Consider the following 57,049-nt stretch of genomic DNA (forward strand, 5'->3'; position numbering starts at 1 on the left):
TCGCCCGACCCACGATAGAGCTACAAGGGGAGGGGCTCCAATGTTCAACTCATATCGTCTTTCGTTGGCATGGGGACGCGGCGGGAGGCGTCGCGCGGTTACGGGTGGATGAGCTCCCAGGGCTCGACGCCCAGGCTCTCGGCAAGGCTGTCCAGCTTCTCGAGCGTGATGTTGGACGAGCCCGATTCCACCAGGTCGAGATACGGGCGGCTGATGGACGCCATCAGGCAGAACTGGCTCTTGCTCAGGTTTTGCCGGGTGCGGATGGCAGCCACGTTTTGGCCGAGGATATGTCCTGTCTTCGTCTCCATACGCTGAGTGTGCGGCGGCGTGCTGCAGCGGATGTAAACTATAGTTTACGTTCAAAGTTACTGCATACGCCGGCGCGCGTGGGCGGCAGTGGGAGGCGTGGCCGGCAGCTGCGGTGGTGGGGTGCCGAGCGGTGCGCGGGCGGGGGAGATGCGAGGGTGGTTTGTATGGATTCGTGTAGCAATCAGGGGTTTTGCATGGTGCGGGGCGGCGTGTCGGAGCCCGATCCCGTGCTGTTCCTCGATCTGGACCGGGTGGCGTGGCTTGATTGGCGCGGCGGCGAGGACGGTGCGCGCCTGGAAATCGCTTCAGACGAAGCCGCCGTGCTGGCCGAGTGCCCGGGCGTGCGGGTGGCGCTGCTCACGGCGGTTGACGGTTGCGCGGCTGAGCGCGCGTGCGACGAGGCGGGCTTTCATCCTGTCATCGTGAGCTACGCGGCGCAGGATGGGGAAGGCGAGGTGGCGGCGCTGCAGGGTCTGGACGCGCCCGCCCGGGCGGCTGCGGCCTTCGCTCTGTGGTGCCAGGAGCAGGGTATCTCGCGTAATCGCGTGGTGTTTGCCGCGGCGCATCCAGCGGCGCTCGAGGCCATGGCCATGTCGGGCGTGGCATTGGCTATGGAGGAGGCGGGCGCCGATGCATGCCGCGCCGCCGAGGTGGCGCTGGGGCCGCGCTCCGCTGATGCGCTACGCCGTGCGCTGGCGTGCGCCCAGGCGCTGCGCTAAGGGCGCCGCAGCCAGGCGAGACGGGGCGGTTTCGCCCGGTTGCTAGGCGTTGGCGATGCGGTCGTGGTTGACGGGGCGGTAGAACAGCTCGCGCACCGTCTGCGCGTCGCGGGATTGGCCGAGCGCCCACATGGTCTTGGCCACGAGCGCCTCGGTGGTCATGTCGTCGCCCTTCAGGATGCCGGGATGCTCCGCATAGGCACGACCGACCTCGTACACGCCAAGGTCGAGGCCTTCTTCGGGCACCTGCGTGGTCATCACGATGGTGCGCCCGGAATCGACCCAATCGAAGATTGCGCGCTGGTAGGTGCGCGTGGCGTCCGCGCCGTACTCGGGGATGCCGCCCATGCCGAAGGTCTCCAGGATAACGGCATCGTAGCTGGGTGCGAGCAGCTCGAAGAACGCCGGCGTGAGGCCCGGGGTGAGCTTGAGCACGCAGACCCGGTCGTCGATGCGCTCGTAGGTGGTGGGCGCGATGGGCGGGATGGCCGGGCGGGCGGCGGCGATCTCTGCCGGGGTGGGCAGGATGGCGCTGCGGATGATGCGGTCGTTACGGATATAGGCGAGCGACGGGTAGTTCACGCTGATGAACGCATTGAAGCTCATGGTGCGCTGCTTGCGGGCGCGTGTGCCGGCGATGGCCTTGCCGCCGAAGACGATCGACACGTCGTGCGAGCGGTCGCCGATGGCGTAGAGCAGGCTCTGGTAGAGGTTGAGCTTGGCGTCGGTGAACGGGTTGCCCATGGGCTGCTGGGAGCCGGTGAGCACGATGGGCTTGCGGCTGTTCTGGATGAGGTAGGACAGCGCGGCCGCCGTGTAGGACATGGTGTCGGTGCCGTGCAGGATCACGAAGCCGTCGTGATCGTCGTAGGCGTCCATGATGACGTTGCGGATGGTGAGCCAGTCGCAGGGGCGCATGTTGGTGCTGTCGATGTTCATGGGCTGCACGATGTCGAGCTCGCACAGGCCGGCGATCTGCGGCACGCTCTGGGCCAGCTCCTCGCCGGTGAGGGCGGGGGAGAGGCCGTTGTCGTCTTCTGCCGAGGCGATGGTGCCGCCGGTGGCGATGAGCAGGATGTTCTTCATAGTGCGCATGTCCGTTCCTCGCTGGTTTCTGGGCGCTATTGTACGCCAACGCCGTGGGCGGGTTGTGGAGCGCGCCCGCGGTCGGCGGTTGGGGCGGGGCGTCTAGCTGGCAACTTGTAGCCTGTGTGCATATGCGCAGCTATGTACTGCTGTTCCATGCGAAACGTGTATGATATGACGGTTATTTTCGCCTGCATAGCGTGCGACCTGCGTATTGCACGTTGGCGAGGAGCTATGAAACCCGATCCGGTAGAGAGGAGACCCATGTCTCAGAACGGATTGCATGGCGAGGCGAAGGTCCTCGTTTTTGACTTTGGCGCGCAGTACGCGCAGCTTATCGCCCGTCGCGTGCGCGACCTGCACGTGTATTCCGAGATCGTGCCGTGCGACATTTCCGCCGACGAGGTGCGCGCCATGGCGCCTGCCGCGCTCATCTTGTCCGGCGGCCCCGCGTCGGTGTACGCCGAGGACGCGCCCACGGTGGACCCGGCTATCTACGACCTGGGCCTGCCCATCCTGGGCTTCTGCTACGGCCATCAGGTGACCGCCGTGACGCTCGGCGGCGAGGTGGGCCATTCCGAGATCGGCGAGTACGGCCCGGCCACCATCGAGCGCGACCGTGAGAGCGCGCTGTTCAACGCCACACCGATCGAGCAGACCGTGTGGATGAGCCACCGTGACGCCGTGTCCACCGTGCCCCAGGGCTTCACCGTGACGGCGAGCACCTCCGTGTGCCCGGTCGCCGCCATGGAGAACGCCGAGCGCCGCATCTACACCACGCAGTTCCATCCCGAGGTGAAGCACACCGAGTACGGTCAGCAGCTGCTGAAGAACTTCCTGTTCGACATCTGCGGGCTTGAGGCCACGTGGACCATGGACAACCTGGTGGAGACCATGACGGACGAGTTCCGTGCGGCCGTGGGCGAGGACCGCGTGATTCTGGCGCTTTCCGGTGGCGTGGATTCGTCCGTGGTGGCAGCGCTGGGCGCCCGTGCCGTGGGGCGTCAGATGACCTGCGTGTTCATCAACCACGGGCTTCTCCGTAAGGGCGAAACCGAGCAGGTGGAGGAGGTCTTCACCAAGCAGTTCGACGTCGACTTCGTGCACGTGCATGCCGAGGAGCGCTATGCCGCGCTGCTGGACGGCGTGACCGATCCCGAGGAGAAGCGCCGCATCATCGGCACGCAGTTCTGGAACGAGTTCTTCGCCGTGGCCAAGGAGCTCGAGCGCGATGGGCGCCCCGTCAAGTATCTGGCCCAGGGCACCATCTACCCCGATATCATCGAGAGCGGCGCGCGCAAGACGGGCGGCAAGACGGCCACCATCAAGAGCCACCACAACCTCATCCCGTTCCCCGAGGGCGTGCACTTCGACCTCATCGAGCCGCTGGACCACTTCTTCAAGGACGAGGTGCGCGAGCTGGGCTTGGCGCTGGGCCTGCCCGAGCACATCGTGTACCGCCAGCCGTTCCCGGGTCCCGGCCTGGCGATCCGCATCATCGGCGCGGTGAGCCCCGAGAAGCTCGAGATCCTTAAAGATGCCGACGCCATCGTGCGCGAGGAGCTGGACGCCTACAACGCGCGCCTCTTCGAGAAGACCGGCGAGCGCAATAGCGAGCATTCCTGCTGGCAGTACTTCTGCGTGCTGCCCGACATCATGTCCGTGGGCGTGATGGGCGACGAGCGCACCTACGCGCGCCCCGTGATCCTGCGCGCCGTGGAGAGCAGCGACGCCATGACCGCCGACTGGGCGCGCCTGCCCTACGAGGTGCTCGCACGCATCTCCGGCCGCATCGTGGCCGAGGTCCCCGGCGTCAACCGTGTGGCGTACGATATCACCTCAAAGCCCCCGGCGACCATCGAGTGGGAGTAGATTTCTGCCTGATTTTCTCCAATAATGGACCTAACACGGCCTTATTTTCGCCAATCTGCTTGAACTGGGTGCCGTATTGGAATTGAAGGTGAAAAAAGAGGAGGGTCCTGGGTACATCGCCCAGGACCCTCCTTGTTTAGATTCGCGGCACGACCATTGCACGTGGAGGCGGCCCGAATCGAATGTGTTTTGCCCGCGCAGCCCCTAGTCGAACAAGCTCGGCATGTCGTCTTCCTTCATGAGCGCGCCGGCGCAGGGCAGGCTCTGCGCGGTGAACTTCTCCGTCGAGACGCCCGCGCCCAGCACCTCCTCGGTCGTGCTCACGGATGTGACGATGCGGCCCTTCTTGGCCGTGAATGCCTGGACGCCCTGCGTGCTGGTGGTCGTCTTGGTCTTGAGCAGCGACGTGTTGAAGTTCATCAGGCGGAAGTCGTTGGAGACCAGCGCGATGTCACGGTCCTCCTTGAGCACCTGCGCGTACAGCAGCTTGGACCCGCCGTAGATGGCGTTCTTGAGGCGCTTGCGGTTGGTCTTGGTGACGTAGCCCGCCAGCGCGACGCGCACGGCGCGGCCGTTCTCGAAGATGAACAGCACGTCGGCCTTGTAGTCCTCGGGGTCGAGGACCCAGATCACGGTCTCGTCGGGCTCCATCTCCAGGTCGGTGGGCAGGTACGAGCCAAGCTGCGCGGATTTGGTGTCCTCGAACGCCGCGACCTTGCACTTGTACACCTGGCTCATGTTGGTGAACACCAGCAGATCATGCGTGTTGGCGGACGGGAACTCGATGAACGGCTCGTCGCCGTCCTTGTATTTGAGCGCGGCGCCCTTGCGCAGCACGCGGTCCGTCATCTTCTTGAGGTAGCCCTCGCGGGAGAGCATGATGGTGACCGGATACTCCTCGACCTCGGGCTCCAGGCTCACCTCGATGACGTCGGAAGGCTCGATGCGGCCCGTGCGGCGCGGCATGACGTACTTCTTGTTGACCGCCGCCAGCTCGTCGGAAATGACCTTCTTGATGTTGTCCTCGCTCGAGAGGATCTCCTCGAGTTCGGCGATCTCGCCCTCGAGCTTCGCGATGTCCTTGGTGCGGTTGAGGATGTACTCCTCGTTGATGTTGCGCAGCTTGAGCTCGGCTACGAACTCGGCCTGGGTCTCGTCGATATCGAAGCCGCGCATCAGGTTGGGGACGACCTCGGCCTCGAGCTTGGTGCCGCGGATGATGGCGATGGCCTTGTCAATGTCGAGCAGGATGGCCTCGAGGCCGTGCAGCAGGTGCAGGCGCTCGGACTTCTTGCCCAGATCGAAGTTCACGCGGCGGCGCGTGGACTGGATGCGCCACGCGACCCACTCATGCAGGATCTGGCGCACGCCCATCACGCGCGGATAGCCGTCCACCAGCACGTTGAAGTTGCAGGAGAACGAGTCCTGCAGCGTGGTGCTGCGATAGAGCTTGGCCATGAGCTTCTCGGCGTCCACGCCGCGCTTCAGGTCGATGGCGATGCGCAGGCCGGAGAGGTCGGTCTCGTCGCGGATGTCGGCGATCTCGCGCACCTTGCCCTCTTTGGAGAGCTTGATGATGCGGTCGATGATGACGTCGGTCTTGGTGGTGTAGGGGATCTCGTAGACCTCGATGATTCGCTCTTCGGGGATCCAGCGCCAGCGCGAGCGGATCTGGAAGCTGCCCAGGCCCGTCTCGATGATTCGCTCCATCTCCTCGCGGCGGTAGATGATCTCGCCGCCGGTGGAGAAGTCGGGCATGGGCATGTATTCCAGCAGGTCGCAGTTTGGATCCTGCAGGAAGTGCATGGTGGCGGTGCAGACCTCGTTGAGGTTGAAGCCGCAGATGTCGGAGGCCATAGCCACGCCGATGCCCTTGTTGGCCGACACCAGAATGTTGGGGAACGTGGTGGGCAGCAGGCGCGGCTCCTTCATGGCGCCGTCGTAGCTGTCCACGAAGTCGACCGGGTCCTTGTCGATGTCCTTGAAGATTTCGGCGCAGATGGGGGAGAGCTTGGCCTCGGTGTAACGCGAGGCGGCGTAGCTCAGGTCGCCCGAGTAGTACTTGCCGAAGTTGCCCTTCGACTCCACGAACGGCGCCAGCAGCGCTTCGTTGCCCGTGGCGAGGCGGACCATCGTCTCGTAGATGGCGGCGTCGCCGTGCGGGTTGAGCTTCATGGTCTGGCCTACGATGTTGGCGCTCTTCTGGCGGTCGCCCTTCAGCAGGCCCATCTTGTACATGGTGTAGAGCAGCTTGCGGTGCGAGGGCTTGAAGCCGTCGATCTCGGGGAACGCGCGCGAGACGTTGGTGCTCATGGCATACGGCATGTAGTTGGTCTCGAGCGTCTCCGTGATGGGCTGCGCCGTGACCTCCGAGTGCAGGCCGATGACGTTATCGGTGTTGACCTGCTTCTTCTTGCTCTGCGTGTTGGTTTTCTTCTTAGCCACGTTGTTCCTCTTGGTGCTTCTCTTGGGGCCGTCGTGCCGTGATGCGGGCGTGTCCGCCCGATGGTGGTTGGTTGACCTTACTGCAGGTCCAGCTGGTCGAGATACTCCTTGCCGTGCTCGGCGATATGGCGCTTGCGTCCCGCCTCGTCGTTGCCTAGTAGCAGGTTGAACATGGTCTCCATCTTGGCCATGTCCTCGGGCTCCACCTTGATGAGGCGGCGCGTCTCGGGGTTCATGGTGGTGAGCCACATCATGTCCGGGTCGTTCTCACCAAGACCCTTGGAGCGGTTGATGGAGCACTTCTGGTCGCCGATCTCGGCCAGGATGCCGTTCTTCTCCAGCTCGGTGTAGGCGAAGTAGGTCTTCTCCTTGCAGTTGATCTCGTAGAGCGGCGACTCGGCGATGTAGACGTAGCCCTCGTCAATGAGCGTGGGCACCAGGCGGTAGAGCATCGTTAAGATGAGCGTGCGGATGTGGTAGCCATCGACGTCGGCGTCCGTACAGATGATGACCTTGCTCCAGTTGAGGTTGTCCAGGTCGAAGGCGCCCAGGTTCTTGATGCGCTTGTCCTTGATCTCCACGCCGCAACCCAGCACGCGCATGAGGTCCATGATGATGTCGGACTTGAAGATGCGCGGGTAATCCTCCTTCAGGCAGTTGAGGATCTTGCCGCGGACGGGCATGACGCCCTGGAACTCGGCATCGCGCGAGGTGCGGATGGCGCCCGCCGCCGAGTCGCCCTCTACGATGTAGACTTCGCGGCGCGTCTTGTCCTTGGAGCGGCAGTCGATGAACTTCTGCACGCGGTTGGCCATGTCGGTCTTCTGCTGCAGGTTGGTCTTGATGCTCTGGCGGGTCTTCTCGGCGTTCTCGCGCGAGCGCTTGTTGATGAGCACCTGCTCCAGGATCTTGTTGGCGGCGTCCTTGTTCTCGATCAGGTAGGTCGCCAGGCGCTCCTTGAAGAATGCCGTCATGGCCTGCTGGATGAAGCGGTTGTTGATGGCCTTCTTAGTCTGGTTCTCGTACGACGTCTGGGTGGAGAAGCAGTTGGTCACCAGCACCAGGCAGTCCTGGACGTCTTGCCACTTAATGGAGCTCTCGTTTTTGTTGTACTTGCCCTGCTGCTTGATGTAGGCGTCGATCGCGCTGGTCAGCGCGCTGCGGGCGGCCTTCTCGGGCGAGCCGCCGTTTTCGAGCCACGACGAGTTGTGGTAGTACTCCTGCATCTGGAAGGTGCGGGAGAAGCACAGGCACGCCGTGATCTTGACGTTGTAGTCGGGCAGGTCCTCGCGGTCGCGGCCGCGGCGATCGGCCTCGATGAAGAAGGGCTCGGTGAGGTAGTCGGCGCCTACCTTCTCGAGCACGTAGTCCTCGATGCCCTTGGGGTAGCAGAAGTCCTCTTCGGCAAACTCGCCGTCGTCGCCCTCGATGCGTAGGCGGAAGGTGACGTTGGCGTTGACCACGGCCTGGCGGCGCATGGTCTCGCGGTACCACTCGTGCGGGATGCTGATCGAGGTGAAGACCTCCAGGTCCGGGCGCCATTTGATGGTGGTGCCGGTGCGGTGCTCATCGGTGGGCTCGATTTCGAGCGCCTTCTTCTTGGCGCCCACGACCTTGCCCTTCTTGAAGTGGAGGGAGTACTTGTTGCCGTCGCGCCAGACCGTGACGTCCATGTACTCGGACGCGTACTGGGTCGCGCAGGAACCCAGGCCGTTGGTGCCGAGCGAGAAGTCGTAGTCGCCGCCGTCGTTGTTGTTGTATTTGCCGCCGGCGTAGAGCTCGCAGAAGACGAGCTCCCAGTTGAAGCGCTTCTCGGAGGGGTTCCAGTCGAGCGGGCAGCCGCGGCCGTTGTCCTCGACCTGGATGGAGCCATCGCGGAAGGCGGTGAGGGTGATCAGGTTGCCGTAGCCCTGGCGCGCCTCGTCGACGGCGTTGGACAGGATCTCGAAGGCGGCGTGCGCGCAGCCGTCGAGCCCGTCCGAGCCGAAGATGACGGCGGGGCGCAGACGTACGCGCTCCTCGTCCTTGAGCTGACGGATGCTGTCGTTGCCATAGTTTGCGGTGTTCTTTGCCATGCTCGCTCTCTCGGTGTCCCCTCTTTTGAGTCCCTATAGCTCTGTAGATGAATACCGTAGCATAGCGCACCCCGCCCGCGGCGCCGCCCGACACGAAATCCATCGAACAGAGGTTCGAGAAATTTGTAAGCGCGGGGCGTGCGACGGTTTCGCTATCCTCGCCAAACATGGCGGCAATGGCGGCGATGGCGGCGATGGCGGCCGAGGGCAGGGATTTCTATCTGTCGCGCAACGGCGTGTGGCTCGCGGGCCCGGTGGAGCCGCGGTTCCTCGAGGTGGCGACTTGGGCGGAGGGCGATCGGCGATGATCTACGTTGCGGGCGACCTACATGGATTCGTCGGCCTATCGCGGCTCAAGGATTGGAATGAGGGGCGCGGTTCGTTGTGCGTGGGTATAATCTGGCAAAAGACTGTGGCGGAGGTGCGCGATGTTCTACAACTACGCTGAGCTTGAAGATGGCACACAGGTGGCGTTTTCAAATGTCTTGGACTCGGGCGAGGTGCAGGTTTCCATCGAGCGCCCTGTCGAGTTAGTCTTTGATTCCGCCGTGTGCACGCTTCCCGCATTTGAGTGGACGGCGATCGAGGGCTTCGATGAGTCCGACATGACTCGCCTTGATTCCTTTGTCCACAACAATGCACAGCTCATCCTGCGGCTTGCGAGAGAGGCGTCGAGGGAATATGCCTAGGCTCTTCCAATTGCGATCGTTGGCGCGATTATTTCCATGGGGACATCAGGTTTTATAAGTGAAGCGGGGGATCCTCGAAGTGATGCCTTGGGCGGAGGATGATGCGAGATGATCTACGTTACGGGTGACCTGCATGGATTCGTCGGCCTATCGCGGCTCAAGGATTGGAAGGAGGGGCGCGCCGGCGACTACCTCATCGTGGCGGGCGACTTCGGCTATCCGTGGGACTTTTCGGAGGAGGAGGGCGCCGAGATCGCCTGGTTGGAGTCCAGGCCGTATAGGGTGCTCTTCGTGGACGGGAACCACGAGCGCTTCGACCATTGGACCGCGCGTCCAACGGAGCCCTGGGGCGGCGGCATGGTCCAGCGGTTGGCCGATGGCTCGCCCATCATGCGCCTCATGCGCTCCGAGGTCTACGAGATCGATGGCGCGCGCATCTTCACGCTGGGCGGCGCCGCGAGCATCGACCGGGCGTACCGCACGCCGTATGTCGACTGGTGGCCGCACGAGGTCCCGATCGAGCAGGACCTCGACCAAGCCCGCGCCAACTTGGATACCGTGGGCTGGAAGGTCGGCTACGTGATCACGCATACGTGCCCCAAGCGCCTGATGGCGCGCACCCTCCATCCGTCGCTGCCCATATCGGGCCTTCCGGACGAGTGCCTGACGAGGTTTTTGGACGAGGTGGACGCGCGCCTGGATTTCAAGCACTGGTATTACGGGCACTTCCACGGGGACAGGGACATCGACGAGCGGCATACGCTGCTGTTCGAGCGCATCGTCCCGATCGGCGCGGGCGTGGACGGCCGATCGCGGCTGGATATAAAAGGGGTTGGCTGATTTGATATACATCACCGGTGACATGCATGGAGCGGCCGAGTACGGTCGCAACCGCCTCTCCTTTCACAGCTGGCCGTTGGGTCGCGAGCTCACGCGCGACGACGTCGTGATCGTCGCCGGTGACTTCGGCTACGTATGGGACGGCGGCAACACGGACGCCTACTGGCTCAAATGGCTCGAGGATCGGCCTTGGACCACGTGCTTCGTCGACGGCAACCACGAGAACCACGGGCTGCTCGCCGCGATGCCCGAGCGAGAGTGGTGCGGTGGGCGCGTGCACGAGGTGCGCCCGCACGTGCTGCATCTCATGCGCGGGCAGGTGTTCGATATCGATGGCATCAGCGTGTTCACTATGGGCGGCGCCTCGTCGCACGATCGCGCGTGGCGGACCGAGGGCGAGAGCTGGTGGCCGGAGGAACTGCCCTCGGATGCTGAGCGCGAGGAGGCCCGCGCCAGCCTCGACAGCCGCGGCTGGAATGTTGACTACGTGATCACGCACGAGGCGCCGCTCGACATCGCGGACGACCTCTGTTGGGAATGCAACCGCCCCTTCGACGGCGGGGATGCGCACCAGGCGTTTCTCCAGGAGGTCGACGGCAGGCTCTCTTACCGCACCTGGTTCTTCGGCCATTACCATGACGACGAGTGGCGGGACGATCGCCACAGGCTCATCTACCGCGATATCGTTCCCATCGACGTTTGCCGCATCGACGAGGACCGCGAGCCGATAGGTGACGGCTCCCATGGCTGACGCGCGGCATGCGACGGCGAGCAAGATGCTCGCGTGCGCCGCGCGGCATAAGCTGGGGGAGCTTGGTATAGAGCTCGATGCGCACGGATGGGTGCAGACGGCGCTGCGGAATCTTGAGGCGACGCTTAAGCGGTGCGGGGTTCAACTGCCAGGACATCCAGCAAATGGCATTGCAAGCAAGGTGGTGTTGCTTAAAGACCCAACTCGACGATTACCCGCTTCATGATGAGCGCCCACTCGAGCTGTTGCGATATGAACCCTGGCCATGCGTTTTCGTTGCCTTTGATCTTGCATCCGTCCTTGTAGAAGCGAAGCCCCGATGCCTTCTTGGCGTCGAAGGGCGTGGCGGCAAGGCCAAGACGCTCCTCAAACAAATTGGCGTTCTCTATGGCTTTGTGGCCGATTTCCTTATCGTCGGGTACGCAGAACTCTATTCCGGTTCGACCATGCTGCGTGTCTATCAAGAGCGCAATGTGGTAAGCCGAAGTGCCGCATCGAAGCGTGGTCCAGTGGTCTTTAGAGGGCTTTTGCGGATTGAACACTTTGAGAAACTCGGGCGTCGACTGGGCGATTTCGCGATATTTGGTCCAATACGAGAGCTTGACGCGCTCGGTTTCGGAGAGACCCTCGCTGAGCTTGATGGTCTTTGTCCACTCGTTGGGCTGTTCGACTGCGCTGAAGCGCGGTGCCGGCAACGAGTCGCCGATGGACCATAGCTCAATTTCGACGAGGAAAAAGCCGAAGTTGTTATCGGTGTGCTGGTTGAGCCATTCGATAGCCTGGCGATGTTCATCGCGGGCGCACGCCACCACCCACACGATAATCTCGGCGCCCTTACCTGCGGCGTAGGTGATTACCTTTCCCAAGTGGTCGTGGTTGGTGTCCTCGAGTTGGTTTTCGATAATCGCTCTGCGCCCGGTTCCGACTTCCTGCGCATAGATATCTACATTGAACGAGCCTACGGATGATTCGGTTTCTATGAGTTCGAGCTCAATGCCGACAGCCGAGCTCAACATTGCAAGGTTTGGCTCCTCGGAGAGCCACTTGGTGAAGTCGAGCGCTTCATGAGGCCACACATCGCGGAGCTCAACTTTCTTCAATGTGTCCAGGTTGTATTCCATGAGGGCTCACTTTCGTTTTGCGCTGCCGCCTGAAGCTGTCGACAGATGCGGGCGGGCTTCCATGCCGCGAATTCCGCATTGGCTTTATTGTATACCTCGAAAGAGCTCCGCGGTGATGCTGACCATTAACGTCCGGTTGTAGCTGCAGAGCGCGCGTTTCAGACGGGATTGCAAAAGAGGCTTGCGCGCTCAATGAGGTTGCTGCCACGATTCGGCGTTTTGCCCATGCTGGTTTGGTTTTGCCAAGGCCGAACGGGACCGTCTTTTCGCTGGGCACCTCGATATCCCGTTTGACGATGGCCTTGCCCTGCTCCAGTTGAAAGATCCGCTCGACCATGCAGCTGTGCATCTCGGCATGTTTCGTGAGTTCATCGACCTTTGTCTTCATGATGGAGTGGGATCGAGAGTTCGATGTGAGCACGCCAAGCGGGGTTAGAGGTTCCTCAATAGTCGTAGCGTTGATTGATCCCATGTTCCCTCCGATCCAAAGATAGGCGGCTCTTCCTTCAAGGCGAGTGTCCACCAGGGTCAGAAGAATGCTCATTCAACTGGGAAAAGAGTGTATTGTCACTTCATGCAACTCCTTGCAGAGATAGGGCTTGGAGCTTGTCAGATGCGCTGGATATGGCGTACTAGGCTATCACGGTGGATAATAGGGAGCTGAAGAAGGAGGGAGGCGGAACATGGCTTTGATTTCTTGCCCTGAGTGCGGGGCACGAATTTCTGAGGCGGCAGTATCCTGCCCCAACTGCGGCTTCACTGCAAGCTCGTCTGACGTGCTCGTACCTCTTGGGACCCTGCCGCCCGTGCATGCGTCAGCAACGATGCCCATGCCCGACTGGGCGATATTTGACGACGGCTCAGATCTCGTTCCGACAGACACGAAGACGAAGATAGCCAAACTCTTCAAGAACGCTGAAGAGGTTGCCAGGCTTGTCCCGGGGATATACGACGCCATTACGAAAGCGATGGAGGAAAGGGGGACGGTTTGGGCGGCGACGTTCAGTGCCGCAGCGGAAAAGATGATGAAAGAAGGGGAGCTGGTTCTCGGCATTGAGAGGAAGACCGGAGCATTTCTACCGCAGCTCAGAGACGTTAACACAGGGGAAATCTACGAGAACGCACGCCTTAGAGCGGAACAGCTCCCAAATGACGCCGCCGCGTCCCTTGCGTCTTTGCAAACGCAGTTGATGGTTGCCGACCTCATGAGAGAAATAAAAAGCATCGCCGTATCGGTCGAGCAGCTAAGGCTTGAGAGCAGGGGCGACCGAATGGCGCGCGCCGAAAGTGTCTGGTTGCGGCTCGAGCAGGCAATGGCAATAGAGGACTGCCGCCTGAGAGGGCAGGCTCTTTTGGCAATCGCGCAGGATGCCACAGAGCAAAGATGCATCTTCCAGAAGAATTTCTCGATACAACTTAAGCTCGCTTCAGGAAAGGCGGGCAGCTCAAAGAGTAGAGCGGAAGCCGCTCGCGACGCACTCGTGAACCTGTCGGTGATCACATTAATGGCGCGCTCGGAATACGCTGCCAATCAACTGCTTGGCCTCGAGGGACCAGCAAGGGTAGCGGTTGCTCAGCTCAGCGGCTTCATTACGGATAACCGCCTAAACGAGCGCGATACGTTGCTGAGCATCAATAGCCGCTCAAACGAAAACCTGGAATCGTTGATAAACGGGTTCTCGGGGGTATCAAGGAATATCGTTGCACTGGAAGCCAGCCAGCAGGATGGGCGGCGGCTCATCGATGGAGAGGATTGAGATGGGAATGAAAAACGACTCTCAGAATAAGAGCGAGTTGAAGAAGTGTATTGTTCCCGGATGCGAGAAGACGCTCCCGTCAGACGCTGTTCTACCGGTTTGCGCTTATCATCTCGACGAAGCGAAGGATAAGGGGCTGAAAATCGGTAGTGGAGTATTGACCATTGCAAGTGGAGTGGTCATGTTCTTTAAAAAGGATGGCATGAAGCACGTTGGGGAAGCGCTGGGAAAAGCGAAGCGACACCTCCGTTAAGCAGCTCGCGGCGGGCGCCGCAAGGCCCTGCTTCACGTGTAGTTCACATGGAGGAGTTACCCCAAGCTTGCCCCCGCGGCGCACACGGCTTCTCGCTACATGGGCCGCAGGGGCGTCTGCATCCTATTCCGCCGTTAGATATCCTAGCTCCCTGTCCTTGTTGATCCTCATGTGCGCGTAGGGCGCGCCGAGCCGTTGTGCGTGTGCTGTATCTCGCCCACGCCGCGCAGGTTGTTCATTCTTTCGGTTGAGACGATCGTGTTCATGCCATAGAACCGTTAGTTCGTGTGTGCCTGCGCGAAGCGGGTCACGCCACTTTCGATGGTCGTGCGGTCGAATGGACGCCCCGATTTTCGGCGATGCCTTTCTGCTGTGCATTAAGAGGATGCGCTTCAGTGCTCGCCGGTTCATCCTTGTGGCTGGTGTCTAGAATCTCTCGACACGCCGACTGTGTTCAAATGATTGAGGCGATCTTAGCTGTGGTACAGTATAGGCAGTGAACCCGCCATGCCTATCTCTCGGCGCTCGTCGAGATGATGCAAACTTTGGCGGGTGTTTCTATTTTTAGGGGTCACATGGAGTACCAAAAGCCATGGCTTTCATATGAGAAGCAGGCGGACCGCCTCGAGGGGCGCGGCCTCGTGTGCGATCGAGATGGCCTCATCGCGCATCTTGCCGATGTCGGCTACTATCGCTTGAGCGGCTATTGGTACATTTTCAAGCAGGATCTTGAAGGTGAAGATGAGCCGTTCATTCCGGGAACTTCCTTTGAGAAGATTTGGGATCTCTACACGTTCGATCGCCAGCTCAGGCTCATCGTGCTCGATGCCATCGAACGCGTGGAAGTCTATATGCGCACCCAGCTCGCCTACAGGCTTGCTGAGGCGACGGGCCCCTTCGGCTACTTGGACCGCTCCACGCTCCCGAATATGGACCAGCGCAGGTACGGGCAATTCATGTCCAGGTGCTTTTCGGCATATGATCGGTCGAAAACTCTGTTTGTGGAGCACTTCAAGAATAAATACGGTGAGTCACACGGCCTTCCTCCTTATTGGATGCTTGCTAACATCATGGACTTCGGTATGATGCTCACTCTTTTCAAGGGGGCTCCTAACGACGTGAAAAAGGGCATAGCCAATGAAGTGGGAGTGCCGGTGGAGGTGTATGAGTCGTGGTTGCTTATGCTGAATACCGCTCGCAATGTCTGCGCGCATCACGATCGCCTATGGAACAGGCGTCTTGGTAACAGGCCGAAGATTCCCCGCGGGCACAGGCATCCCGATTGGCATCGACCCTACAAGGTGAACAACAGCACAACGTTTACGCTGCTGACCATCCTTAGCTACCTGCTTGTGCGCATCGCGCCGAGCACGTCGTGGCATGACAAGGTGTTGCAGCTTTTGCAAAGCAGGGATGAAGAAGACTTGCGTCGCATGGGCTTTGAAGAGGGTTGGAAGTCCTGCCCGATGTGGGCAAGGTGGCTTTAGGCTTTTGCATTGCGAACCCTTGTCGATGGCGCTCTAAGCCAGGTACTAGATGCGGATGAGCGGGAGGATCCTGCTGATCTTGTCGTCGGTCTTGTCGTAGGTCTCGAGGTGATGGTGAATAAAGGAGCCGAGGTCGTGCGGGCATTCTAGCACATTGGCGCGATTGGCCTCGTAGCAGGCTTCCTTGGTGAAGCTCTGGTGGAGGCGTAGGGACCACGATCACCCGCGGGTAGCCCGCTGATGAGCGAGCATGCCGCGGGCACGCCAATGGCCTCCTTGCGATGCTTGATTTCCGCTACGATGCGAGACGACTCGAGCTCCGGTGCGTCGTCTCCGTTCACGACCGCATATCGCTCGTTCTTGAATCCGGAGAATCGGGGATGTGGATTGAGCGGGGTTCGCCTCATTCGCGAACAGAAGCGTGCTCACCCTTGAGTCGGAAGTGGAGGGGCGGGAGGCGCTCCTTCTGCCCTCAGACTGTCTTCGTCCTTACCGATGAAGGTCTGGTAGCTTCCTTTGACGATGAGGGTCCGTCCGCTATCGTCGTCGTTCTCAACAGACGCAGCCCCTTTTGCCACGAAGCGAATCCTTGCGGAAACGTTGATTCCGAACAATGACCCAGACCAGTCAAAGTCCGCCACAATTATGACGGTTTCGTGGCTATTGAGAAAGTTTATGAAGTCGGGGTTCGTCTCGCTGAGTCTGAAGGTGGCCGTGCCGTCAATCTCGGTCCCCGCGGTCCGCATCTTCCCATCAAGACGCATGACGGAGACAAAGAACTTCTCGTCTTTTAGGGTGTCATCAATCGTGGGGTCTACGTCAAAGAAGCGACAGACCCTGCTTATTGCCTCTATGTATGCGAGCTGATGACCCCAAATACCTTTGTCATTAAGGTCGGCAAGGAAGATGGTGGAGGAGTCGCCCACATCCCCGTCAACGTCTGAGACGCCAAGTTTTCTGGTTTGGGAAAGAAACGATAGGAAACGTGCGCCCTTGAGAGCCACGCTTACCCTGTTGCCGATAAATCGCGGTGTGATGTTAACGGTTCCGGCTTCAGTGATGCTATCTTCATGCGTCGCAAGAGACGTACTAATCTTGAATACGACGGGCGCATTTTTCTGTTTCGAGTTCGATCTGACGATGCGCTCTGTCCCCTCGCTTACTGTCTGAAGCTCGATGAAAAGAGTCTGGCTGCCACCTTGCTCGTCGAAAGCGTAGAACCGTATCTGAGAGAGGCATGGCTTAACGAAAGGTACTATCTTCAGCGATTGAAGCTCCCCCTTGCTTACGCCGGGGCAAGGGAGATCGGAGTCATCAATGTCCACGTCATCACCAGATAGTTCTATGGGTGTTCCCAGGCGCATAAGTTTGCTATATGCCTCCGCACCCTTCTTCGTTTTTAATCGCACGGTGAAAGTGGGCGGTGAATCGATGTAGTCCGGATGAAGAGAGTATGCGGTCGCAGTAGATTTTCCATCGGTGGTAACAGTGGCGATAAACCGCTCGTCCACTATAGACTCGTTATAGATCCTCACGCCCTCAGATGCCCTATTAAGGGGGTCCATGCTGCTTAGTGCGAGAACTTTACTGAGAGTCTCCGTTCCATCGTCGTAGTACATTCTCCGCACGGAGGGGTGTTTGATGAGCTTTGACTTCACATCCCCCTCGCTGAAAACCTCGATATTAATCTCGGGATGTCCTGCGATGAGAACGTCCAGAGCGCGTTGTGCTTCCGGAGTTGGTTCAGCAGAACTAACGAGAATCCACTTGCTCAGTCCAGGTCGTTTTTCGAGGGCCGTACTAAGGGAGTTCCCAATTTGCCCGATTTGGCCTTTACCGAATCCTCCAGGAAAGAACTTAAATTGAAAGACGATGCGGGGGTCATCGAAAGTGCCAACATAGGCGTCGATGCCCTCGTCACCGCCACTCCCATTGACGCGGTGAAGTCCAACATACTCCTCTTTGAATAAGAGGTAACAGAGCTCTTCCCATCGAGTATTGTCAAGTGAGCGAAAGTACTTGTCATCTTTGAGTGCCGTCAACAGGCGAACCTCCTTATCCTAAAACTCCGCTGCCGAACTCCGTCAGTGCGAGCGAGTTCGCCATGTCGAGCTTCTGGCTCTCGAACACCGTCATGTAGCGGAACTCGTGTTCTGCCATATCCGTGCGGCGGGTGCCGGGCCTGAGCTTCGCCTCGGGGTCCTCGCCGATGAGGCGGCTGTCCTTGGCCTCGATGCCCAGCACCACGCCGTTGGCCATCTGGGCGAGGAGGTCGGGGTAGTGGTTGATGAACCCGTTGATGCAGAGCTCGCCCTCGCGGCGTTCGACAACACGGTGCCACCACCTGATACGGCTGCTGTTCGAGAGCAGGCCGGCCATCTTGAACTCGATGCCGTCCAAACCACCCTCCTCGGCTTCGTAGTTGTGTTCGGCCTCGCTGTCCTGAACGAGTCGGGCAGCTCGTAGGAGGGCTTGCGATAGGCCCATAGATAGATAGCTCTCAGCGCGAGCACGACCGCTGTCTAAGTGGTTTCATGTGAGCAGAGTTTGAAACGAGTGTGGCTATGAGCTCGCTCGTTTTCTATACGCGTGGCCCCCCTTAATGGCCTTACTATGATTATAGCCTGTATAAAGAGATGTCAATTTGAATGGAGTGCGCGATTGGAATTCAGCACCTCACACTGGCATGCGCTACTTCAGGGATTGGTTGGTTTTTCTTGTTGAATGAGATAATGTTGCCAATGGGGGTTGTCCGTGACGAATGTGGTGAATAGGAGCATCAAATGGGTAATGTACGGGTGATAGAGGCCTCAGATCTCGTTGATAGTATTTCTTTCTACGCCGTATGGAGAAAGATAAACGAACTATACCAGGAAGATCCAGTGCATGCCGTTCGGAGCCAGGAGCTTATCAAGACCTTGCATCATAAATTGGCAATCGACCTGTATAAGCATCTTTCCATCAAAGCGAAGAACGAGGGAATTAGGGTAATAGAAGAGGCACCTATATACGGTTCGTATAAGCGAAAGAATGTCGATATTGCAGTTGTCGATCCCAATAACGGGCCGCTGATTACCGTCGGCGTAAGAAGCCAGATGAGCTCTGTCGGGAAAAATGTTCTAACCTATTACCAGGACATTATCGGAGAATGCATCAGCCTGCAAGAGCGCTTCCCGATGACAGCTATGGGATATGTTTACCTTCATCCTCTGCACTTTATGGATAAGGATAAAGAGCAGAGGACCGATGTGGAGCGGTACGCCCAGCTTTATTCTTCTATTGCGGATCGTGATGACCGGCTTTACAAGAACCAGCTGGGCGTTTATGACCAGTTTGCCTATGCTGTCGTAGATTTCAACAGCGATGCCCCGATGCTTCGTGACGATATCGTCCAGTCGCGTGTTGCCGACATAGACCTATCTATAACAACCTTCGTCGATCGGCTTGTTCAGACTTTCGTCAATAGAAATATCTGGCTTGACGACCTCTTTGTGGTGAATAACGGCTAGTGTTTTCTCCATGCAATTAACTCTTCGGTTGCCTTTTGTACGGCACGGATAAAATCTGCGCCGTATTGGTTTTCTATTGCATGGTTATAGGTGCAGTAAGCTTCATCAATGTTTCCCGCAAGAATCCGCTCGTTTATCTTGATATCTAAGCCTGGGTCGTAGTGCGAAGATGCAAGTTTTACTACTCGATTTGCCTCTCTTGGAACCGCGACGAGCATTCCTCCACCGAGAGAATGCACCTGCATTTCGATACTCAATCTCGTCACCGAGGAATACCAGGTAGAGCAGAAAGATCTTGGATTAATCCCATTGGAGCAGTACGCCCCCAACAGGCTATTGCTAATTGCCCATGCTCCGTCATTCAACAGCATTTTGGGCGTATCCCCAAACACCGTTAGTATTCCGTCAGGCCTGTCAATTCCCGGAACAATCCACCACGGCTTGCGTGTCCTGCATTTATATCCAGTGTCCACCTTCAGTGCTTCTCCGAAATGAATATATTGCCTATCGACTTCTGACGGTTCAGAATTTGGTAACCATAGCTTTCCTGGAGAGTCGTATTGAGATGTGCTGTAGCCAACTCCCGTTAGCTGACGTGAGCTCACAACTGTGTCAACCAGGGACGTGTGGGGAATAGAGAATTCTTCAATCTGCTCGGTCGTTGGATGGAAGAACTTCTTATTTCCACTAACATAGCCAATATGGAAACTCGCTTCTCTGCAGGAAGGAGTCAATATCGAGCTGCCTTCTAAGACCGCAAGAACCGAATTGTCAATCAGGGCGCGTTGAAAGGGCCTTCGGTCATTCAGTATGTCATCAAGCGAGACAACTGTGCGCCTCTCGGATTTTCCATTGAGGTAATGGTCGATGCGATCGAAGCAAGAAAAACAGATCTGGTCTGTACTTTTGCCTTTTTGTTTGGCAACGAGCAAAACTACATCTTGCATGATGGATTTAAAAATGCGCTCTTTTACACGGATTAGCCGAATTGATCCAAAATGAGTCGCAAGGTATTCCCAGGCAGATTTTGCATATCTCAGATACGTGAAATCTTGGGGTAAAACAAATGCGAGGCCGCCAGAGTTTTTGACATGCTCACCGGCTTTCACTAGAAATGGTAGCCACAGCGACGACTCTTCTCCAATAGGTGAACCAAGTCTTTTATTTGTCTGTTCAATTACCTTAACGGCATCATTTGGGCTAAGAGTGCGGATTCGGACAAATGGGGGGTTACCAACTACTGCGTCGAACTTTTTATCCAGATCGAAATCGAAGAAGCTTCCATGGAAGAGCATGCTGCTAGATAATAACTCCGTGGAAAGGGCAGATTCACATGCAGAGGGATCAATCTCACACCCGCAAATCTTATCGACGCTTATGCGTTCCCTTTTTAATGCCTTTAGAAAAGCCCCATCACCGAATGAGGGCTCAAGAACACTTGAATCTCGACTTAACGATAGTTCTCTAACCAGGCATGCGGCCACATCGTCAGGGGTGTAAAAAGCTCCGAGGGAGTTTCTGGTCGACGACATAACTGATATGTGAGACCCACCATCTTTCCTTTCGCTTCCGACGAGCTCGACAGAGATTCCAAGCTGCTCGTTAGCAGTTGCGATATCGCCGAAAGTCAAGATGACTTCGCCTCTTAAAACCCTACTGAGGTGCTGATAATTCTGATTGGTTTCTGAACAATAACGCTGGGTGGACCCATATCTGCTCTTGATGGCTTTGCGCGCTGCGATAGAAAACCTATGTTGAGCGTCTGCCGTTGCAAGTTGCGCGGAAGTAAGGGAGGACTTCCATGCGCAGGAGGTCTCTTTTCCAAAGTCCCTAGGATTGACCATACAATTTTTTGGCGCCGTCTCTGTCATCTCGACTCCAATGCTCAAGATTAATATCAAAATATGAATAATTATACTTGAGCAAACAATATGACTGAGCGAAAGATCGGAGTGCGAACGAAAACCGCAATTTGCTGGGTAGTGTCCCGAAAGTTGGTGCAGGGCTCGGTTCTCGGGGGGTGGCCGCAGGCTGCCCGAGGAACCGAGAATCGCCTAGAACGCCGTCATTCTAGCGCATGCTACGCCGCCTTCCTGCCGGGAATCGGTTTGTCGGCCACCACGAGCGCGATGACCCTGGCCGCGTGCTCGGCCGCGGTGCCCTCGTAGGCGTGCGCTGGCTCGTTGACCTTGGCGCCCTCGACGGCCCTGCCGATCGAGTCGTCGCCGAACCAGCGGCGGCCCGCCCAGTCCTCGTCCATCTCCGAGAACACGGCGCCCATCATCCTGATGGGCGACTTCCTGCTGGGGAAGACCTGCACGACGCGGCTGCGGCGCTTGAGCTCGCGGTTGGCGCGCTCCCGCACGTTGTTGGCGCGCAGCCTGATGTGGTGCTCGTAGGGGAAGTCCGGGTGGGCCGGGGCGTCGGCCTCGGTCTCTTCCAGCACCTCGGCCGCCTTGGGGCAGAAGCCCCCTATCTGGGCGGTGGCGAGTTGGCAGGGCTCCTTCACGAGCTCGGGGTCGCGCTCGGCGAACACGGCCTTCAGGATGCCCGGCACGGCGCCCTTTTCCGTCTGACCGGCGCGCTGCCGGCGGCGCTGCGCATCAGATGCACGATGCGGCGCTGCCGCGCGGCGCCCGGGAAGACCTCCCGGATCGCGCGCCTGAGGCCCTCGCGGGCGTCGTTGGCGACGCAGGTCGCGCCCTCGACCCCGCGTGCGCGCGGCGACAGCGGGAACGACTTCCGGCCGTCGCAGGGCTCGGCGTCGATGGCGTCGAGCCCCGGAAGGCGCCTGTATCCGCCCGGGCCGGCGCCGATGGCGGTTGCCAGCGCGGCCGACCGCACGCGGCCCGCGTCCCTGCACTTGATGTGGGTTGCGCCGAGCCAGATGCAGGGGCAGGTGACGTCTGACAGGTCGCGTTTCTGCAGGTCGGCGACCGACTCGTCCGGCGACGAGCATATCCTCGGCACCTGGCTGGCGCCCATGCGGTCTATGCCCATGGTCCGCGCCGCGCGCTTCGCCTTCCCGGTGGACACGCCGTTGGTCGTCATCTCGGACGCCGCGGCGATGACCGCGCGGCCCGCGCGCGGGTACCGCTCGATGAGGTCCTCGGGGAAGCAGCTCCCGGCGCGCAGCTTCGGGATCCCGAGGCTGATGGCGCTGACGCTGGTGACGAGCTTGCGCTCGCGGTAGCCGTTGCGCCGGTTGCCGCTCTCGCACGCCTCGTCGGCGCGGGCGTCCATGATCTCGTTGACGAGCGACTCGGCCACCACCCTTATGAGCTCGGCCATGTTCACCATGCCGGCGTCGAATCTCGGCATCAGGGCGCCGTCGCCCGCGATCTCGTGCATCTTGTCCATATGCGGTTATTGCCTTTCCACGAATCCTAACTTCAGCAATTAAGATTCCAGGCGATAACCGCTTCCTGCTTTCTACGGTTAGGGAGGCGGCCCCTTACACCAACATTCGGCACGCGATCGCCTGCTGACCCGCGCCCAGCGCCTGCAAGGACGTGCCATCATTCTCATCGTCCATAAGGGACCGCCCTTCGAGTTCGGGCGGGCGATACAGAAAAGCGCCTGCATACCGTCAATGCCAGACAGTGTGCGGGTGCGTCACAAAATAAAATCAACAACTAATCAGGCGGTTCCCTTTTTTATCACGTAGTCGATATCGTGTCGGGCGCAGAATTCGGATACCCGCTGGGCGGTATCTCGATAAAACTCGGTATGGTTGGGATAATTCGTGGTTCTCTTGTCATAGTGGGTCCGTCCAAAAACCATCCTGTCAACAAAGCTCGCCTCGTTCAGAAGCGGCAAGAGCTCCTGACTGCAAATGTTAGGAGTTGGATACGGCTCCATACTAATCCAAGTTTTACATCCTGCATTGTGAAGCTCTTTTAGCGCCTTCAATCGTGAGGTTATGGGTGCGGCACCCGGCTCCATTTCTCTTCTATAGCTTTCATCTAGGCTGGTTAGAGTGATTCCATACATGTTTTCATTGGCTGCTGTTCGCTTTAGTTCAGAGGGCAATATTCCTTTGGTCAAGAGGATGCAGGGGATGTCAAATTCGTTTATCAGGTTTACGGATTCAAGCGTCAGGTCAGTTATTTCTGGATAGGAGAGCATGAAAGGGTCGGTGGTGAAGCAAAGCTGTACTTGCTTTATCTCATTCCGATACCTGGGCAATTCCGTTTTAAGGAGCTCTATTGTGTTGTCAACGATTGAGGGTGTGCACCATTCTTCGTATGACTTTACTCGACCGAAGCGTTTTGCCATGAGGTAGGCATAGCAGGGATATCTACATCCGTGAGTGCAACCTTGAACGTGATTCATTGCCCAGTCGCCATACTCAACCTTGGTTTTGTATAACATGGTTTTTCGATTAATGTGGCCTAGCGGTGTCATATCCATTCAGGGTCTTTCGCTTCGATTTCCAGCGATAAGAGATGATACATCTGTGTTCCAAATTACCTTGCCCGATAGACCAAATCGCTGCGGCTGAAGCTTTGCTTGGGCTTTCCCGTGGGCGTGTACTTCTCTGCTCGTTCCAAATTCCGTCGTCTAGAAGTGGGGCAACATAGGTCCTCAGAAGATTAGTGCAGCAATCGAATACCCCACAGGCAGAAATGATGGCTGCAGCGATATTGCCCATCTTAATTTGCTTTCCGATTTCAAGTTGATGAATGGCATTCCTAAGCTGCCGATCAATCTCGGACGGTTCGACAGCATTTCCGTCAACGTCGACCTTAAAAAGGCCGAGCTGGCGTGTTTGATTAAGATCGTTTCTCTTTAGCATGTCATCGTTCATCAAAATGCAGCCATCGGCGTTGTTCGTCATATGTATCATTCGATACTTTACTAATCCGCCCATTGCCTGTCTCTGAGAGACGTCTTTTATAGGCATGTTTGTAACGTATCGATAAGCGGACTCGGCGCTTTTGCAGAAGAGTCTCGAAATCTCGTACTCAGCTTGCCAGAAATCTATCACTCCTTTATCGAAACGATTGATAATTTCAATCCATTCCTCGGTGCCAAGGCATCGATTTAGCTTTTCAATACGTTCGGAGGGCGGCACATTTTCACAGAAATCTTCGTCGAATAATTCGAGATCATTTGGTAGATTGCACGCGGTCTTTCTGGTGGCACATGCCGCCCGAACAAATCCCAGGCCGTTGAAATTGACTAGAACCTCGGTATGTTGAGGGTTTGGGGATTGGAGCAACAGCTCCATGTTTAAATCTTTCACGCCGAATGGGTCAACGTAGTAGAACAGCGTTGACGGTCTTCGTCCGTTATTCAGCTTAAGCTCTTGCGCCGCCGCAATTGCTTCCTCACAGCTACAGTACACAAGGGCATCGCGGATATAACGGCTTCCTCCTCGAGCCTCCTGAAACGATGCTTTCAGCGAGGTGCGTGATGCGCTCTTGGCTTCTGCAAATATGAATTGCACAGGTCGTTTTACATGTTGTTTGCTGGCAACTGCCTGAAGTTTTTGCAAAGCAATGAGTGGGGATCCCACCTCGCCATTTTCGAATCTTCCTGCACCGGCAAATGCATCAATGTATATTATCCCATTTTCAGAATATCGAAATACCTTTTGGAAGAAGGGCGTTAGGTAACAACCGAGAAAATCATCTTTGGTTTTTGACCAAAGATGCTTGCCTGAAAAGTATGAAGACTGGTCTTTAGCCATCTCGCCCCTCCCAAATAATGGATCGACATTATCTTACCCCGAGGAATACGCGGCTATTAATTCGTTGGTGTCGTTGAGATGGGGCCCATGAAGCGGGTCCCATCTCTCAAACTGTTATTCGTTTATTGGCGTGAGCGATTACCGTTTAAGAGTACCTTTTTCGTCCGAGGAACCATAGAATAGGAATTGAGGGCGCATCAAGTCGAGTTGTCCTTTCAGGCGGTTTTAACCTGCAACGGAACTCAATGAGAAGAGGCCGATATGGAGCAAACGAGCGCTTTCCAAGCAGATGTCTGGAATCTGCCCATGTCACCCCGCGGCCAGGATCTCTACGAGCTGAACGAGCTTGTGGGCAAGTGCGTGAAAGAGTTTGAGGGGCACGTGCTCGACGCCATCTACGTTGCCTTCGATGACGATGAGTGGGACTTCGACTTGCCTGTTATTTTGCGCGTCGGAGAGAAGCTGCTGATCGTCCTTGCCGTTTCGGGCATTTCCATGGCGATCGGAATTGTTCCAGCGAATGCGGATTTAGGCGTAGGGATGGAGTACAGGGCCTTTGGTCCTCTTGCCGTCCATTTTGGAAAGCGAATCGAGCAGCTATATTGGAGGGCTGATTCCAGCAGGCAACCCTTGGCGCTCGGTATCGAGCTCGCGGATGGTGCCCACGTGCGAATTGGGGATGGTGGGGATATCACAATCCCAACGGCTTCGGCACCATCCAGCAAGGAGTATCCAGCAGAATTCGACGATATCATGCTGCCGGTCGGTTAGCGCTTGCTTGAATTGAACGCGCCACTTGGACAAGCTTGCCAGAAGAGCTACGCCGCCAAGATGACCGAGAACGAGGAGGGGCTCAAGACCGAACCTAATTCCGCGCCCTTGATCGACAGGGTTTCGGTGGCAAAGCTTAAGCTCATCGGAAGCCGCACGGGTTACGAGCGCGTTTACTACTGCGAAGGTGAGTACACCATCGTTACGGGCATCGGCAATAACGGCTTCAGCGTCTCTGCCTATCCGCACCGCCACGTGAGCGCTCGGCTGGTCCGATCTGCACCGCGCTACAATCATAGGCACCACAACGTGCTTGGAGGTCAAATGAAGCTGACGAATGAAGAGCTCGATGCCCTGCTGGCAAAAGCCGGCCTGCGCCTCGACCAGGAGTACAGCCCGCGCTGCAGCTATCGCAAGACCGAGTGGCTGCGCACCGCGTGCCTGGCGTGCGGCACGCAGGCGGATTACCGCCTCGCCTACATCTTGGGCAAGAACGCGGACGGCGAGAAGGTCTGCCGTGCGTGCTACTGGCGCGATTGGTATCGCGGCGAGGAGGATATCCATTACGCGAACGGCATGAGCCTCGTCGAGGCGAAGCAGCGCCTCGTGGCGGCGGGCCTGGAGGAGGCCCCCGTCGACATGAGCGAGGCGGAGGCGCGCATGTTGGCCCGCGAGAACGGCTACGAGCTCGTTGAACTACTTCAGGGTGCGCGTCCCGGGGAGCAGCTCCTCGTTGTCCGCTGCGCGAGCTGCGGTAGGCAGTCGGTGGAGCGCGTGGGCGACGTCGGGTTCGGCTGCACCTGCGCGAAGTCGAAGAAATAGACGGCGCTGAGCCGCTCCGATAGGGCGCGCTCAGCATGGATGGGGTTTGGGGACGTTCGCTCTCGGTGTGCAACTGCTCGAACGCGACGCGTTGCGACCCCAACGGCATCGACTTTCAGGGGCTCAGCCTCATATCGAAGATCGCGTTCTCTGCGCAGTTTGCGCTAGATGTTATGTGCCAATAGGTTGTTTGCGCGCACGATGCGCGACATGGGCGGGAGGCGCCCTCCCGTCCGCTTCTGTCGTGATTTCAAAATCCGTTGCTACACCAATCGAGCGTAGTCCTGCCTTTGGTGAAACACGTGGGCGATGACGACCGCATCACTTTCAAAGTAGTACGGCATGATGTAGGAGTTGACGCGGCAGGCGTGGTACCCCAGCTTCGCGACCTCCGGTAACTTGCATAGCCCGTAGTCGATAACGCCGCTTGCGAGCAGCTCGAGCTGGCGCCTGTAGTCCTCAATGAAATGGCGGGTGGGCTGCATGCCAAATCCGCTGAGGTACTCGACGACGCCCTCGACCTCGACCTCCGCCGTCGGGAGAACCTTGACATCATAGGCCATACTTTGCCTCGATCGATGCCAGGGATTCGAAGGCGTCTTTGGCGAGACCGTCGTTGCGCTCCCGCTCCGCCAGGGCGATGCGCCCCATCAGGCGCGCGCGGGCAAGCTCGGCCTCCATGCGATCATAATCCTCGGAGCGCATCACGACGAATTTACTGTATCCGTTTTTAGTGACCGTAATCGGACCGGCAGAAGACTCCACCAGCTCGGCGAAGCGAGAGGTGTCGCGCATGTCTTTCACGGGAACACAGACTGGCATAGGGACCTCCTTGCATAATTGTGCACATAATTATAACAAGTAAGCTGCACTTTGCAGGATGACTGCCCGGGCTTTGCGTTTTCAGAATAACTCCGCCATAGGCAAAATGGCTGATTTACAGGCTTCCTTTGGCCCTCCAACAAGATTAAGAAAACCAACGGCAGAGAGGGCTACGAGCGGATTTACGAGCTGTGCGATTCCTACTACGAGTTCGATCGCACGGCCAGGCCTGCTGGTTCAACGAGGAGCAGGAGAAGGCCGACAAGCCACTCATGCTCGAGCTTCTGGGCAGGCTCAACGCCCACATCGCGGAGCTGAACGACGGCTCCTTCGCCGTGGACGACCAGAAGACGCCGCGTGTCGAGGCGCTATAACCTGCGATCAAGTCGAACATCACCAAGGCCCGCGCGCTGCCCGGTGCACGTGCCTGCTCTGTCCAATCCTTTCGAACCCATCGCCGTACACGGTGGCCGCGCTCGCGGGCAGTGTCTCAACGGCACGGGTGAACCTGTATTTCGAGCTCGGCGACGAAGATGCCGAGGAGCGGCGCCTGATAGATACCGCGGTCGCGAAGGCTCGGCTGGGTGCCGAGGCGCTTGCGGCGGCGGCCGGGACGGAGCTCGCCGGCGTAAAGGAGATTCGCTACAACCGCGGCGGGGATTCCCGTTTTTGGGGTGCCATCTGCGCCGACGGCTGCGCGACGCCGGCCGGCGCGGCAAGCTCTATACCGGACCTCCATCCCAAGCCGATGGATGTTGAACGCGGCGTGGACGTAGATTGGTGGCTCAAGCCCTCGGCGTGATCAATTGTGCAACAGCTGCTGCACAATTCGCTTGGCGCGCTATTGCTCAACATCGACGGGCGGATCTTTCGCCCGTAATCCTTCTCGCATCGGTTCAGGTCCGTCTTACGTCCATGATCGCGTCCCAATGGAAGGCTCGATGCGTCCCGTCGGTGCAATCCTGCCGACTTTGCACATCCATATTGGAAAACTGCGAGTAGGGATACGGCTTCACCGTACGAACGCCCAGCTCATGTAATTGCTACAGAATCGATATACAAAGGATAATCGCAGGCGGATGGGAAAAGCCGGCAAGATTGCATTTCAGCATCCTGGATGCGTCGTCGAGCCGGATACGAGGGTGCATGGCTTCGCGTGGGCGCCTCGTCATAACGGTGCCGCGCATCGTGGGCGGTTCTCAGATGCTTTGTCATATCGGCGCCGCCTGCAGCCTGCTCGAAGGCGGTCACCTTGACGCATCGGTTGCGCCTGGGTCCCCGCCGCCGTACGAGACAAAAAGAGAGGGCCGGCCCTGTTGGCCAGCCCTCTCAAGAGCGCGTTGCGCCTTTGACGGCGCGCTGCTTGAGCGCGGGCTCCATACGCGAATCGCTCGCGGCGCGTTCGCGTTTTCTGAACGCCTTTCGGGGAACGCGCTCAAGCTCGTCCGCGATGCCTCGAAATATAATGAGACCGCCTATGAAGCAGGGCGTTGCCCCTGGATGGGCTGTGTAAAGAAGACGATGCAAGGCATGAAGAGATACGGAGAAAGACGAGATGACGATGGTGAAGAACGGGAGGCGCCTCGGTGGGGGCAGGGCACGGCGGGCCGTCGCCCTCGTGCTCTGCGCGGGGCTGGTTGCTGCTGCCCCCGCGGCGGCGGGCGCGCTGGAGAGCGTGCCGGCGGGTGCGCAGGGACGGCCGCCCGCGGCTGCACAGGACGCCGGCGCCCAGGCTGCCCAGCCGGCCCAGATGAAGATCGAGGACTACCTCAAAAGCTGCTGGAAGGAGCGGAGGACCGAGGTCGACCTCACGCCGTACAACATCGACGACGAAGAGCTGAATGCCGTCCTCTTCGGCATCCACTACGAGGAGCCCGAATACTATTGGATCATCCGCTACCAGGTATACGACACGGATAGGGTGACGGGAAAGGTCACGACGTACTATCCGCAGTACACCGACGAGGTGGGCACCCCGTTCGACCGCAGCGAGGAGCTGGAGCGCGAATGGGACGTCGTTCGGACGCTCACGGAAAACTGCACCACGGATGTGGAGAAGGCGCTCGTCGTGCACGACCACCTCGTGCGCACCATCACCTACAGCAAGAAGCTGGGCACCCATATTCCGCACGACATCGAGGGCGGTATCTTGGAAAAGCAGTGCGTATGCGAGGGCTACGCGCTTGCATACAAGTACTATATGAACCGCCTGGGCATCCCCTGCAAGGTAGTGAGCGGTGCCGCGGGCGGGGAGTCCCACGCGTGGAACCAGATCAGGATCGACGGCAAGTGGTATATGGTCGACGCCACGTGGGACGATCCCAACGACTCGGATCACACGGTCAAGCACCAGTTCTTCCTGAAGAGCGAGCATAGTTTTCCCCGGCACGATTGGGTTAAGGACAACTTCGAGCGTTGCACCGACACCACCTACGACGATGCGGCGTGGGCTCAGATGTCGCGCAACATGGCCGGCCACCAGGGGTCCCTCATTGTCCCCGGCTACTTTATAGGCGACGACGGGCTGAAGACCGGCATCTGGAAGTTCGACGCGAAGAATCTGGCGGCCCCCGGCACGCTGGCTATCGAGCTCAACGACCAGTGGGAGCTGAGGGAAGGCCAGAGCGGCATCGGCTTGGCGGAGGTCTCCTACTACGACGGCATGCTGTACTACAGCACGCCGAAGGCCGTGTGGCGATGGGACTTCTCGGAACCTGCCAAACCCGAGAAGGTCTTCGAGCTCGATAAGGACGACCCCGACCAGATCTGGTACCTGCACGTGGCTGACGGCAAGGTCTATTACGAGACGGCGCGCTACGCCAACGATGTTCGCGAGCGTCGCGAGTTCGTGTTCGACAAGGACTTCCAAAAGGTGAAGCATCCCATCGCGGTGACGGGCGACGTGCTGGAGCTCAAGGTCGGCGGCAGCCCGAAGGGCGACTTCCTGCGCGCCGCGGCCCCGGGCGCTCTCTCGTTCACGTCCAACGACCCCGCCATCTGCGAGGTCGAGCCGATCATGGGCGGCAAATCCGTCCAGCTGCATCCGAAGAAGGCCGGCAGGACGACGGTTACGGTCACCGCGACGGAAACGGACCACTACCTGCCGGGCACGAAGGACGTGGCCATCGTCGTCACCGATGATTCCCAGGTAGACGAGCAGGTCACCGTGAGCTACGAGGCGGGGGACAACGGCTCCGTGGCCGTGGTGGACAGCGTGACGAAGGAGCCCGTCTCCAACGGCGCCGCAGTGGGCAAGAATTCCAGCCTGCTGTACACGGCGACGCCTGCAAAGGGCTATGCGGTGAAGAACTGGATCGTCAACGGAAGCGTTTACAGGGAGCAGGGGAGCGTCTACACGGGCACCGAGCTCGTGCGTACGGTAACGGCTTCAACGGACCATGTGAAGGTCGAGTTCGCGAAGGCGCCCGTGCCGCTGCAGGGCATCGCTTTGAACAAGACGGCGCTCGCGCTTGAAAAGGGCGCCTCCGAGGTACTGACCGTGACGTTAAATCCTGCTGACACCACGGATAGCAAGGACGTTACCTGGAAGAGCTCGAACGATGCCGTGGCCACCGTCGACGCCGACGGGCGCGTCACGGCGGTCGGACGGGGCGAGACGGTCGTTACGGCGACGTCCGTCGCGGGCGGCCATACGGCGAGCTGCACGGTCACGGTGTCGGAGCCGGAGCCGGAGCCCAAGCCCGAGCCGCAGGTCGACAAGGGTAAGCTGCGCGCCGTATTCGATGAGTGCAAGGTGCTGGATGCCAAGGACTACACGACGATGACCTGGCATCCGTTCGTGGCCGCTCTCGACCGCGCGCAGCAGGTTCTGAAGGATGATGCCGCCACGCAGCCGCAGGTCGATGAGGCCCTGAAGGGGCTTCAGGCCGCCCGCGCCGGCCTGAAGCCCGTCGAGAAGGTCGCCTTCTCCGACGTCGACAAGGAGACGGCGCACAGGGCCGAGGTCGAGTGGCTGGCCGCCAACGGCATCTCCAAGGGCTGGGAGAACGCTGACGGTACGTCTAGCTTCCGCCCCTACGCCACGGTGAAGCGCGCCGACATGGCCGCGTTCCTCTACCGACTGGCCGGCGAGCCGGAGTTCGACGCCAAGGACGTCGCCTTCGCCGACGTGGACGAGAAGACCCCGCACCGCGACGCCATCCTGTGGCTCGCCGCGGAGGGCATCTCCACCGGCTGGAAGGGCGCCGACGGCAAGGCGGAGTTCCGCCCCTACGCCGAGATCGCCCGCTGCGACATGGCCGCGTTCCTGTACCGCATGGCCGGCGAGCCGGAGTTCGAGGCCAAGGACGCCTTCTCGGACGTCGCGAGGGACACGCCGCACCGCGAGGCCGTGCTGTGGCTGGCCGCCTCCGGCGTCTCCACCGGCTGGACCGCCGAGGACGGCACCAAGACGTTCCGCCCCTACGACCGGATCGTCCGCTGCGACATGGCCGCGTTCCTGCATCGCATGGCGGAGAAGGGCCTGGTGGACCTGAGGTAGGGAACCGCCCTCTCGGAAAAGGGACAGGCACTTTTCTGAGCGCGGCGCCGCGGTCCCCGTCGGGTGCCGGGGCGCTTCCGCTGACATATCCCCGCCGCGAGGGGGCTGGCCCCCTCCTTTTTCGCTGCCCCTCTCAGAAAAGGGACAGGCACCTTTCTGAGCACGGGGGCGCCTTTCCGAGCACGGGGGCCGCCGCTGGGCAGCGCCCGCGCCGCCGGGGATCGGTTTTCGGACCGGTCCCCGTTTTTTTACGTCGGCCCCGCCGTGCGGCCGCTGCCGTTGCATCGCCGTCCGCCGCCCCCGTCTGCCGCGCTTGGGCAAGATGGCTACAATGGCGAGGTGAAGGAAGACGTTCCACCAGGCAGGATACGGTGAAGGGGAGTCAACCATGGAAGCGAAGACATTCACCTCGGCGAGCGCCGCGAAGTTCATCAAGCGCTTGGAGAACGAGAAGAGCCGCCTCGTCTCCCTCGAGTTGAAGAACTCGACCTACGTGCTGGCCCAGGGCGAGGAGAGCGAGCCCCCGGTGTACGATTACCGGGCGACCGTGGAGCGGGTCGACGAGTTGGACGATACCATCCGCCGTATTCGCCATGCGCTGCACGTGTTCAACGCGCACACGGTTATCCCCGACGAGGACATCACCGTGGACGAAGCCCTCATCCAGCTGGCCCAGATGAACGGCAAGCTGCGCCGCCTCGAGCGCTTGCGCGAGGTCGAGCCGAAGAAGCGCCTCGAGAGCGGCATGTTCGGCGTCAAGGGCATGATCGAGTACGAGTACGCGAACTTCGACATCAAGGAGGCGTTCGCCGACTACGAGGTGCTCTACCGCCGTATCTCCGACCTGCAGCTGCGCCTCGACCTGGTGAACCAGACCGAGACGTTTACGGTCGAGTTGGAAGCGGGCGCGCTCTAGCGGCTGCTCGTTCCGAACCGAAGGCGGCATTCTTTTACGATTTTGTTCAGATGGGGTTTGACCGTTCGAGTTGCTTGTTGTTGGTAGTTGCTTGTCCTGTACGGTTTCGTGTTGGAGCTATCAAGGGCCTTGAAGTTGACCATCAAACAAACCGCCTCGGTTGAAAACTTCCCGGGCCTGGCTCGTCCAGCCCGGGCGCTGCGGCAGTTCGGTTTCATGCAGCATCTTCATCCGATAGAGACAAGATAGGGAACCCCCATGAAAGCTCTGGTACACGACGGCTACGGACATATCGCCCTGGAGGACCGCGCCGATCCGCAGGTACAGGACCCCGGCGACGCCGTCGTGCGCGTGACGTGCTCGACCATCTGTACGAGCGACCTGCATATCATCCACGGCGCCGTTCCGCGCGCCACGCCCGACACGGTGCTCGGCCACGAGTTCGTGGGCGTCGTCGAGCGGGTGGGCGAGGGCGTGCGCAGCCTCCACCCCGGAGACCGCGTTGCCGTGAGCTGCGAGACCTTTTGCGGCGAGTGCTTCTATTGCGAGCGCGGCTGGGTGAACAACTGCGTCGAGGGCGGCTGGGAGCTGGGCTGCTGCGCGGACGGCTGCCAGGCCGAGCTGGCGCGCGTGCCGCATGCGGACCAGACCTGCGCCGTCATCCCCGCGGACGTGACCGACGAGGCCGCGCTCTTCCTGGGCGACATCGTGGCCACGGGTCATTGGGGTGCGGAGATCGCCCAGATCGAGTCCGGCTCCACGGTTGCCGTGATCGGCGCCGGCCCGGTGGGCCTGGCCACCATGATGTGCGCCCGCCTGCATGAGCCCGCCCGCATCGTCGCGATCGACATCGATTCGGCGCGCCTGGCCCTCGCCCGCGAGCGCGGCCTGGCCGACGTCGTGATCGATGCGAGCGATATGGACCTCGACGCCGTCGAGGCCGCCGTGCGCGAGCTCTCCTGCGGTCGCGGTGCCGATAGCGTGATCGAGGCGGCCGGCGGATCGAACACCTTCGAGATGGCGTGGCGCATCGCCCGCCCGCACGGCGTGGTGGTGCTCTCCGCCATGTACGAGGGGGCGCAGACGCTTCCGCTGCACCGGATGTACGGCAAGAACCTCGTCTTCAAGACGGGCGGCGTGGACGCGTGCAACCTGGGCGAGACCATGCGCCTGGTGCAGGAGGGCCGCATCGACACGGGCTGCCTCATATCGGGCCGTTACCCGCTCAACGACATCGTAGAGGCCTACCGCGCGTTCGAGGTGCACGAGGACGGCTGCCTCAAGCTGGTCATCACGCCCTGGGAAGAACGCTAGCGCCGGGGTCCGCCCGCGGGAGCCCGCCTCAGACGGGTGCTCAGATTAGTGCCTGTCCCTTTTCCGAGAGGGGCGGACGGGGGATGGCGCCGCCGACGCCCGCCGCACGGGGGCGCCGGCACGCCTTGCTCTGGTGCGGTTTTGGGATTGGATGCAGATTCGGTCGGCGCCGGCTCTTGCGGCGTGCGCGATGCGGGAATCGCCGCTAGTATGGAGCCCTATGTCCCACGGGCTCACGGCCCGCATCGCGCACGAGGAGTTCGCCCGCATGATCTATTCGCTGGCTCCTATGGAAGGCCTGACCGGGTCGACGTTTCGCGCCGTGCACGCGGAGTGCTTCGGCGCGCTCGACCGCTACTACACGCCGTTCTTGGCACCGCCGCATGTGGACTCGGGATTTGGCAAGAAGGCGCTCAAGGAGCTCGACCCCGGCCGTGGCGCGGGGCTCGACGTGGTGCCGCAGCTGCTTACGAAAAATGCCGACGAGTTCGTGTGGGCCGCGCAGGTCCTGGCCGAGATGGGCTTTTCGGAGGTGAACCTCAACCTGGGCTGCCCCTCGGGCACGGTGGTGGCCAAGGGACGCGGCTCGGGGTTCCTGCGCGACCTCGACGGGCTCGAGGCGTTCCTGCAAGACGTGTGCGAACGCTCGCCGCTGCCCGTCTCGGTGAAGACGCGCCTGGGGATCGCGGACGATGCGGAGTACGAGCGCGTGCTCGAGCTGTATCGCCGCTGCCCGCTCGCGGAGCTCATCGTGCACCCGCGCGTGCAGAAGGATCGCTACCAGGGCGCGCCGCGATGGGAGCCCTATGGCGAGACGCTGGCGACCGCTCCCTTCCCGGCGGCGTACAACGGCGACGTCTTCTCCGTGGATGATCGCGATGCGCTGCTGGCCGCCTATCCCGCTACGCGCCATGTGATGCTGGGGCGCGGCCTGCTGGCGAACCCGGCGCTCGCGCGCATGATGGCGGGCGGCCCCTCGGTCGCTCCTGCCGAGCTGCGCGCGTTCCACGACAAGCTGTTTGCGGCGTATGTGGACGAGATCGGCGGCAACGCGGTGTTTCGCCTGAAGGAATGGTGGTTCTACGCCAAGTTCGCCTTCGCGAACCCCCAGGCGGTGCACCGCCTCGTGCGCAAGGTGCGCAAGCTCGACGAATACGAGGCGGCGGTCGCGCGCGTGTTCGCGAACGAGCCGTTTGCCGAGGTCGCGCGCTTCAGCGCGTAGCGGCGCCTGCGCCGGATGCGGATACCGCGGGCGACGCGGGGCGCGGAGCGGCCGGATGCGGGTCCGGTGCGCATGCATGCCGGGTTCCGCACGTACCGCTCCGCGCGTCGCGGGCTACAATGGTGCAATCGAATCGCCCACCACCGAAGAACGGATAGCCGCCATGCCCCAAGCCGTCATAGGCCTCGTCGCCCACGTCGACGCTGGTAAGACCACGTTGGCCGAGGCCCTGCTCTATCGAGCGGGGGCCATTCGCCGGCAGGGGCGCGTGGATAAGGGCGACGCCCATCTGGATACCGATGCCATGGAGCGCGAGCGCGGCATCACCATCTTCTCCAAGCAGACGCATTTCGATTGGGCGGGCCTGCATGTCATGATGCTCGACACGCCCGGGCACGTCGATTTCTCCGCCGAGGCCGAGCGCACGCTGCAGGCGCTCGACTACGCGGTGCTCGTGGTGGGCGCGAACGACGGCGTGGAGGGGCATACCGAGACGTTGTGGAATCTGCTCGAGCGCTACGCCGTGCCCACGTTCGTGTTCGTGAACAAGCTCGACCTCGTGGGCGGCGACCTCGCTCCGGCGTTGGCCGACCTGCGCGAGCGCTTGTCGCCGGCGGTGCTCGACGGCCGGGTCCTGGCGTGGCTCGCGGGAGCGGCCGACGCCGAAGGTGCGGGCGCGGACCCGGGTGCTGCGGCGGCGGATGCAGAGGCGGCCTCCGTTCTTGAAGACGCGGCCGCGGCGGACGAGCACGCGTTGGACGAGTATCTCGAAACGGGTGCGCTCGCGCCCGCTACGCTGCGCCGGCTGGTGCGCGAGCGCGCGGTGTTTCCGTGCTTCGCGGGTTCGGCGCTGCGCGTCGACGGTATCGACGCCCTGCTCGACGGTTTGGTGGCGCTCACATCTGATGTTGCGTGGCCGGAGGAGTTTTCGGCTCGCGTGTATCGCGTGAGCCGCGGCGCGCATGGCGAGCGTCTCGCCTGGCTCAAGGTGACGGGCGGTGTCCTGCGCGCCAAGGAGGTGCAGTCCGGGTTCGACCGCGGCGTGGCGTGGACCGAGAAGATCGACCAGGTGCGCATCTACGATGCGGACGCCTTCCAGGTCGAGCGCGAGGTTCCGGCGGGCCGCGTGTGCGCGGTCACGGGCCTTACGCATGTGTGGCCCGGCAGCGTGCTGGGCGAGGGCGAGCGTGCCGGGGCGCCGGCGCTCGTCCCGGTGCTCTCGTACAGCGTGACGGCCGAGGGCTCCGGCGCCGCCACGCTCGTGCAGGCGCTGCGCGAGCTCGCCGACGAGGACCCGCTGCTGGGCGTGGCCTGGCACGAGCAGCTGCAGGAGGTGCACGTGCAGCTGATGGGCGAGGTCCAGCGCGAGGTGGTCGCGCGCCAGCTGGCGGACCGCTTCGGGCTGCGCGTCTCCTTCGGCCCCGGCGGCATCCTGTATCGCGAGACGGTGACGGCGCCGGTGCGCGGTGCGGGCCATTTCGAACCGCTGCGCCATTACGCCGAAGCGCATCTGCTGATCGAACCCGGGGAGCGCGGAAGCGGCATCGTGGCGGGTTCGCGCGCTTCCGAAGACGACCTCGACCGCAACTGGCAGCGGCTCATCCTCACCCACGTGCTGGAGCGCGAGCATCCGGGCGTTCTGATGGGCGTGCCCCTCACGGATGTTCGGATAACGCTGCTGGGAGGCCGTGCGCACCTCAAGCACACTGAGGGCGGCGATTTCCGTCAGGCGACGTATCGCGCGATCCGCCAGGCGCTCATGACCGCGCGCGAGGCGGGCGCCTGCGCGCTGCTGGAGCCGTGGTACCGCTTTCGCTTGGCGCTGCCGGCCGATAAGGTGGGGCGGGCGCTCGCCGACCTCCAGCGCATGAGCGCGTCTTTCGAGCCCCCGGTGCTTTCGGGCGATCGCGCGCAGATCGCGGGCACGGCGCCGGCTTCGGAGATGGGCGCTTATGCGTTGGAGGTGAGCGCGTATTGCGGCGGGCGCGGCAGCTTGCATCTGGAATACGCGGGGTATCGCCGCTGCCATGACGAGGACCGGGTGGTCGACGCCGCGGGTTACGACCCGGTGGCCGATCTGGCCAACACGCCGGACTCGGTGTTCTGCAGTCACGGCGCGGGCTATAACGTGGCGTGGAGCGAGGTGCCGGGGAAGGCCCATGTGGCGATCGAAGAGGATCGCCTACGTCCGTGGCGCGAGGCCGATGCGAGCTTCTTCGCGGGATAGGCGTTGACAGGCGCGCGATGGCACGGTGGTGCTTTTCGCGCCGGCCAACGCCCGCATGCATCGACGGGCCTCACGGAGCCCGATCGGTGAAACGGTGCTGAATCGAAAGGTGATAGCAAGATGGATATGAGGGCGATTGCGCATATACTGACCGATCTTCCGCAGAAGTTCGGCATTCCGCGCAATAGCTTCTTGGCGCCGCACCTGCAGGGGCGCATCGTGTTCGAGCCGGAGTTCGCGTTGCCGGCGGCGGTGGCGGGGCTCGAGGAGTTCACGCACCTGTGGTTGCTGTGGCAGTTCGAAAACGGCGCGCCCGGCGGAACGGCGGCGGACGTCGCGTCGGATGCGCGCTCGGCGGCGACCGGGCACGGTGCGGGCGGTGCCGTTTCGCCTGCCGGCGCGTCGGTGGGATGCGGCACGTCCTCCGGTCCTGATGCGGCGCGCGCCTGGTCGCCTACGGTGCGCCCGCCGCGGCTGGGCGGTGCCGAACGGCGCGGCGTTTTTGCCACGCGCAGTCCCTTTCGGCCCAATCCAATAGGGTTGACCTGCGTGAAGATCGATCATATAGAGATGGGGGAGGCGGGTCCCGTCATCCACGTGCTCGGCGCCGACCTGCGCGACGGCACGCCCGTCTTCGACATCAAGCCCTACATTCCCTTTGCCGACTGCCATCCCGATGCCACAGGCGGCTGGATCGACGCCGCGCCCTGGCGCGAGCTCGCGGTCGATTTCGCGACCGAGCTGCAGCGGCGCGTGCCGGCGGAGAAGCTGCCCGGACTGGTCGAGGTGCTGCGTCAGGACCCGCGTCGCGCCGGCAGCAAGCATGAGCCATCGCGCGTGTACCATCTGGCGTACGCGGGTCTCGACGTGTCCTTCACGGTCGACGGCGACGCGCTCCAGGTGCGGGGCATCGAGCCCACCTCAGATTAGGGACAGGCACTTTTCCGAGACCGGCGAGCCGTCGGCCTCAGATTAGGGACAGACACTTTTCCGAGAGGATGCCGGGGCCCGCGAGGCGGAGCGCGTACATTGTGGCGGCCACAGACGCGCCCTCCCGATCGGTGCCGTTCGCACGGTGGCGAGATGTCTCAGAAAGGTGCCTGTCCCTAATCTGAGCACTGCTCGAGCGCGTCTCTCAGAAAAGTGCCTGTCCCTAATCTGAGGTGTCCGGCCAGAGAATCAGTCGAACTGCCGAAGGGCTTGGGAGAGCAGCTCGAGGCCGCGGTGCAGCGTCTCCTTGGGCGCGCAGTAGCCCAGCCGCGCGCCGCGGGGCAGCTCGAAGCGACTGCCCGGCACCAGCAGCACGCCGAATCGCTCAAGGAGGTCGAGGCAGAACGCCTCGTCGTCCACGGGGATGTCCAAGCGCAGGTACGAGGTGGAGACGCCGCGCGGCGCCACCCAGCTCGCATGCGGTTCGCCGGCGAGCCAGGCTTCCACGATGGCGCGGTTCTCGGCAATGATGCGCTGGTTGCGCGCGAGGATGCGGTCGCGGTGGTCGAGCACGTGCACGGCCATGGCGTCGTTGAACACGCCGCCGCAGATGAGCGTGTAGTCGCGCAGGACGCGGATCTTATCGGCGACTTCGGCGTTCGAAGCGGTCCATCCCATGCGGATGCCGGGGACCGAGTACGTTTTCGACAACGAGTTGGTGACCACGGCGCGGTCGTAGAGGTCGGCCATCGAGGTGTAATCGCACGTGTCGTCCAGCGGCAGGTACACTTCGTCGGAGAGGACGTAGGCGCCTACGCTGTCAGCGATTTCGGCGATCTGCTCGAGCGTTTCTCGCGGCAGCACCGTGCCCGTGGGATTGCTGGCGTTGTTGATGCAGATGAGCGCGGTGTGCGGCGTTACGAGCGCGCGAAGCTCGTCGATATCGGGGTTCCAGTCGAGCTCCTCGTGGATCTGCCAGTAGTCGACCTGTGCGCCCAATGCGCGCGGCAGCTCGTAAAGCGGCTGGTAGGTAGGGTATTCGGCCACTACATGGTCGCCGGGTTGGACGAGGGCCATGACCGCCAGGAGGTTCGCGCCCGTGGCACCGTTGGTTTGCAGCACGTTGTCGGGATGAACGGTCCGGTAAAGGCCCGCAACGCGCTCCTTGAAGGCGGGCGAGCCCTCGATCCAGCCGTAGTTCATCTTCTCGCGTCCGAATTGCTCGTAGAAGGCGGCTGGGTCGCCATCGTCGAGCGAGAGGATCTCATCCTGCGTGAGCGACGCGATGGTCGACTGCGCGATGTCCACGGTGGCGCTCTTCTCGTGCACGTTGAGCCAGTCTTCGACGCCGATGGTCTTGATGTTCATGGTGCCTCCTTTGGCATTGGGCGGGTGACGGGGTTCGGGTGCACGACGCGGGCCGGGCGCGCGCGGCTGCGGGCGGCTGCGGGCGCTGCGGCTGCGGACTGGGTTCGCACGGCAGCGGGTCAGCTGCGGGTGCGGGCAGCTGAGGATGCGGGCGGCTGCGGCAGCGGGTCGGCTGCGGGCAGCTGCGGCTGCGGGCGCGGCCGGGTGAAGGGTATCTAGTCGAGACCATGATGCCCGTTGCCAACGCCAGGCGCTACGAGCACCTGGCAAACGGTAGGCGTGCGTGCGTTTTCCTAGCGGCAGCGATCGAGTGGAAATCCCCATCGGGAGGAATCTGGCGACGGACCGTGTTTCGTGAAGAATCCTGACGGCGGCGATTCGGCCGGATGCCTTGGCGGGGGAAATCTCGCACCGGGCGCCCGGGCGCGCGGATTCCTGACGCCCGGGGCGCCCGCGCGCGCTTTTCCGACGCGTGCGGGGCCGTGCGGGGCCTCCTGCCGTCAGAAAAGCGCGGCGCCTCTCCGCTAGCGGGAGCTTCGCGCCGCAAGCCGTCCATCCCCGCGGATTCCTGACGGCAGCGATTCGGCCGGATGCCTGGCGGGAGAAATCCGGCATGGGTGGCCATCTTGAGAGTTTTCCTGACGATAGGGTTGGGGTCGAAAACCCTGGCGGAAGGGAAACGGCGCTCAGCCGCATCGCGTGCAGATTCCTGACACCAGCGGTCTGGTTGAAATCCCTATCGGGAGGAATCCGGTGCGCGCGGGAATCTTGCGAGTTTTCCTGACGGTGGCAATCGAGTGGAATCCCCATCGGGAGGAATCTGGCGACGGCCCGTGTCTCGTGAAGATTCCTGACGGCGGCGATTCGGCCGGATGCCTTGGCGGGAGAAATCTCGCGTCGGGCGCCCGGGCGCGCGGATTCCTGACGGCAAGGGTGCGTGCGCGTCGCCCTTCGGTAAAGGAAAAGGTGGAAGACGAACCTGCGTCTTCCACCTTTTGGGCAGCGTATATGCTGTGCGTCTCCCGAAGCGAACGGGCCGTTAGCGCTTCTTGCGCCTCAGGGCCGCGGCGGCGCCCAGGAGCGCGGTTGCGCCCAGCGAGAGGGGCGCGGCGACCGAGGCGATGTCGCCGGTCTGCGGGATCTGGCCGCCGGTGCCGGGCTTGCTGCTGCCCGGCTTCTTGTCGGGCTGCGGCTGCGGGTCGGGCTGCGGCTGGGGCTGGGGCTGCGGCTGCGGCTGCGGGTCGGGCTGCGGCTGCGGGCCGGGCTGCGGCTGGGGCTCCGGCTCCGGCTCGGGAGCGGGCGCGGAAACCTTCTCGAACAGCGCTTCGACCGGGACATCTGCCGCCGCGGCGTCCTCGGCGGTCACCTCGACCTGCAGGGGCTTCTCGGCATCGGCGACCTCGACGGCCTGGCCGCCCTTGGTGACCGATGCGATGCGGTAGCCCTCGTCGGGGGTCACGGTGAAGGAGGCCTTGCCGTCCTTCAGGGCCACGAAGCCCTCGGGCGCGATGGTTCCGCCCATGCCGGCGCTGCCCACGGCGCCGAAGCTGGTGAGGCCGTCGGATTTCAGCGAGATATCAAGCTTGTCCAGGCGCGGTGACTTCTCGGCGGGGCCGGTGAAGACGAGCGTGGACGCGCCGGGCTTCTTCACGGTGAAGGTGAACTCGACGGTCTTGTACTCCTCGCCGTTGGTGTGGCCGGCGGCGCTTTCGCCTGCCGCCACGATCGGATCGTCTGCATCGGCGTCGGCCCATACGACCTTGTTCGAGGACGAGCCGCTCATGTAGCGCAGGACGGCGCGGTAGGTGCCCGCGCGCTCGGCGGTAAACGGGATGGAGGCGGTGTCCTTCTCGCCGACCGAGTTCACGAGCTTGCCCATGCTGGCGTCTGCGCGCTCCTGGACCTCCATGGGCCATTCGCCGTCGCCGGCGGGGTCGTTCTTCAGCTGGCCGAGCTCGAATTCGATGGTGGACGTTGCGCCCACGATGCTGGGGAACGCGAAGGGCTCGGACTCGGTGTAGGCCGTGCGGGCCTTGAGACCCGCCTGGGCGGACTCGAGCGCCTTCATGGCTTCGAAGACGCTGTCGGCGCCGGGGGCTTGCTGCGCGGCGACGCCGCGGGCGGACACGAGTGCCTTGTTGAAGGCGCTCACGGTCTCGGCGGTGTACTGGCCGGCGTTGGGTGCGAGCGCTTCGGCGGCCTTGACGGCCTCCTTCAGCTTCTCGAGCGTGTAGTTGGTCTCGCGGTCCTTGATGGTCACGGTCACGTCGTCGTTGGAGCCGATAACCAGGCCGGCCGGGGAGACGGCGGACATCGTCACGTAGAACTGGCCGTTTCCGATGGTGCTGGAGTCGGTGACGCGCTTGGTGCGGACATCGACCGTCTTGTGGGTCTCGCCGTCCTCGAACACGACGCGCTGGGACTCGGTGTAGAAATCGCCCTGTACCGCGGAGCCCGGCTCGAAGTTCACGGCGACCTCGGCGCGGCCGGTGGCGCCGCCGGTGCGGGTGATGCCGAGCTTATAGGTGGAGTCCTCGTCCATCGTCACCTGGGCGACGTCGAAGTCCAGCATGCCGGCGCCGTTGTTGTTGAGCACGGCCGCCGCATCCAGGCCGATGGCGCCCTTGTCGCCGCCCACGACCTCGATCTTCACGGTGTGCCGGCCGGCTGCAAGGGTGTCGGAGGCGTAGAGCACGGCGCTCGTCACGCGCTTGGCGGAGCGGGTGTCGATCTCGATGGGCTGGCCGTTATCGATGGTGATCTTGGCCTTGCCGTGGTTGGGGTCGAGGGTGCCCAGCAGCATGAACTTGGTGCCGTCGAAGCTGAACGTGGCGGTGGCGCCGGCGTTGCCGGTCCACATGCTGGTGCCCTCGATGAAGTCGGCCTTCTTCTCTTGGTTCCAGCCGCTCGAGGTGGTCATCTTCGTGTTGTCGATGGTGAGCATGCCCTCGGGGATGGGCGTGGGCTTCTCGAACGCCTTGGAGGTCCTGTAGGCGCCGACCTCGGAGATCTGCGCGATCTTGCCATCGAGGGTTACGAGGTCGATCTTGATGGCGGTCGCGTTCACGAGCGCGCCGCGCACGAGGCGCTTGGAGCCCACGGTGCCGCCCTTGCCGTACTCGTTCCAGGTGCCGGAGGCGTCCTTGTAGGAGACGGTGAAGCTCTTGATGCGCTGGCCGTTCTGGATGGCCTCCTCGAAGGAGACGACGTTGAGCGTGCGGGCCTCGGGGAACTCGATGAGCAGCGACTGCGTACCCTCCGCGGACTTGGCGCTCCAGAAGGTATCGTCCTTGCCGTCGAGAACCTTGCCCGGCCCGTACGCGGCCGCGTCCTCCCAGACGCTGGTGGCCTTGGCGGTGGCGGCTTCGCGGCCTTCGCCCGTGCGCGTGAGGTCGTCGGCGAAGGTCTGGGCCACGTTGGAGCCGAAGTCGAGCGTGCGCTGCTTGATCTCGTCGTCGACCGTGCCCTTGTCGTTGGGCGGAACGTTGAGGAGCAACGGTGCGCCATGGCCGACCGAGTTGAAGTACATGTTGCTGAGCTCGACGAGGGACTTGGGGGTCTTCATGTTGTCGTGCCAGAACCAGCCGGCGGTGATGCGGGCGTCCGCCTCGGGCATGATCCACTGCTCGCCGTCGGGCGCGCCCACGCTTACCTCGGCGCCGACGCTGGAGTCCTGCTGGATGTTCTTATCCCACGGCACCTCGGCGGAGCTGGGGTTCCAGTTGGCGTTCATCTTCACGCGGTTCCAGGCGGTGTCGCCGGCAAGGCCGTTCTCGTTGCCGACCCAGCGCACCTCGGACTGCTTGCCGCATTGGAAGAGGACGCAGTCGTTGCCCTCGAGCTCCTTGATGGTCTTGGCGAAGCGTTCGAAATCGTAATCCTGGGCGTCCGCGCCCGTGCCCTTGGCGCCGTCCATCCAAACCTCGACGAACTTGCCCTTGTTGCCGTACTTCTGGTTGCCCAGGATCTCGCGGAGCTGGCCGTCGTAGAAGGCGTTGTAGTTATCCTTGTTGCCGTCCTTGTTGCCATAGGTGGGCTCGTGGATATCCCAGGGGGAGAGGTAGAGGCCCATGTCGACGTCGTACTTCGAGCAGGCGGCGGAGAGCTCGGCCAGGATGTCGATCTTGGACGTGGTGCTGCCCATGTCGTAGTCGGTGGACGGGCTGTCCCAGATGCAGAAGCCGTCGTGGTGCTTGGCGGTGACGATCAGCCGCTTGAAGCCTGCCTCCTTGATCATCTTGACGTAGCCGTCCGCATCGAACGAGGTCAGGCGGTTCATGTATTCGGTAGCCGTCGGCCTGCCCTTGCCGTAGTCGGTGCCCCATTCCACGCCCGAGAACGTGTTGGGTCCGAAGTGGCAGAATGCCGCCAGCTCTTCTTTGGCGTACTTGTACTGGCCGCCGTTGGGCTTTACGGCGTCTTGCTCCGGGGCCGTGGCGACGGTGCCGCCGAGCTGGCTATCGCCAACCCATGTTTCTGCATAAGCGGCTACGGGCAGCGCGAGCGACGAGCAGAGTCCGGCCATGACGGCGAGTCGCGCAAGGTTGCTACGGTGCATGTTCCTCCCATCCGTTGCTGTCGGATAACCGACAGGGGCTTGATGTGCGCGGGCGCCAGTAGACGATGGTTCCGCGCATAGAGCAGCATTGTGATTGAGGGGGTACCGAACTGTTACAGGCGGTCGGTGGGCGCGTTGAATTCTAACCTGGATGGTGGGTTGTTTTTGCAGCGGGTCCTTTCGTGTAAAACGCATCGAGCGATGCCGCCTCGCGTGGGAAACGCCTTCGAGCGGGCGCGAGCGGCCTGTTCTCGGCTGGCGGGGTCCGCGGTGGTCACGGTGGCGCTCCAGTGCGGCTGATACACTGGTGAGGGTATCGGACGGGCGCGGGCGATGGACTTCGCCCCGGCACCTGCGTTTGCGGGGCGCGTCCGGCCGGGGAGCGCCCGACGGCTGGGCGCTATCGTCGAAGCGGAGCGGAAGGGGTGTGCATGGAGCGGTTCGCGCACTATATGTATGTGCTCGAATGCGGCGATGGCAGCTATTACACGGGCTATACCACCGACGTCGACGCGCGCGTGGCGGCGCATGCCGCGGGACGGGGCGCGCGGTACACGCGTGCCCATGGACCGGTGCGCCTGCTGGCTTCGGCGCGCTTCTATTCGAAAGCGCGGGCGATGCGCGCCGAAGCGCTCTTCAAGCGCCTGTCGCGCGAAGCCAAGGAGGCGCTGCTCGCTGCGGCCGCCGCGGAGCCCCTCGAGTGCGTGCTCGAGCGCTTCTTGCCCGGTTTCGGCGGCGAAGACGCCGTCGAGTTCGTCTGCCGCAGGCTTTCCCAGGAAGCCGATCCCTCGTACCGGGCCTTCATGGCGCCGCTCGTCCCCACGGTGGATGCAGGGCGTTTGGTTGGCGTGCGCACGCCGGCTGTACGCGCGATCGCGAAGGAGGCCGCCTGCCGCGATGATGCGCCGACGTTTCTGCGTGCGCTGCCGCATCGGTTGTTCGAAGAGAACCAGGTACATGCGTTTATGCTGGGGCGGATGAGCGACTACGATGCCGCCCTGCCGCTGTACGAGCGGTTCTTGCCGCACGTGGACAACTGGGCGACCTGCGACCAGCTGCCGGTGCGCGTGTTGGCTGCCGATCCGTCGCGTACGTTGGAACGGGTATCGTGGTGGCTCGCGTCGGGCAGGTGCTATACCACACGGTTTGGTATCGGCGTGCTGATGCGGTTGTTTTTGGATGAGCGCTTCGAGCCGCGATTCTTGCAGATGGTCGCCGACGCGCGCATGCCCGAGGCCCCCGTGCGGCCGGAGGCGGAATCGGACGCGTATTACGTCGACATGATGCGCGCATGGTATTTCGCCGAGGCGCTGGCCAAGCAACGGGAGACGGCGTTGCCGTATCTCGAGGCTCGCGGCGAGGCGGCGCTGCTGGACGAGTGGACGCGCAGGCGGGCTATCCAGAAGGCGGTGGAAAGCAGGCGCATCGCGCCCGATTTGAAAGACCATCTCCGAACGTGTCGATAGGGGCGGCGCGGGCGCATGGGGAGTCGAGTAGCGGCTCCGGGGGTGCGCGGGCGTCGCGATAGGGAAAGGAAACAATGGTGAACGAGGATTTCGAGAAGATCATGGAGGCTGCGCGCCAGCAGTTGACCGATGGCGATGCGCCCGCGCCGCGAGCGATGGCCGAGGCCGAGCGCTGCCTGTCGAGGGGCGATGCCAAGGCGGCCGTCGAGCTGCTGCTGCCGTTGTGCGAGCAGCTGTTCGAGGTCGGGAAGGACGCGGTCGAGGACGACGAGGCCCAGCCGACGTACTTCGACCTGGATAACATCGTCGAGCAGGTGCTGCTGGTCGATACGATGAAGCCCGAGCGCGAGCTCAAGCCGACGCTCCTTCCGTTCGTGCACACCTACGCGCTCTGCGCGTTTGCCCTGCACGCCGAGGGCCGCTACGAGGAGGCTGCCACCTGGCTGCAGCGCGCGCTCGCGTGGAATCCCGTGCAGCCGCATCTGTACTTCGAGACCTCCGAGGCCTTCAAGAAGATGGGCCGGTTCGACCAGGCCGACGCTTGGATCGACCGCGCGTACGTGGTGTGCGCCGACCCGCTGGCGCTGGCGCGCTGGTATCGCGCCAAGAGCTTCTGCGCGGTGGAGCGCGAGGAGTATGAGCTGGCGGCGGCCGAGCTGCTGTTCAGCACCGCGTTCGAGCAGTCGCCGGCGGTGACGTCGGAGCTCGAGTACCTCAAGACCGAGCGCGGGCAGGACTTCACCGACATGGATCGCGAGACCGTGGTCCGCACGCTGCAGGAGCATCACCTGCCGCTTGGTCCCAATGAGGCCGCGCTGCAGGCGCTTGCCACCTCGGTCGCCATCGCGCGCGAGAACGGTGATCTGCCCACGGCCCGCGAGTGCGCCCTGCGCCTGTATGGCCTGACGGGCGACGACTCCGCCAAGGAGCTCTACGACTCGCTGGTCGAGGAGTAGGGTTCGGTAGCCTTACGGCTGCGTTTTGCATACAGCTACCCGACGGGGCGAGGCGGCGGATTGCCGTCTCGCCCCGTCGTTCGTGTCTGGTATACACTGTCGAGATGCAAAGATGCGCCGCCGTGTGCGCGGTGCTGGTGAGGGAGGGCGTTATGAAGATCACCGTTGTCGCCGTGGGCAAGCTCAAGGAGCGCTTTTGGACGGATGCGTGCGCGGAGTACGCCAAGCGCTTGCAGGCGTTCGCAACGGTGAAGCTCGTCGAGGTACCCGATCGCGATCCGGCGAAGTTCGGCGGCGAGGACAGCGCGCGTGCGCTGGAAGGCAAGGGCGTGCTGGCGGCGATCCCCGAGCGCTCGCATGTCATCCTGTTGGACATCGGAGGTACGGAGCGCTCGAGCGAAGAGATCGCCGAGCGCCTCGATGGGCTGATGACGCGCGGCACGAGCAACATCACGTTCGTTATCGGCGGATCGTGCGGGGTATCGCAGGACGTGCGCGCCCGCGCCGACGAGCGCCTGTCGTTCGGGCGCATCACGCTGCCGCACAACCTCGCGCGCGTGGTGCTGCTCGAGCAGGTCTACCGAGCCTTCAAGATCATGCGCGGCGAGCCGTATCATAAGTAGGCGGCGGGGCGCTGCGAAGCGCGTTTGCCGTTGCGCGCGGTCGTGCGTCGCGTTCAGGTGGGCGCGCGAGGATGCGGCCGGCTTTTCCCGACGTTGCTCGGCTGCGCGTTTCGTTAACTGTCCACTGCGCGGTACTCCCTTTCGCCTTTTCCGACCTACCATGATCGCATCGCAAGGAGAAGGGGAAGCCATGAGTTCGTTTAAGCGCTATATCCATGTTGAACGCCTCGATTCCGATGAGTGCGCTGGCTTGCTGGAGAACAATGGCATCTATGTGACCGCAAAGGTGGATGGATCGAACGGCAGCGTCTGGTGGGACGGCGACGCGCATCGCCTTGCCTGCGCATCGCGCAATAACGTACTTGACCTCGATGCGGACAACGCGGGGTTCTGCGCCTGGTGCGCGACGCCTGGCGAGGAGCGCGATCGCTTGATGGCGTTTTGCGAAGGGCGCCCCAATCTGGTGGTGTTCGGAGAGTGGATGGGGCAACGCGTCTTCACCGGTGCGTTCAAGGGCTATGATGCGCGCGCTTTGGACACGCTCGTGATCTTCGATGTGTTCGACAGGAAGCTCGACGAGTACCTGCCCGATGCGTGCTGGCGCCCGATGCTTGCGAAGGCCGGGTTGGAGCGTTGGTTCGTTCGAGTGCTGGCGGTCCTCGACCATCCAACGGTCGACGACGTGGTGCGCATCGGCAAGGAGAATGATTTCCTGCTCGAGGGAACGGGCGTGGTCGGAGAGGGCATCGTGTGCAAGGCTCCCGGTTGGCGCAACGCATATGGGCGTCAGGCGTACGGCAAGATCGTGCTCGACGAGTTCAAGTGCCAGCGCAAGCTGTCGCGCGAGTCGATCGATGTGGAGCGCGAGATCGTGCTGCATTACATGACCGATGCCGAGATGGCGAAGAGCGTGGCGAAGGTATGCCGTGCTTGCTCGGTGGATGCGTTCGACACGACGAGCCGCAAGATGGTGGGCATGCTGCAGAGCATGTGTTGGCGAGACCTGCTCGACGAATGCGCCAACTGGGTCAAGAAATATAAGAAGCCTACGGTGAATTTCGGACAGCTCTCGGGTGCGTGCAATGCTCGCGTTGCAGACTACGTGAGCGAACACTGCGGCTAACGTGAAGCTGCGGTGCGGCGATGGCGGCCGTCGGCTTGCATAGGACGGCTGCCCGCCGCGTGGTGCGGACGGGATCGGAACGCCGTGGGCTGGTTGCCCGATGCGGGTTGCGACCTGTCCGCACCTGGTGCGGGCGCGACTTGTTCGCGCTATGACGTAAAGGAGTTGCATGCAGGATGTTGGAAATATCGGGATCATATGAGACCGCCGTCGCGTTTGCGAGCGTTATCGAGGACGAGGCAATCGAGCAGGTGCGCGCGATGTGCGACCAGCCTTTCGCGCAGGGCGCCCATGTGCGCATCATGCCGGACGTCCATGCGGGAAAGGGCTGCACCATCGGCACCACGATGCACGTGACCGATAAGATCGTGCCCAACATCGTGGGCGTCGATATCGGGTGCGGTATGTACGTGGTCGAGCTGGGCGCCGATCCGCTCGATCTGGCCCGGCTCGACGACGTGTGCCACCACATCCCGTATGGCGCGCGCGTATGGGACTGCCGCAAGGAGAAGTTCGACCTCGAGCAGCTGCGTGCATACCGCCAGCTCAAGGATGTGAAGCGCATCCATAGGAGCCTGGGTACGCTGGGCGGCGGCAATCATTTCATCGAGGTGGATGTTGCGCCGGACGGTACCCAGTATCTGGTCATCCATAGCGGAAGCCGCAACCTGGGCACGCAGATCGCCACGTATTACCAACGGCTGGCAATCGAGCTGCACCAGGGTAAGGAGGAGTACTTCGAGCGCAGGGACGCTCTCATCGCCGAGTACAAGGCCCAGGGCCGCCGCTCCGAGATCCACGAGGCGCTGAAAGAGCTGGCATGGAGCGCTCGCGAGCCCGATGCGCCGGAGGACCTCTGCTGGCTCTACGGTTCGTATGTGGACGATTACCTGCACGATGTCGCTGTATGCCAGGCGTATGCCGCGCGCAATCGAGAGGTGATGGCCGAGATCATCCTTTCGGGCTTGGGCCGCGAGGCTGCCAGCGCGTTCCACACCGTCCACAATTACATCGATGTGGACGAGATGGTGCTGCGCAAGGGCGCGATCGCCGCGCATGCCGGCGAGCTGGTGCTCATTCCCATCAACATGCGCGACGGCAGCATCTTGGCGCGCGGCCTCGGCAACGCCGAGTGGAATGAGAGCGCGCCCCACGGGGCGGGCCGCCTGATGTCGCGCACGGCCGCTCGCGAGCGACTGAGCGTGTCGGAATTCGCACGCCAGATGAAGGGCGTCTACACCACCTGCGTAAGCGAGCGCACGCTCGACGAGGCGCCCATGGCGTACAAGTCGATCGACGATATCCTGGGCAACCTGGACGAGACGGTCGAGGTCGTCGACATCCTCAAGCCCGTGTTCAACTTCAAGGCCATGTAATACGGGGTTTGATAAGGCGGCCGCAGGACAGTGGTTTTCCGGCATGCTGTGTCGGCGATTTCACCGCTGCGGCCTTCGCTCTGTTTAGTATGAAGCCCAGAGCGTTCGAAGCAAGCCCAACGGCTCCGGATGCTCTAGATGGATGGTTTTAGAAATCGCCGGGAATTCAGGCACGTGACCCCGCCCCTTATTCCTCGCCGGCGCGGATGCGGCGATGGTGCTCCTGCACGGCGATGCGCGCAGCCCGCTGGCCTTCGATTGCCTGCTCGAGCTGGCGGCCGTAGTAGGTGAGGCCGTCGTCGATGAGCGTGTAGTAGCCAAGCTCGGCTTCGGTGTACAGCGAGAGCGCGGCCTCGGGGTTGGGTTCGAGCCTGCCCTCGATGCCGTGCAGGAGGTAGTCGGCCATGTGGTGCGCGGCGCGCGCCGTGAGGGGCGGCTCGCCGGCATGCTTGTACGCGTTGACGTACATGCACCAGGCGGTGAACTCGCTTTTGCGCACGCCCCTGCCGCTGGCGTAGAGGTCGCCGAGCTTCCAGTAGCCCTCGGGGTTATTCGCCATAAGGGCGCCGAAGGCATAGCATTCGTACGCGCGGGCGTAATCGCGATTCGTGCCGCGACCGTAGTAGTACATGTAGCCGAGGTTGATGGCCGACTGCGCATCCCCGCGGGCCTTGCCGAGTTCGTAGAGATCGATAGCGATGGCGTAGTCTTCGGGCGACCCGACGTTCGGCGCGTCGAGGTAGAAGTTCGCAAGGTTGCAGCAGCAGCCGGCGTGCCCGCAGGCCACGCCGTGTTCGTACACGCGCATGATGAATTCGCGCAGCAGGGGGTCGTTCTTAAGACGCTCGTATGCCGGCGGGTTGCCGAAGAAGCTTTCGCACATCTCGTCGAAGTCTTCTTCCATGGCGTTGACGAAGGCCAGGTAGATGGTATTCCACTCGGGGAGGTCGATGCGGTCATGCAGGGGAGAGGTATCGTAGGAGTCTGCGATGAGCTCGCTCCAGCGCTCGATCTCTTGTGCGGTGAGCTTTTTGCATTCCATGGCGTCTCCTTCCGTTGCGCTTGCCCGCGCGGACTCCGAGGCGGGCAAGCTGACTATGCTTGCAGTTTACCCCTGTATGTCGAGCCTGCTGTCCATCGGGGTGGACGGGTGAAGGGACGCCCCGGCGCGCGGCGGGTTCGCAGGAGATGCGGGCCGTTGCCTGGCATGCGCTGTCGAGTCGAAGAATGTACTTGCCGGCGGGGAGGGCGGGTAGAGGAGGGCGTTAGATGCCGCCGGGCGCATGTGCCCGGCGGCATCGCTGCTATTCGACTTCGTACGGCCAGTCGTTGATGCCGCCGAATTCGACCACGTTGGTGTAGCCGAGGTCGGCGAGGGCCTGCGAGGCCTGTTTGCTGCGGTTACCGCTGCGGCAGTACACCAGGATGAGCTGGTCCTTGTCGGGCAATGTGCGCGCGGCGTTTTCGGTCACCGCGTCGTGCGGCAGCACGACGGCGCCGGGGATGTGGCCGCCGTCGTATTCGGCCTGGGTGCGCACGTCGAGAATCACGTAGCCTTCTTCGGTATCCATGAGCTCCTTCGCGCGCTTCGCATCGACTTGTTCGTAAGTCGATGCGTCGGTGCTTGCGGCGGCCGGCCCCGGTTCGTTCGAGCACCCGGCAAGCGGGATGGCGGCGAGCGGGCCAACGAGGACTGCGAGGATGAGGGGGCGACGGTTCATGATGGCCTTTCTGGAAGATGGTGGTTCGGGGGTTAGGATATCAACGCACGGTATCCTCGTCTGTGACGAACGCACAGAAGGGCCCGCACCCGCTCGAGCCAGCTTGGGGCCCGGGGTCCTTTGACGGCGCGCCGCACCGCGATCGTTTAAGAGGAGTAAGCTAGAAGGGATACATTGCGCGGACGATGGGTCCGCGAGCAGCTGGAAAGGAGCATACGCATATGACGAAGATCGCTGTGTTGGGCGGCGGTAACGGGGCGCACGCTGCGGCGGCCGACCTCACGCTGAGGGGCTTTGCGGTCAACATGTATGAGGACGAGCGGTTCGCCCCCAACATGCAGCAGGTGTTCGACACCAAGAAGATCGAGCTTTCGGGCGCCGCGGGCGCTGGCACGGCCGAGCTCGCCATGGTCACGAGTGATCTTGCGGCCGCCGTCGAGGGCGTCAAGGTGATCCTGGTCGCGGTGCCCGCCTTCGCGCACGCCGCATATGCCGAGAAGCTCGCCGAGGTCGTCGTCCCGGGCCAGATCGTGCTCGTGCTGCCGGGCACCTTCGGTTCGCTCATGTTCTGGAAGGCGTTCAAGGAGCGCGGCGTCGAGGACGTCTGCGTGGCGGAGACCCATACGCTACCGTATGCCACCCGACTGCTCGGCCCCGGCGCGTCGCTCGTCATGAGCCGCTTCGACCCGCTGAAGGTCGGCGTCATGCCCGCCTCCCGCACCGACGAGGTCATCGCGGCGCTCGATGGCGTCTTCCCGGGTATCGAGGCTGTCGAGAGCGTCGTCGCCTGCGGCCTGTCCAGCCTGAACCCCATCATCCATGTGCCGGGTTGCATCCTGAACGCGGGGCGCATCGAGTACGCCGAGGGTGATTTCCACTTCTACACCGAGGGCTTCACCGACTGCGTGGCGCGTCTGACCGAGGCGATCGATTCCGAGCGCATCGCGCTGCTCGACGCCATGGGGTATGCGTCCGATATCGCGGCGCACGGCATCGGCGGCGCGGTCGAGACCGATTCCATCAAGGAGGCGATCGCCGGCGACCCCAACTTCGCCAAGATCACCGGCCCGGCGAACCTGCAGAACCGCTACTACTCCGAGGACATCCCCTACGGCATCGCAACGTGGGCCAAGCTCGCGCGCCTCATCGGCGTGTCCACGCCCGTGATGGACTCGCTGGTGAGCCTGGGCGGTGTGCTGCTCGAGAGCGATTGCTGGGAGGGCGGCCGCTCCATGGCCGAGCTCGGCATCGAGGGCATGGACCTCGAGGCGCTGCGCACCTACCTGGTCGAGGGATAGCGAGTAGCCGAGCGGCGGATTCGTTTGCTGCGGTCATGCTGAGTGCTCCCAACCCACCCTTGGATCGCCCTTCATTCCTGGTCAACGGGAATGAAGGGCGATTTTGCAGGACCGCGTAATGTCATTACCTGCATGCGCCGCAACCCGTATGCTGCGATTTCACGTCGCCTGCCGGTGCACGTATCTTGATGGCTCACGTACCGATGGTTACGTGCCTCCTGATCCCCGTGGCTGCGGGGATGCGCGCCGTCTGCGCCGTTGCTTGCGTCCTTGGCTTCGTGCTGGGCCAACGGTCGCTTCGCTCGGGCGCAACGGAGGGCTTCGCTGCGCGGCAGAAGCATGGCAATGCCGTAAGGGTCCTTGCATGACAACGACGGTTTTACTTGCAAAGTAGCGTTCTTCACGGACGGCTTGCGCAGTTTTGCCGACTTTTCCCAGGCCGAGTTGGAAACCTTTTTGTATACAAATCTGGTAGCAAAACCTGTACCTGCGTGTTTAATTAAGAAGACCGGTGCTATAGAAACAGCTTTCGGAAATTGATGTGTAAAGTCGGCAGAATTGCATTTTCAGGTGCAGCTGGCAGCGCGCAGACTCCTTGCCGCTCGATGTTTCTGCATGAAAAAGCGCCCTACAGGCCGGTAAACCTGTAGGGCGCCGGTGGTTTGCCCGTGTTCGCAAGCGGTGAAACGCGATCCTTACGCGAAGAACAGCTCGGAGAGGGTCATCGGGTCGACGTACTCGCCGTCCTTGTAGACGCGCATGTTGCCGGAGGCGATCTCGTCGATCAGGATGACGTTGCCGTCGGCGTCATAGCCGAACTCGAACTTGATGTCGTAGAGGACGAGGCCCTTCTCGGCCAGGTCGTCGGCGACGATCTTGGTGATCTGCTTGGTCATCTCCTTGAGGGAGTCGTACTGCTCGGCGGTCATGACGCCCAGGTCGACGAGGCCGTCCTTGGTGACCAGCGGGTCGCCCAGCTCGTCGTTCTTGAAGGTGGTCTCGACGTAGGAGGGCAGGTCGTCGCCCTCGTTGCAGTACTGCTTATAGCGGCGGTAGAAGGAGCCCACGGCCTTGTTGCGGCAGATGACCTCGAGGCCCTCGCCGAAGACCTTGGCGGGCAGGACCTCCATGGTGGTGTCGTCGAGGTTGGCGGACACGTAGTGGGTCTTGATGCCGGCGGCGTTGATCTTCTCGAAGAAGTAGATGGACATGCGCAGGTTGACATCGCCCACCCCCTCGATGGTGAGACCGACGGAGTTCTCGCCCGGATCGAAGACGCCGTCCTTACCGGTGCAGTCGTCCTTGAACTTGAGGAGGTAGTTGCCGTTCTCGAGCGCGAAAACGTCCTTGGTCTTGCCGGAATACACGAGTTCCTGGGTCATGGCGGTAGTCCTTTCATGCAACGCCGCATCGTTTGACGGTGAGAGTGTACAACATTGGCAAGGTGCCTCATAAGCTCAGCGCAAAACTAGGATTATTGTTACAGAAAGATTATCACCTTGGTGTGAACTCCATGGAGGTGGAGTGCGTGCTGGGATGCGGTCTGTGGAACGAGGGATGTCGGCCCCGCGCTGCGGCGCTCCGCCGGCCCTGTGGCGCCGGGTCCGCTGCATGGCGATGGTGCGGCGGGCTCGACGTCCTCGGGTCCGGCGTCGCGGCGTCCTGTCGATACGCTGCGCCGCAGCGGGCATGATGCGATGAAAACGTGTACGGTGGAGTGCTGGTTTGGAACGGTTTTGCAGGAGGCGGGGCGAATGGCGATGAGCGCGTGGGGTGCGCCGACGGGGCTGGAGCGAACGGCCGAGCAGTTGTACGAAGGGGTTTCGACGCGGGAGGGGCTGGCCGCCGCCGATATCGCCATCGATCGCTTGATAGCCGGCGTGCCCCTTGATCCGGGCGAGCTGCGCGCCCCCTGTGCGCCCGGGGCGCATGCGCCCACACCGACCCCGTATTTCATCGCGAGGGACCTGTATGCCAAGATGGACCTGGATGGGAGCTCGCATGTGCTTGACGTGGGCTGCGGCATGGGCCGCATGCTGGCGTGCCATGCGGCGATGCGCCTGCCCGGGCGGGTGACGGGCGTGGAGCTCGATGCCGAGCTGGCGGCGCGTGCCGCGGCTTGGACGCGCGCGCACGATGGCCTTGCGGTCGTTTCCGGCAGCGCCCTGGATATGCCGCTGTCGTCCTATACCCATTTCTACCTGTTCAACCCGTTCGATAGCGCGGTGCTGGCGCGGTTTCTCGACACGCTGGAGCGCGAGGCCGGAGCCTCGGTGCTGCTGGTGCATATGTCTGATAACGGCGAGAACTACGCCTATCTGGGGCGGCCGGGCTGGAAGTTGCGGGAAGAGGGGTTCTTCCACGAGTTTTGCGAGGGCCGGCGGCGCTCCTTCGAGGTATACGGCTGTCCGCAGCACTATTCGATCTGGAAACTCGAGCGCGCCCGGTAGGGCTGCCGTGTCCGAGCGACCCCCTATGGTTGGTGTCTGCAACGGCGGTTCGACCAAGGAGGTAGCAGTATGGCGGTGGCGTATCAACAACGGGCATCGCTTGCGGGCACGTGCGGTATCCCGCGCGAGAGCGAGCGCGTGCCCGTGCGCGTGGACTACAGCATCGAGGGCGGGTTGGTGACCGAGCGGCGCGTCCGGCCTCGGCGCATCCATTGGTCCGATGGCCGCTCGTGGGTGGTCACCAGCATTTATGATCGCCGCGAGTTCGGCCGGAGGTCGTTCGGCAACCTGTGCATCTGCTGGGTGGTCTGCGTGGCGGGGCAGCGGCGCGAGCTGTGGTGGGAGCACGGCGACTGGTTCGTGGCGAAGTATTCGGGTTTGGCGCGCGGAGCGTTGGCGCAGGGGTGAGGGCGCGCCGCGCTCCTCGCTGGCGGGTGCGTCCGTCGGCGCCGGTCAGCGGCGTCCGAGGGTGCGGCGGCGTACGCGCTGCTCGCAGAGGGAGGCGAGGACCGCAAAATCGACCAGCGGGTTATGCAGTCGCCTTGCCCAGCCGGGGCACTCCATGAGAAGGTCTTGCCAGGCGAGCGAGACGGCGACCTTGATGGCTTGGTTGCCATCGTCTGCGCTTGGGTTCTCGCCGGTGATCGAGCGCGCCGAGGCCAGCGCCTGATCGATGGCGAAATCCGTGAGGAACTCCTGGACGATGCGCTGCTCGGTGCCGGTGGTCCGGGTGACCGACGGGGTCTGGCTCCGTGCGATGGTGGCGTGCGATGCCATGTTGCTTCCTTTCGAATCGTGTGCCGCGCGCGGCCGGCGCGGCTGCAACCCTGGAGTCGTGCATGGCCCTATCCTAGGTGCGCATACGGTTCCGAGAGTACCGTGCAGTGGACACCCATGCACTCGGGGCGATGTCCGCGCGTCGGGTTAGCCTGAGGCACAAGGTGATTGAAGGAGGCAACATGGCCGTCATGCACGAATCCGTTCGCGGTCCGGGCGAAGCCGTCCCGGCGTGGCTGAGCGAAAACGACTATTTCAAGATGGGGGCCGCGGTGGCGGTTGGGGAGCTTTACAGTGCCGGCGACCTGGGCGATCGCGCGCAATCGCGCGACCGGGTCCGCCGTTTTCTAGCGAGCTTCGGCATACGCAGCATGGACGACCTCGCGGCGCTGGGGATGTGCGGCCCCTATGTTCGAGACTTCGACGGGTTGCTGCCGTAGGGAGCGTGGGCCGCGTCGCCGTCCGCGGATTGCGGGGCCTGTTCCAGGGGGTGCTTGCACGGGGCATTCTATAATGGTGTCCATCAGAATACCCAGCGAAGGGAATCCCATGGCCGCCGTCGTCGCAAGCAAGCTCAAGCTCCTGCACCTCGCCCGGATCTTCGAACGCCAGACCGATGCCGAGCACGGGCTCACCGGTCCGCAGCTCATCGAGAAGCTCGCCGAATGCGGGGTTAGCGTGGAGCGCAAGACGCTCTACCGCGACATCGGGTGCCTGCGCGACTTCGGCTACGACATCGTGCAGTTCCGCGATCGCCGTCCCGTCGAGTACGGGTTGGCCACGCGCGCGTTCCAGGAGCCCGAGCTGCTTCTGCTTGCCGACGCGGTGCAGTCGTCGCGGTTTCTCACGAAGACGAAGAGCGATGCGTTGGTGAGGTCGGTGGGCAAGCTGGGCAGCGAGTACATGGCCCGCGCCCTCGGGCGCCGCATCCATGTCGAGGGGCGCATCAAATCGCAGAACGAGTCGGTGTACTACAACATCGACGGTATCCAGCGCGCTATGGACGCAAAGCGCAAGGTGGAGTTCAAGTACTTCAAATACAACGAGCGCAAGGAGCGGGTGTGGCAGCGCGACGGCGCGGTGTATGCGGAGACGCCGGTCCAGCTTATGTATGTGGATGACGAGTACTACCTGGTGGTTTGGAATGACAAGCACGCGGATTTCGCCACGTACCGCGTGGACCGCATGAAGTATATC

At 62.1% G+C, this 57,049-nt stretch carries 50 protein-coding genes (1 of these 50 cut by a window edge); 29 read left to right on the forward strand and 21 right to left on the reverse strand.

All coding sequences use genetic code 11. The features are described 5' to 3' along the window. Nucleotides 1-98 precede the first annotated feature (98 nt). Complete coding sequence (locus tag E4J93_RS05775; RefSeq protein WP_255431935.1) at nt 99-275, reverse strand: helix-turn-helix domain-containing protein; 177 nt, start codon at nt 273-275, stop codon at nt 99-101. 201 nt (nt 276-476) lie between these two features. On the opposite strand from E4J93_RS05775, the gene E4J93_RS05780 reads away from it, so the two are divergent. After that, entirely contained in the window at nt 477-1,031 is a 555-nt protein-coding gene (locus E4J93_RS05780) for a hypothetical protein (RefSeq protein WP_147588523.1), read from the forward strand. Nucleotides 1,032-1,073: 42 nt separating this feature from the next. Here E4J93_RS05780 and E4J93_RS05785 read toward each other — a convergent pair whose 3' ends face one another. After that, nucleotides 1,074-2,117 (reverse strand): asparaginase, encoded by a 1,044-nt coding sequence (locus tag E4J93_RS05785; RefSeq protein WP_147588618.1) that lies wholly within the window; start codon nt 2,115-2,117, stop codon nt 1,074-1,076. A 264-nt stretch (nt 2,118-2,381) separates the two neighbouring features. Between E4J93_RS05785 and guaA the strand changes: the two genes are divergently transcribed. Continuing rightward, nucleotides 2,382-3,989 (forward strand): glutamine-hydrolyzing GMP synthase, encoded by a 1,608-nt coding sequence (gene guaA, locus E4J93_RS05790; protein WP_147588524.1) that lies wholly within the window; start codon nt 2,382-2,384, stop codon nt 3,987-3,989. A 204-nt stretch (nt 3,990-4,193) separates the two neighbouring features. Here the strand turns inward: guaA and E4J93_RS05795 are convergent, their stop codons facing one another. Together E4J93_RS05795 and E4J93_RS05800 are read right to left on the reverse strand one after the other, a co-directional pair. Next, nucleotides 4,194-6,434: a DNA gyrase subunit A gene (locus E4J93_RS05795; RefSeq protein ID WP_147588525.1), complete on the reverse strand. Its 2,241-nt coding sequence runs from the start codon at nt 6,432-6,434 to the stop codon at nt 4,194-4,196. A gap of 77 nt (nt 6,435-6,511) precedes the next feature. After that, on the reverse strand, nt 6,512-8,509 hold the full coding sequence (locus E4J93_RS05800) for a type IIA DNA topoisomerase subunit B (protein ID WP_147588526.1): 1,998 nt from the start codon (nt 8,507-8,509) through the stop codon (nt 6,512-6,514). 428 nt (nt 8,510-8,937) lie between these two features. Here E4J93_RS05800 and E4J93_RS05805 point away from each other — a divergent pair, with 428 nt between their 5' ends. The 3 genes from E4J93_RS05805 to E4J93_RS05815 all read left to right on the forward strand — a co-directional run bounded on the left by E4J93_RS05805 (nt 8,938) and on the right by E4J93_RS05815 (nt 10,789). Next, nucleotides 8,938-9,198: a hypothetical protein gene (locus E4J93_RS05805; RefSeq protein WP_147588527.1), complete on the forward strand. Its 261-nt coding sequence runs from the start codon at nt 8,938-8,940 to the stop codon at nt 9,196-9,198. Nucleotides 9,199-9,306: 108 nt separating this feature from the next. Next, nucleotides 9,307-10,038 carry a metallophosphoesterase gene (locus tag E4J93_RS05810; protein WP_147588528.1) on the forward strand — a complete coding sequence of 244 codons (732 nt, stop codon included), beginning with the start codon at nt 9,307-9,309 and terminating at the stop codon, nt 10,036-10,038. Nucleotide 10,039: 1 nt separating this feature from the next. Then, nucleotides 10,040-10,789, forward strand: coding sequence for a metallophosphoesterase (locus E4J93_RS05815; RefSeq protein WP_187231624.1), 750 nt, complete (start codon nt 10,040-10,042; stop codon nt 10,787-10,789). Nucleotides 10,790-10,980: 191 nt separating this feature from the next. On the opposite strand, the gene E4J93_RS05820 is transcribed toward E4J93_RS05815, so the two are convergent. Both E4J93_RS05820 and E4J93_RS05825 read right to left on the reverse strand, forming a co-directional pair. Further along, a complete protein-coding gene (locus E4J93_RS05820; protein WP_147588530.1) occupies nt 10,981-11,910 on the reverse strand; it encodes a DUF4268 domain-containing protein in 930 nt (309 codons plus the stop codon). Beyond that, nucleotides 11,876-12,382 (reverse strand): hypothetical protein, encoded by a 507-nt coding sequence (locus E4J93_RS05825; protein ID WP_222705692.1) that lies wholly within the window; start codon nt 12,380-12,382, stop codon nt 11,876-11,878. Before E4J93_RS05825 ends, E4J93_RS05820 begins: the two co-directional genes overlap by 35 nt. 211 nt (nt 12,383-12,593) lie before the next feature. Between E4J93_RS05825 and E4J93_RS05830 the strand changes: the two genes are divergently transcribed. The 3 genes from E4J93_RS05830 (at nt 12,594) to E4J93_RS05840 (ending at nt 15,407) form a co-directional block, all read left to right on the forward strand. Beyond that, nucleotides 12,594-13,667, forward strand: coding sequence for a zinc ribbon domain-containing protein (locus tag E4J93_RS05830; RefSeq protein ID WP_147588532.1), 1,074 nt, complete (start codon nt 12,594-12,596; stop codon nt 13,665-13,667). A 1-nt stretch (nt 13,668) separates the two neighbouring features. Then, nucleotides 13,669-13,920 (forward strand): hypothetical protein, encoded by a 252-nt coding sequence (locus E4J93_RS05835; protein ID WP_147588533.1) that lies wholly within the window; start codon nt 13,669-13,671, stop codon nt 13,918-13,920. Between the two features lie 575 nt (nt 13,921-14,495). Further along, nucleotides 14,496-15,407, forward strand: coding sequence for an Abi family protein (locus tag E4J93_RS05840; RefSeq protein ID WP_187231625.1), 912 nt, complete (start codon nt 14,496-14,498; stop codon nt 15,405-15,407). A gap of 425 nt (nt 15,408-15,832) precedes the next feature. Here E4J93_RS05840 and E4J93_RS05845 read toward each other — a convergent pair whose 3' ends face one another. After that, entirely contained in the window at nt 15,833-17,449 is a 1,617-nt protein-coding gene (locus E4J93_RS05845) for a restriction endonuclease (RefSeq protein ID WP_147588535.1), read from the reverse strand. 13 nt (nt 17,450-17,462) lie between these two features. Further along, a complete protein-coding gene (locus E4J93_RS05850; protein WP_222705693.1) occupies nt 17,463-17,807 on the reverse strand; it encodes a hypothetical protein in 345 nt (114 codons plus the stop codon). 383 nt (nt 17,808-18,190) lie between these two features. Between E4J93_RS05850 and E4J93_RS05855 the strand changes: the two genes are divergently transcribed. After that, nucleotides 18,191-18,916, forward strand: a complete 726-nt coding sequence (locus E4J93_RS05855; RefSeq protein WP_147588537.1) for a hypothetical protein — start codon at nt 18,191-18,193, stop codon at nt 18,914-18,916. On the opposite strand, the gene E4J93_RS05860 is transcribed toward E4J93_RS05855, so the two are convergent. The 5 genes from E4J93_RS05860 to tcmP form a co-directional block, all read right to left on the reverse strand. Then, the gene (locus E4J93_RS05860) at nt 18,913-20,787 is read right to left on the reverse strand and encodes an N-6 DNA methylase (RefSeq protein ID WP_147588538.1); all 1,875 of its coding nucleotides are present in this window, start codon (nt 20,785-20,787) and stop codon (nt 18,913-18,915) included. The genes E4J93_RS05855 and E4J93_RS05860 overlap by 4 nt on opposite strands. Nucleotides 20,788-20,996: 209 nt before the next feature. Then, nucleotides 20,997-21,473, reverse strand: a complete 477-nt coding sequence (locus E4J93_RS08160) for a transposase (protein WP_222705694.1) — start codon at nt 21,471-21,473, stop codon at nt 20,997-20,999. Beyond that, nucleotides 21,458-22,276: a transposase gene (locus tag E4J93_RS08165; protein ID WP_222705695.1), complete on the reverse strand. Its 819-nt coding sequence runs from the start codon at nt 22,274-22,276 to the stop codon at nt 21,458-21,460. The genes E4J93_RS08160 and E4J93_RS08165 overlap by 16 nt, the downstream gene beginning before the upstream one ends. 279 nt (nt 22,277-22,555) lie before the next feature. Then, nucleotides 22,556-23,290: a radical SAM protein gene (locus tag E4J93_RS05870; RefSeq protein ID WP_222705696.1), complete on the reverse strand. Its 735-nt coding sequence runs from the start codon at nt 23,288-23,290 to the stop codon at nt 22,556-22,558. Nucleotides 23,291-23,300: 10 nt separating this feature from the next. Beyond that, nucleotides 23,301-24,611 (reverse strand): three-Cys-motif partner protein TcmP, encoded by a 1,311-nt coding sequence (tcmP, locus tag E4J93_RS05875; protein ID WP_147588539.1) that lies wholly within the window; start codon nt 24,609-24,611, stop codon nt 23,301-23,303. Nucleotides 24,612-24,872: 261 nt separating this feature from the next. Between tcmP and E4J93_RS05880 the strand changes: the two genes are divergently transcribed. Together E4J93_RS05880 and E4J93_RS05885 are read left to right on the forward strand one after the other, a co-directional pair. Then, nucleotides 24,873-25,382: a hypothetical protein gene (locus E4J93_RS05880; RefSeq protein WP_147588540.1), complete on the forward strand. Its 510-nt coding sequence runs from the start codon at nt 24,873-24,875 to the stop codon at nt 25,380-25,382. 60 nt (nt 25,383-25,442) lie between these two features. Then, nucleotides 25,443-26,204 carry a hypothetical protein gene (locus E4J93_RS05885; protein WP_222705697.1) on the forward strand — a complete coding sequence of 254 codons (762 nt, stop codon included), beginning with the start codon at nt 25,443-25,445 and terminating at the stop codon, nt 26,202-26,204. 263 nt (nt 26,205-26,467) lie between these two features. Here the strand turns inward: E4J93_RS05885 and E4J93_RS05890 are convergent, their stop codons facing one another. After that, nucleotides 26,468-26,767 carry a type II toxin-antitoxin system RelE/ParE family toxin gene (locus E4J93_RS05890; RefSeq protein ID WP_147588542.1) on the reverse strand — a complete coding sequence of 100 codons (300 nt, stop codon included), beginning with the start codon at nt 26,765-26,767 and terminating at the stop codon, nt 26,468-26,470. Next, nucleotides 26,757-27,026, reverse strand: coding sequence for a type II toxin-antitoxin system prevent-host-death family antitoxin (locus E4J93_RS05895; RefSeq protein ID WP_255431936.1), 270 nt, complete (start codon nt 27,024-27,026; stop codon nt 26,757-26,759). Before E4J93_RS05895 ends, E4J93_RS05890 begins: the two co-directional genes overlap by 11 nt. Before the next feature lie 191 nt (nt 27,027-27,217). On the opposite strand from E4J93_RS05895, the gene E4J93_RS08095 reads away from it, so the two are divergent. From E4J93_RS08095 to E4J93_RS05930, 8 genes are all read left to right on the forward strand, one after another. Continuing rightward, entirely contained in the window at nt 27,218-27,400 is a 183-nt protein-coding gene (locus E4J93_RS08095) for a hypothetical protein (protein ID WP_187231626.1), read from the forward strand. A gap of 92 nt (nt 27,401-27,492) precedes the next feature. Further along, nucleotides 27,493-27,828 carry an SIMPL domain-containing protein gene (locus E4J93_RS08100; RefSeq protein WP_255431937.1) on the forward strand — a complete coding sequence of 112 codons (336 nt, stop codon included), beginning with the start codon at nt 27,493-27,495 and terminating at the stop codon, nt 27,826-27,828. 753 nt (nt 27,829-28,581) lie between these two features. Next, nucleotides 28,582-31,527 carry an Ig-like domain-containing protein gene (locus tag E4J93_RS05905; protein WP_147588544.1) on the forward strand — a complete coding sequence of 982 codons (2,946 nt, stop codon included), beginning with the start codon at nt 28,582-28,584 and terminating at the stop codon, nt 31,525-31,527. 388 nt (nt 31,528-31,915) lie between these two features. Continuing rightward, on the forward strand, nt 31,916-32,443 hold the full coding sequence (locus tag E4J93_RS05910) for a hypothetical protein (protein ID WP_147588545.1): 528 nt from the start codon (nt 31,916-31,918) through the stop codon (nt 32,441-32,443). Nucleotides 32,444-32,701: 258 nt separating this feature from the next. Next, nucleotides 32,702-33,757, forward strand: a complete 1,056-nt coding sequence (locus E4J93_RS05915; protein WP_147588546.1) for an alcohol dehydrogenase — start codon at nt 32,702-32,704, stop codon at nt 33,755-33,757. Nucleotides 33,758-33,977: 220 nt separating this feature from the next. Continuing rightward, nucleotides 33,978-34,979 (forward strand): tRNA-dihydrouridine synthase, encoded by a 1,002-nt coding sequence (locus tag E4J93_RS05920; RefSeq protein WP_255431938.1) that lies wholly within the window; start codon nt 33,978-33,980, stop codon nt 34,977-34,979. Between the two features lie 163 nt (nt 34,980-35,142). Beyond that, on the forward strand, nt 35,143-37,206 hold the full coding sequence (locus tag E4J93_RS05925) for a translation factor GTPase family protein (protein ID WP_147588547.1): 2,064 nt from the start codon (nt 35,143-35,145) through the stop codon (nt 37,204-37,206). A 120-nt stretch (nt 37,207-37,326) separates the two neighbouring features. Next, nucleotides 37,327-38,136: a tRNA (N6-threonylcarbamoyladenosine(37)-N6)-methyltransferase TrmO gene (locus tag E4J93_RS05930; protein ID WP_147588548.1), complete on the forward strand. Its 810-nt coding sequence runs from the start codon at nt 37,327-37,329 to the stop codon at nt 38,134-38,136. A 249-nt stretch (nt 38,137-38,385) separates the two neighbouring features. Here the strand turns inward: E4J93_RS05930 and E4J93_RS05935 are convergent, their stop codons facing one another. Together E4J93_RS05935 and E4J93_RS05940 are read right to left on the reverse strand one after the other, a co-directional pair. Next, nucleotides 38,386-39,504, reverse strand: coding sequence for an aminotransferase (locus E4J93_RS05935; RefSeq protein WP_147588549.1), 1,119 nt, complete (start codon nt 39,502-39,504; stop codon nt 38,386-38,388). A gap of 1,039 nt (nt 39,505-40,543) precedes the next feature. Continuing rightward, nucleotides 40,544-44,062 carry an alpha-L-fucosidase gene (locus tag E4J93_RS05940; protein ID WP_187231628.1) on the reverse strand — a complete coding sequence of 1,173 codons (3,519 nt, stop codon included), beginning with the start codon at nt 44,060-44,062 and terminating at the stop codon, nt 40,544-40,546. Between the two features lie 431 nt (nt 44,063-44,493). Between E4J93_RS05940 and E4J93_RS05945 the strand changes: the two genes are divergently transcribed. The 5 genes from E4J93_RS05945 (at nt 44,494) to E4J93_RS05965 (ending at nt 49,606) form a co-directional block, all read left to right on the forward strand. Then, the gene (locus E4J93_RS05945) at nt 44,494-45,528 is read left to right on the forward strand and encodes a DNA alkylation repair protein (protein ID WP_147588551.1); all 1,035 of its coding nucleotides are present in this window, start codon (nt 44,494-44,496) and stop codon (nt 45,526-45,528) included. Nucleotides 45,529-45,605: 77 nt separating this feature from the next. Then, nucleotides 45,606-46,484 carry a hypothetical protein gene (locus tag E4J93_RS05950; RefSeq protein WP_147588552.1) on the forward strand — a complete coding sequence of 293 codons (879 nt, stop codon included), beginning with the start codon at nt 45,606-45,608 and terminating at the stop codon, nt 46,482-46,484. A gap of 152 nt (nt 46,485-46,636) precedes the next feature. After that, complete coding sequence (gene rlmH / locus E4J93_RS05955) at nt 46,637-47,107, forward strand: 23S rRNA (pseudouridine(1915)-N(3))-methyltransferase RlmH (protein WP_147588553.1); 471 nt, start codon at nt 46,637-46,639, stop codon at nt 47,105-47,107. A 190-nt stretch (nt 47,108-47,297) separates the two neighbouring features. Beyond that, the gene (locus E4J93_RS05960) at nt 47,298-48,230 is read left to right on the forward strand and encodes an RNA ligase family protein (RefSeq protein WP_187231629.1); all 933 of its coding nucleotides are present in this window, start codon (nt 47,298-47,300) and stop codon (nt 48,228-48,230) included. A gap of 176 nt (nt 48,231-48,406) precedes the next feature. Further along, nucleotides 48,407-49,606, forward strand: coding sequence for an RtcB family protein (locus tag E4J93_RS05965; protein WP_147588555.1), 1,200 nt, complete (start codon nt 48,407-48,409; stop codon nt 49,604-49,606). A 187-nt stretch (nt 49,607-49,793) separates the two neighbouring features. Here the strand turns inward: E4J93_RS05965 and E4J93_RS05970 are convergent, their stop codons facing one another. Beyond that, nucleotides 49,794-50,648 carry a tetratricopeptide repeat protein gene (locus E4J93_RS05970; protein ID WP_147588556.1) on the reverse strand — a complete coding sequence of 285 codons (855 nt, stop codon included), beginning with the start codon at nt 50,646-50,648 and terminating at the stop codon, nt 49,794-49,796. Between the two features lie 262 nt (nt 50,649-50,910). Beyond that, nucleotides 50,911-51,327 carry a rhodanese-like domain-containing protein gene (locus tag E4J93_RS05975; protein WP_147588557.1) on the reverse strand — a complete coding sequence of 139 codons (417 nt, stop codon included), beginning with the start codon at nt 51,325-51,327 and terminating at the stop codon, nt 50,911-50,913. A 221-nt stretch (nt 51,328-51,548) separates the two neighbouring features. Here E4J93_RS05975 and E4J93_RS05980 point away from each other — a divergent pair, with 221 nt between their 5' ends. Then, nucleotides 51,549-52,625: an NAD/NADP octopine/nopaline dehydrogenase family protein gene (locus E4J93_RS05980; protein WP_147588558.1), complete on the forward strand. Its 1,077-nt coding sequence runs from the start codon at nt 51,549-51,551 to the stop codon at nt 52,623-52,625. Between the two features lie 695 nt (nt 52,626-53,320). Here E4J93_RS05980 and E4J93_RS05985 read toward each other — a convergent pair. Then, the gene (locus E4J93_RS05985) at nt 53,321-54,007 is read right to left on the reverse strand and encodes a phosphoribosylaminoimidazolesuccinocarboxamide synthase (RefSeq protein WP_147588559.1); all 687 of its coding nucleotides are present in this window, start codon (nt 54,005-54,007) and stop codon (nt 53,321-53,323) included. Nucleotides 54,008-54,379: 372 nt separating this feature from the next. Here E4J93_RS05985 and E4J93_RS05990 point away from each other — a divergent pair, with 372 nt between their 5' ends. Further along, on the forward strand, nt 54,380-55,075 hold the full coding sequence (locus tag E4J93_RS05990) for a methyltransferase domain-containing protein (RefSeq protein ID WP_187231630.1): 696 nt from the start codon (nt 54,380-54,382) through the stop codon (nt 55,073-55,075). 69 nt (nt 55,076-55,144) lie between these two features. Next, nucleotides 55,145-55,483, forward strand: a complete 339-nt coding sequence (locus E4J93_RS05995; RefSeq protein ID WP_147588561.1) for a hypothetical protein — start codon at nt 55,145-55,147, stop codon at nt 55,481-55,483. A 45-nt stretch (nt 55,484-55,528) separates the two neighbouring features. Here E4J93_RS05995 and E4J93_RS06000 read toward each other — a convergent pair whose 3' ends face one another. Next, the gene (locus E4J93_RS06000; protein ID WP_147588562.1) at nt 55,529-55,852 is read right to left on the reverse strand and encodes a hypothetical protein; all 324 of its coding nucleotides are present in this window, start codon (nt 55,850-55,852) and stop codon (nt 55,529-55,531) included. Nucleotides 55,853-56,034: 182 nt separating this feature from the next. On the opposite strand from E4J93_RS06000, the gene E4J93_RS06005 reads away from it, so the two are divergent. Then, nucleotides 56,035-56,292, forward strand: a complete 258-nt coding sequence (locus E4J93_RS06005; RefSeq protein WP_147588563.1) for a hypothetical protein — start codon at nt 56,035-56,037, stop codon at nt 56,290-56,292. A 109-nt stretch (nt 56,293-56,401) separates the two neighbouring features. Next, nucleotides 56,402-57,049, forward strand: the 5' portion of a protein-coding gene (locus tag E4J93_RS06010) for a YafY family protein (RefSeq protein WP_147588564.1). 339 nt of this gene lie beyond the right edge of the window; only the first 648 of its 987 coding nucleotides appear in the window; its start codon is at nt 56,402-56,404; its stop codon lies off the right edge, out of view.

Origin of the sequence: Collinsella sp. BA40 (assembly GCF_008014645.1) — a bacterium.
In the GTDB taxonomy this organism is placed as follows: Bacteria; Actinomycetota; Coriobacteriia; order Coriobacteriales; family Coriobacteriaceae; genus Collinsella.

Excerpts from the sequence above, each read along its gene's own strand:
- E4J93_RS05960 (WP_187231629.1), top strand. The coding sequence starts at position 47,298 with ATGAGTTCGTTTAAGCGCTATATCCATGTTGAACGCCTCGATTCCGAT.
- E4J93_RS06005 (WP_147588563.1), top strand. The coding sequence starts at position 56,035 with ATGGCCGTCATGCACGAATCCGTTCGCGGTCCGGGCGAAGCCGTCCCG.
- E4J93_RS05930 (WP_147588548.1), top strand. The coding sequence starts at position 37,327 with ATGGATATGAGGGCGATTGCGCATATACTGACCGATCTTCCGCAGAAG.
- E4J93_RS05860 (WP_147588538.1), bottom strand. The coding sequence starts at position 20,787 with ATGACAGAGACGGCGCCAAAAAATTGTATGGTCAATCCTAGGGACTTT.
- E4J93_RS05830 (WP_147588532.1), top strand. The coding sequence starts at position 12,594 with ATGGCTTTGATTTCTTGCCCTGAGTGCGGGGCACGAATTTCTGAGGCG.
- E4J93_RS05825 (WP_222705692.1), bottom strand. The coding sequence starts at position 12,382 with ATGGGATCAATCAACGCTACGACTATTGAGGAACCTCTAACCCCGCTT.
- E4J93_RS05840 (WP_187231625.1), top strand. The coding sequence starts at position 14,496 with ATGGAGTACCAAAAGCCATGGCTTTCATATGAGAAGCAGGCGGACCGC.
- E4J93_RS05990 (WP_187231630.1), top strand. The coding sequence starts at position 54,380 with ATGGCGATGAGCGCGTGGGGTGCGCCGACGGGGCTGGAGCGAACGGCC.
- E4J93_RS05800 (WP_147588526.1), bottom strand. The coding sequence starts at position 8,509 with ATGGCAAAGAACACCGCAAACTATGGCAACGACAGCATCCGTCAGCTC.
- tcmP (WP_147588539.1), bottom strand. The coding sequence starts at position 24,611 with ATGGCTAAAGACCAGTCTTCATACTTTTCAGGCAAGCATCTTTGGTCA.
- E4J93_RS05920 (WP_255431938.1), top strand. The coding sequence starts at position 33,978 with ATGTCCCACGGGCTCACGGCCCGCATCGCGCACGAGGAGTTCGCCCGC.
- E4J93_RS05895 (WP_255431936.1), bottom strand. The coding sequence starts at position 27,026 with ATGCCAGTCTGTGTTCCCGTGAAAGACATGCGCGACACCTCTCGCTTC.
- E4J93_RS05780 (WP_147588523.1), top strand. The coding sequence starts at position 477 with ATGGATTCGTGTAGCAATCAGGGGTTTTGCATGGTGCGGGGCGGCGTG.
- E4J93_RS05890 (WP_147588542.1), bottom strand. The coding sequence starts at position 26,767 with ATGGCCTATGATGTCAAGGTTCTCCCGACGGCGGAGGTCGAGGTCGAG.
- E4J93_RS05975 (WP_147588557.1), bottom strand. The coding sequence starts at position 51,327 with ATGAACCGTCGCCCCCTCATCCTCGCAGTCCTCGTTGGCCCGCTCGCC.
- rlmH (WP_147588553.1), top strand. The coding sequence starts at position 46,637 with ATGAAGATCACCGTTGTCGCCGTGGGCAAGCTCAAGGAGCGCTTTTGG.
- E4J93_RS05870 (WP_222705696.1), bottom strand. The coding sequence starts at position 23,290 with ATGTTATACAAAACCAAGGTTGAGTATGGCGACTGGGCAATGAATCAC.
- E4J93_RS05940 (WP_187231628.1), bottom strand. The coding sequence starts at position 44,062 with ATGCACCGTAGCAACCTTGCGCGACTCGCCGTCATGGCCGGACTCTGC.
- E4J93_RS05925 (WP_147588547.1), top strand. The coding sequence starts at position 35,143 with ATGCCCCAAGCCGTCATAGGCCTCGTCGCCCACGTCGACGCTGGTAAG.
- E4J93_RS05910 (WP_147588545.1), top strand. The coding sequence starts at position 31,916 with ATGGAAGCGAAGACATTCACCTCGGCGAGCGCCGCGAAGTTCATCAAG.
- E4J93_RS05820 (WP_147588530.1), bottom strand. The coding sequence starts at position 11,910 with ATGGAATACAACCTGGACACATTGAAGAAAGTTGAGCTCCGCGATGTG.
- E4J93_RS05935 (WP_147588549.1), bottom strand. The coding sequence starts at position 39,504 with ATGAACATCAAGACCATCGGCGTCGAAGACTGGCTCAACGTGCACGAG.
- E4J93_RS05835 (WP_147588533.1), top strand. The coding sequence starts at position 13,669 with ATGGGAATGAAAAACGACTCTCAGAATAAGAGCGAGTTGAAGAAGTGT.
- E4J93_RS05785 (WP_147588618.1), bottom strand. The coding sequence starts at position 2,117 with ATGAAGAACATCCTGCTCATCGCCACCGGCGGCACCATCGCCTCGGCA.
- E4J93_RS05965 (WP_147588555.1), top strand. The coding sequence starts at position 48,407 with ATGTTGGAAATATCGGGATCATATGAGACCGCCGTCGCGTTTGCGAGC.
- E4J93_RS05810 (WP_147588528.1), top strand. The coding sequence starts at position 9,307 with ATGATCTACGTTACGGGTGACCTGCATGGATTCGTCGGCCTATCGCGG.
- E4J93_RS05980 (WP_147588558.1), top strand. The coding sequence starts at position 51,549 with ATGACGAAGATCGCTGTGTTGGGCGGCGGTAACGGGGCGCACGCTGCG.
- E4J93_RS06000 (WP_147588562.1), bottom strand. The coding sequence starts at position 55,852 with ATGGCATCGCACGCCACCATCGCACGGAGCCAGACCCCGTCGGTCACC.
- E4J93_RS05855 (WP_147588537.1), top strand. The coding sequence starts at position 18,191 with ATGGGTAATGTACGGGTGATAGAGGCCTCAGATCTCGTTGATAGTATT.
- E4J93_RS05995 (WP_147588561.1), top strand. The coding sequence starts at position 55,145 with ATGGCGGTGGCGTATCAACAACGGGCATCGCTTGCGGGCACGTGCGGT.
- E4J93_RS05885 (WP_222705697.1), top strand. The coding sequence starts at position 25,443 with ATGACCGAGAACGAGGAGGGGCTCAAGACCGAACCTAATTCCGCGCCC.
- guaA (WP_147588524.1), top strand. The coding sequence starts at position 2,382 with ATGTCTCAGAACGGATTGCATGGCGAGGCGAAGGTCCTCGTTTTTGAC.
- E4J93_RS05880 (WP_147588540.1), top strand. The coding sequence starts at position 24,873 with ATGGAGCAAACGAGCGCTTTCCAAGCAGATGTCTGGAATCTGCCCATG.
- E4J93_RS05915 (WP_147588546.1), top strand. The coding sequence starts at position 32,702 with ATGAAAGCTCTGGTACACGACGGCTACGGACATATCGCCCTGGAGGAC.
- E4J93_RS05985 (WP_147588559.1), bottom strand. The coding sequence starts at position 54,007 with ATGACCCAGGAACTCGTGTATTCCGGCAAGACCAAGGACGTTTTCGCG.
- E4J93_RS08165 (WP_222705695.1), bottom strand. The coding sequence starts at position 22,276 with ATGGACAAGATGCACGAGATCGCGGGCGACGGCGCCCTGATGCCGAGA.
- E4J93_RS05970 (WP_147588556.1), bottom strand. The coding sequence starts at position 50,648 with ATGGAATGCAAAAAGCTCACCGCACAAGAGATCGAGCGCTGGAGCGAG.
- E4J93_RS05945 (WP_147588551.1), top strand. The coding sequence starts at position 44,494 with ATGGAGCGGTTCGCGCACTATATGTATGTGCTCGAATGCGGCGATGGC.
- E4J93_RS05905 (WP_147588544.1), top strand. The coding sequence starts at position 28,582 with ATGACGATGGTGAAGAACGGGAGGCGCCTCGGTGGGGGCAGGGCACGG.
- E4J93_RS05805 (WP_147588527.1), top strand. The coding sequence starts at position 8,938 with ATGTTCTACAACTACGCTGAGCTTGAAGATGGCACACAGGTGGCGTTT.